The 57,671-nt window shown below is 43.1% G+C and carries 42 protein-coding genes and 3 pseudogenes (1 of these 45 only partly in view); 23 read left to right on the top strand and 22 right to left on the bottom strand.

All coding sequences use genetic code 11. From position 1 onward, the window contains the following. A protein-coding gene (locus ACRBG0_RS23920; RefSeq protein WP_431489362.1) for an ABC transporter substrate-binding protein crosses the window boundary here: on the top strand, positions 1 to 1,308 show its 3' portion. The gene continues 201 nt to the left of window position 1, outside the view; the window shows 1,308 of its 1,509 coding nt (coding positions 202–1,509); its start codon lies beyond the left edge, outside the window; its stop codon occupies positions 1,306 to 1,308. Positions 1,309 to 1,310: 2 nt separating this feature from the next. Next, positions 1,311 to 1,955: a TrmH family RNA methyltransferase gene (locus ACRBG0_RS23915; protein WP_431489361.1), complete on the top strand. Its 645-nt coding sequence runs from the start codon at positions 1,311 to 1,313 to the stop codon at positions 1,953 to 1,955. A gap of 144 nt (positions 1,956 to 2,099) precedes the next feature. Here the strand turns inward: ACRBG0_RS23915 and fsa are convergent, their stop codons facing one another. From fsa to ACRBG0_RS23895, 4 genes are all read right to left on the bottom strand, one after another. After that, entirely contained in the window at positions 2,100 to 2,756 is a 657-nt protein-coding gene (gene fsa, locus ACRBG0_RS23910; protein WP_431489360.1) for a fructose-6-phosphate aldolase, read from the bottom strand. A gap of 292 nt (positions 2,757 to 3,048) precedes the next feature. Beyond that, positions 3,049 to 3,399, bottom strand: a complete 351-nt coding sequence (gene gldC / locus ACRBG0_RS23905; RefSeq protein ID WP_020535715.1) for a gliding motility protein GldC — start codon at positions 3,397 to 3,399, stop codon at positions 3,049 to 3,051. 104 nt (positions 3,400 to 3,503) lie between these two features. Continuing rightward, positions 3,504 to 4,439 carry a DUF4249 domain-containing protein gene (locus ACRBG0_RS23900; protein WP_431489359.1) on the bottom strand — a complete coding sequence of 312 codons (936 nt, stop codon included), beginning with the start codon at positions 4,437 to 4,439 and terminating at the stop codon, positions 3,504 to 3,506. Between the two features lie 144 nt (positions 4,440 to 4,583). Continuing rightward, positions 4,584 to 5,756 carry a ribonuclease D gene (locus tag ACRBG0_RS23895; RefSeq protein ID WP_431489358.1) on the bottom strand — a complete coding sequence of 391 codons (1,173 nt, stop codon included), beginning with the start codon at positions 5,754 to 5,756 and terminating at the stop codon, positions 4,584 to 4,586. A 273-nt stretch (positions 5,757 to 6,029) separates the two neighbouring features. Here ACRBG0_RS23895 and ACRBG0_RS23890 point away from each other — a divergent pair, with 273 nt between their 5' ends. Together ACRBG0_RS23890 and ACRBG0_RS23885 are read left to right on the top strand one after the other, a co-directional pair. Further along, on the top strand, positions 6,030 to 9,143 hold the full coding sequence (locus ACRBG0_RS23890) for an AsmA-like C-terminal region-containing protein (protein ID WP_431489357.1): 3,114 nt from the start codon (positions 6,030 to 6,032) through the stop codon (positions 9,141 to 9,143). Positions 9,144 to 9,506: 363 nt separating this feature from the next. Continuing rightward, complete coding sequence (locus tag ACRBG0_RS23885) at positions 9,507 to 10,016, top strand: hypothetical protein (RefSeq protein ID WP_431489356.1); 510 nt, start codon at positions 9,507 to 9,509, stop codon at positions 10,014 to 10,016. A gap of 277 nt (positions 10,017 to 10,293) precedes the next feature. On the opposite strand, the gene ACRBG0_RS23880 is transcribed toward ACRBG0_RS23885, so the two are convergent. Together ACRBG0_RS23880 and ACRBG0_RS23875 are read right to left on the bottom strand one after the other, a co-directional pair. Then, positions 10,294 to 11,745, bottom strand: a complete 1,452-nt coding sequence (locus tag ACRBG0_RS23880; RefSeq protein ID WP_431489355.1) for a T9SS type A sorting domain-containing protein — start codon at positions 11,743 to 11,745, stop codon at positions 10,294 to 10,296. 187 nt (positions 11,746 to 11,932) lie between these two features. Next, positions 11,933 to 12,151, bottom strand: coding sequence for a hypothetical protein (locus ACRBG0_RS23875; RefSeq protein ID WP_020535709.1), 219 nt, complete (start codon positions 12,149 to 12,151; stop codon positions 11,933 to 11,935). Positions 12,152 to 12,269: 118 nt separating this feature from the next. Here ACRBG0_RS23875 and ACRBG0_RS23870 point away from each other — a divergent pair, with 118 nt between their 5' ends. Beyond that, positions 12,270 to 13,763 carry an aminotransferase class V-fold PLP-dependent enzyme gene (locus ACRBG0_RS23870; RefSeq protein ID WP_431489354.1) on the top strand — a complete coding sequence of 498 codons (1,494 nt, stop codon included), beginning with the start codon at positions 12,270 to 12,272 and terminating at the stop codon, positions 13,761 to 13,763. Positions 13,764 to 13,769: 6 nt separating this feature from the next. Next, on the top strand, positions 13,770 to 14,909 hold the full coding sequence (locus ACRBG0_RS23865; RefSeq protein WP_431489353.1) for a cysteine desulfurase family protein: 1,140 nt from the start codon (positions 13,770 to 13,772) through the stop codon (positions 14,907 to 14,909). A 192-nt stretch (positions 14,910 to 15,101) separates the two neighbouring features. Here ACRBG0_RS23865 and ACRBG0_RS23860 read toward each other — a convergent pair whose 3' ends face one another. Beyond that, on the bottom strand, positions 15,102 to 15,569 hold the full coding sequence (locus ACRBG0_RS23860) for a DUF4268 domain-containing protein (protein WP_431489352.1): 468 nt from the start codon (positions 15,567 to 15,569) through the stop codon (positions 15,102 to 15,104). Between the two features lie 429 nt (positions 15,570 to 15,998). Here ACRBG0_RS23860 and ACRBG0_RS23855 point away from each other — a divergent pair, with 429 nt between their 5' ends. The 5 genes and pseudogenes from ACRBG0_RS23855 to ACRBG0_RS23835 all read left to right on the top strand — a co-directional run bounded on the left by ACRBG0_RS23855 (position 15,999) and on the right by ACRBG0_RS23835 (position 22,916). Further along, positions 15,999 to 17,099 (top strand): lamin tail domain-containing protein, encoded by a 1,101-nt coding sequence (locus ACRBG0_RS23855; RefSeq protein ID WP_431489351.1) that lies wholly within the window; start codon positions 15,999 to 16,001, stop codon positions 17,097 to 17,099. 185 nt (positions 17,100 to 17,284) lie between these two features. Continuing rightward, positions 17,285 to 19,223: pseudogene (locus ACRBG0_RS23850) on the top strand (carboxypeptidase-like regulatory domain-containing protein); the annotation flags it as partial. Between the two features lie 2 nt (positions 19,224 to 19,225). Next, positions 19,226 to 19,821 (top strand): annotated as a pseudogene (locus ACRBG0_RS23845) (hypothetical protein); the annotation flags it as partial. Between the two features lie 29 nt (positions 19,822 to 19,850). Then, positions 19,851 to 22,064 (top strand): phospholipase D-like domain-containing protein, encoded by a 2,214-nt coding sequence (locus ACRBG0_RS23840; protein ID WP_431489350.1) that lies wholly within the window; start codon positions 19,851 to 19,853, stop codon positions 22,062 to 22,064. A gap of 111 nt (positions 22,065 to 22,175) precedes the next feature. After that, positions 22,176 to 22,916 (top strand): tRNA1(Val) (adenine(37)-N6)-methyltransferase, encoded by a 741-nt coding sequence (locus ACRBG0_RS23835; RefSeq protein WP_431489349.1) that lies wholly within the window; start codon positions 22,176 to 22,178, stop codon positions 22,914 to 22,916. A 178-nt stretch (positions 22,917 to 23,094) separates the two neighbouring features. On the opposite strand, the gene pfkA is transcribed toward ACRBG0_RS23835, so the two are convergent. Next, on the bottom strand, positions 23,095 to 24,081 hold the full coding sequence (gene pfkA / locus ACRBG0_RS23830) for a 6-phosphofructokinase (protein ID WP_020535701.1): 987 nt from the start codon (positions 24,079 to 24,081) through the stop codon (positions 23,095 to 23,097). Between the two features lie 135 nt (positions 24,082 to 24,216). Continuing rightward, positions 24,217 to 25,062 carry a hypothetical protein gene (locus ACRBG0_RS23825; protein ID WP_431489348.1) on the bottom strand — a complete coding sequence of 282 codons (846 nt, stop codon included), beginning with the start codon at positions 25,060 to 25,062 and terminating at the stop codon, positions 24,217 to 24,219. Between the two features lie 203 nt (positions 25,063 to 25,265). On the opposite strand from ACRBG0_RS23825, the gene ACRBG0_RS23820 reads away from it, so the two are divergent. The 4 genes from ACRBG0_RS23820 (at position 25,266) to ACRBG0_RS23805 (ending at position 29,737) form a co-directional block, all read left to right on the top strand. Then, on the top strand, positions 25,266 to 25,760 hold the full coding sequence (locus ACRBG0_RS23820) for a TRAP transporter small permease subunit (protein ID WP_431489347.1): 495 nt from the start codon (positions 25,266 to 25,268) through the stop codon (positions 25,758 to 25,760). A gap of 12 nt (positions 25,761 to 25,772) precedes the next feature. Continuing rightward, the gene (locus tag ACRBG0_RS23815; RefSeq protein ID WP_431489346.1) at positions 25,773 to 27,077 is read left to right on the top strand and encodes a TRAP transporter large permease; all 1,305 of its coding nucleotides are present in this window, start codon (positions 25,773 to 25,775) and stop codon (positions 27,075 to 27,077) included. Between the two features lie 126 nt (positions 27,078 to 27,203). After that, positions 27,204 to 28,391 carry a hypothetical protein gene (locus ACRBG0_RS23810; protein ID WP_431489345.1) on the top strand — a complete coding sequence of 396 codons (1,188 nt, stop codon included), beginning with the start codon at positions 27,204 to 27,206 and terminating at the stop codon, positions 28,389 to 28,391. Between the two features lie 311 nt (positions 28,392 to 28,702). Beyond that, positions 28,703 to 29,737: a hypothetical protein gene (locus ACRBG0_RS23805; RefSeq protein WP_431489344.1), complete on the top strand. Its 1,035-nt coding sequence runs from the start codon at positions 28,703 to 28,705 to the stop codon at positions 29,735 to 29,737. A 34-nt stretch (positions 29,738 to 29,771) separates the two neighbouring features. On the opposite strand, the gene ACRBG0_RS23800 is transcribed toward ACRBG0_RS23805, so the two are convergent. Next, positions 29,772 to 31,340, bottom strand: a complete 1,569-nt coding sequence (locus ACRBG0_RS23800) for a hypothetical protein (RefSeq protein WP_431489343.1) — start codon at positions 31,338 to 31,340, stop codon at positions 29,772 to 29,774. Between the two features lie 96 nt (positions 31,341 to 31,436). Between ACRBG0_RS23800 and ACRBG0_RS23795 the strand changes: the two are divergent. From ACRBG0_RS23795 to ACRBG0_RS23780, 4 genes and pseudogenes are all read left to right on the top strand, one after another. Then, positions 31,437 to 32,253, top strand: a pseudogene (locus tag ACRBG0_RS23795) (UbiA prenyltransferase family protein); the annotation flags it as partial. Positions 32,254 to 32,347: 94 nt separating this feature from the next. Next, positions 32,348 to 33,766, top strand: a complete 1,419-nt coding sequence (locus ACRBG0_RS23790) for a B12-binding domain-containing radical SAM protein (RefSeq protein ID WP_431489342.1) — start codon at positions 32,348 to 32,350, stop codon at positions 33,764 to 33,766. A gap of 23 nt (positions 33,767 to 33,789) precedes the next feature. Continuing rightward, positions 33,790 to 35,289 carry a hypothetical protein gene (locus ACRBG0_RS23785; protein ID WP_431489341.1) on the top strand — a complete coding sequence of 500 codons (1,500 nt, stop codon included), beginning with the start codon at positions 33,790 to 33,792 and terminating at the stop codon, positions 35,287 to 35,289. Further along, the gene (locus ACRBG0_RS23780) at positions 35,273 to 36,448 is read left to right on the top strand and encodes a hypothetical protein (RefSeq protein ID WP_431489340.1); all 1,176 of its coding nucleotides are present in this window, start codon (positions 35,273 to 35,275) and stop codon (positions 36,446 to 36,448) included. Before ACRBG0_RS23785 ends, ACRBG0_RS23780 begins: the two co-directional genes overlap by 17 nt. On the opposite strand, the gene ACRBG0_RS23775 is transcribed toward ACRBG0_RS23780, so the two are convergent. The 7 genes from ACRBG0_RS23775 to ACRBG0_RS23745 all read right to left on the bottom strand — a co-directional run bounded on the left by ACRBG0_RS23775 (position 36,421) and on the right by ACRBG0_RS23745 (position 43,943). Then, the gene (locus ACRBG0_RS23775; RefSeq protein WP_431489339.1) at positions 36,421 to 37,428 is read right to left on the bottom strand and encodes a sulfotransferase family protein; all 1,008 of its coding nucleotides are present in this window, start codon (positions 37,426 to 37,428) and stop codon (positions 36,421 to 36,423) included. The two genes, ACRBG0_RS23780 and ACRBG0_RS23775, sit on opposite strands and share 28 nt — an antisense overlap. A 2-nt stretch (positions 37,429 to 37,430) precedes the next feature. After that, positions 37,431 to 38,036, bottom strand: a complete 606-nt coding sequence (locus ACRBG0_RS23770) for a methyltransferase (protein WP_431489338.1) — start codon at positions 38,034 to 38,036, stop codon at positions 37,431 to 37,433. A gap of 86 nt (positions 38,037 to 38,122) precedes the next feature. Continuing rightward, positions 38,123 to 39,652, bottom strand: a complete 1,530-nt coding sequence (locus ACRBG0_RS23765; RefSeq protein WP_431489337.1) for a B12-binding domain-containing radical SAM protein — start codon at positions 39,650 to 39,652, stop codon at positions 38,123 to 38,125. After that, positions 39,649 to 40,632 carry a glycosyltransferase family 1 protein gene (locus tag ACRBG0_RS23760; protein WP_431489336.1) on the bottom strand — a complete coding sequence of 328 codons (984 nt, stop codon included), beginning with the start codon at positions 40,630 to 40,632 and terminating at the stop codon, positions 39,649 to 39,651. The genes ACRBG0_RS23765 and ACRBG0_RS23760 overlap by 4 nt, the downstream gene beginning before the upstream one ends. A 120-nt stretch (positions 40,633 to 40,752) precedes the next feature. Continuing rightward, positions 40,753 to 42,231 carry a hypothetical protein gene (locus ACRBG0_RS23755; RefSeq protein WP_431489335.1) on the bottom strand — a complete coding sequence of 493 codons (1,479 nt, stop codon included), beginning with the start codon at positions 42,229 to 42,231 and terminating at the stop codon, positions 40,753 to 40,755. 3 nt (positions 42,232 to 42,234) lie between these two features. Then, positions 42,235 to 43,002: a class I SAM-dependent methyltransferase gene (locus ACRBG0_RS23750; RefSeq protein WP_431489334.1), complete on the bottom strand. Its 768-nt coding sequence runs from the start codon at positions 43,000 to 43,002 to the stop codon at positions 42,235 to 42,237. Between the two features lie 2 nt (positions 43,003 to 43,004). Then, on the bottom strand, positions 43,005 to 43,943 hold the full coding sequence (locus ACRBG0_RS23745) for a B12-binding domain-containing radical SAM protein (RefSeq protein WP_431489382.1): 939 nt from the start codon (positions 43,941 to 43,943) through the stop codon (positions 43,005 to 43,007). Between the two features lie 721 nt (positions 43,944 to 44,664). Between ACRBG0_RS23745 and ACRBG0_RS23740 the strand changes: the two genes are divergently transcribed. Continuing rightward, positions 44,665 to 45,756: an SGNH/GDSL hydrolase family protein gene (locus ACRBG0_RS23740; protein WP_431489333.1), complete on the top strand. Its 1,092-nt coding sequence runs from the start codon at positions 44,665 to 44,667 to the stop codon at positions 45,754 to 45,756. 43 nt (positions 45,757 to 45,799) lie between these two features. Here ACRBG0_RS23740 and ACRBG0_RS23735 read toward each other — a convergent pair whose 3' ends face one another. Both ACRBG0_RS23735 and ACRBG0_RS23730 read right to left on the bottom strand, forming a co-directional pair. After that, positions 45,800 to 48,244, bottom strand: a complete 2,445-nt coding sequence (locus ACRBG0_RS23735) for a CotH kinase family protein (RefSeq protein WP_431489332.1) — start codon at positions 48,242 to 48,244, stop codon at positions 45,800 to 45,802. Between the two features lie 107 nt (positions 48,245 to 48,351). After that, a complete protein-coding gene (locus tag ACRBG0_RS23730) occupies positions 48,352 to 49,152 on the bottom strand; it encodes a class I SAM-dependent methyltransferase (RefSeq protein WP_431489331.1) in 801 nt (266 codons plus the stop codon). A gap of 41 nt (positions 49,153 to 49,193) precedes the next feature. Here ACRBG0_RS23730 and ACRBG0_RS23725 point away from each other — a divergent pair, with 41 nt between their 5' ends. Then, complete coding sequence (locus ACRBG0_RS23725) at positions 49,194 to 50,033, top strand: metallophosphoesterase family protein (protein ID WP_431489330.1); 840 nt, start codon at positions 49,194 to 49,196, stop codon at positions 50,031 to 50,033. Between the two features lie 64 nt (positions 50,034 to 50,097). Here ACRBG0_RS23725 and ACRBG0_RS23720 read toward each other — a convergent pair whose 3' ends face one another. The 3 genes from ACRBG0_RS23720 to ACRBG0_RS23710 all read right to left on the bottom strand — a co-directional run bounded on the left by ACRBG0_RS23720 (position 50,098) and on the right by ACRBG0_RS23710 (position 53,203). Continuing rightward, entirely contained in the window at positions 50,098 to 50,904 is an 807-nt protein-coding gene (locus ACRBG0_RS23720) for a class I SAM-dependent methyltransferase (protein ID WP_431489329.1), read from the bottom strand. Between the two features lie 141 nt (positions 50,905 to 51,045). Beyond that, the gene (locus ACRBG0_RS23715) at positions 51,046 to 52,521 is read right to left on the bottom strand and encodes a B12-binding domain-containing radical SAM protein (RefSeq protein WP_431489328.1); all 1,476 of its coding nucleotides are present in this window, start codon (positions 52,519 to 52,521) and stop codon (positions 51,046 to 51,048) included. Then, the gene (locus ACRBG0_RS23710; protein WP_431489327.1) at positions 52,514 to 53,203 is read right to left on the bottom strand and encodes a nucleotidyltransferase domain-containing protein; all 690 of its coding nucleotides are present in this window, start codon (positions 53,201 to 53,203) and stop codon (positions 52,514 to 52,516) included. The genes ACRBG0_RS23715 and ACRBG0_RS23710 overlap by 8 nt, the downstream gene beginning before the upstream one ends. 653 nt (positions 53,204 to 53,856) lie before the next feature. On the opposite strand from ACRBG0_RS23710, the gene ACRBG0_RS23705 reads away from it, so the two are divergent. Together ACRBG0_RS23705 and ACRBG0_RS23700 are read left to right on the top strand one after the other, a co-directional pair. After that, a complete protein-coding gene (locus ACRBG0_RS23705; RefSeq protein ID WP_431489326.1) occupies positions 53,857 to 55,497 on the top strand; it encodes an O-antigen ligase family protein in 1,641 nt (546 codons plus the stop codon). A gap of 235 nt (positions 55,498 to 55,732) precedes the next feature. Next, on the top strand, positions 55,733 to 57,671 hold a 1,939-nt coding region (locus ACRBG0_RS23700; protein ID WP_431489325.1), incomplete at its 3' end, for a hypothetical protein.

Raw genomic sequence — 57,671 nt, 5'->3', positions numbered from 1 at the left:
GCGACCGGCACTTATGTATTGGTAGAAAATGCGCCTACCGACCCGATGGATACCATCATCTGGCGTGATATTCCTTCTTCCATTGAGCCTCCCATTTATTCTACTTCTGCACCTGTGGCTCCTGGCCCGGGTGGGAACCCCGTAAATCCTATTGGAGTAGGAGAGGGGAACTCTCAATTGTTGAGCTCCTACAATGTTTCCGTGATTTTACCTTTCCTGTCGGACAGGTACAATAGCATTGATAAGCAAATTGCACCAAACTCCACTTGGGCGCTGCAATTTTACAATGGTATGGAAATGGCATTTGATGAACTCTCCGACGAAGGAGTAGCATTGAATGTTACCGTTATGGACTCTAAAGCGAGCGAGACACAGGTAAACAACTTAGCTCGTACCAATCGTGAACTTAATGAATCCCATTTGGTCATAGGGCCATATCTGCGTTCTAATACAGCGATATTAGCTAACAAAGTACGGAGTACGGGGGGGGTATTGGTATCGCCTCATTCTGCATCTAGTTCAGTATCGTCACAGAATCCAAATTATGTGCAGGTAAAGCCAACGCTTGAGTCTCATTGTCAGGCGATTATGCAGCACGTGTTGGCTACTTACAAGCATGATCAGATTGTTTTAGTAGGAATGGATGTTCCGGGCGAAACAATGCGCTTTGATTATTTTCAGCGCGAATACGAACGCCTAAACGGACTCGAGAATACAGAGCCGCTAAAGCGACTAACGATTGATACCACTAAGCTGGATATGCAGTCTATTGACCTTAAGCCTTGGTTCAGCTTTGATCGGGAGACCGTCTTTATTGTTCCTTCCTGGACAAAAGAAACGTTTATCTATAACTTCCTACGCAAGCTGGATTTAGATCGCGGTCAGTACCAAACGGTTAAGGTTTATGGTATGCCACAGTGGATGGATTACGAACGGATTGATTTTGATTATTACGAAAAGCTGAATGTTCATGTGAGTAGCAGCGTTTTTCTTGATGAGCTTAATCCTGAAATTCGTGCCTTCAAGCGGCGCTACTATGAGCGTTATGGTGAAATACCACTGGAAGAAGCTTTTGTCGGTTACGATGTCTCTCGCTATTTTGGTAGAATGATCAATCGTTTTGGCACTAAGTTCCAACTACAGCTGGAGCAAAACCCAGAGCAATTATTGCATACTAATTTTGATTTCCAACGGATAATCACTCCTACAACTACCGGTGGAATGGAATTCCCTCAGGTAGAGCGCTGGGAGAATAAGTATGTGAATATCCTTCGTTTTCAGAATTACCGATTCACCAAAGCCGAATAGAGATGGCGCCCATGACGGAGCAACGCCGAGCCCGATTGCGGGAAGTAGCTTACCGGCGGCAGAAGAATTTCACTGTTATTCTTGAGAATGTCCATGATCCTCACAACATCAGCGCAGTTATGCGTAGTTGTGAGGCAGTAGGCATTTCTGACCTCTATATTCTTTATACGGAGGAGCATCTTCAGGAGGAATACATTACGCTAGGGAAAAAGAGTTCTGCCGGTTCGCGCAAGTGGCTGGATGTTCATTACTACACCCAGTTGGAAAACTGCTTCGCCGCAGTCAGAGCCAATTACGACTTTATCTATGCTACCCACATGGCCAAGGATGCCGTTTCTTTACACGACTTAAACCTTACCGATTCGGTAGCTCTCCTTTTTGGCAACGAGCATGATGGCGTGAGTGAAGAAGCACTTAGCCACGTTGACGGGAACTTTCTAATTCCCCAGATGGGCATGGTTCAAAGCTTGAACATCTCTGTGGCTTGCGCAGTAAGTGTCTTTGAAGGCTTACGCCAAAGGCTGGCAGCAGGCTATTATGGCGAAAACAATCCCACGCCTTCAGCGCAGCAAGAGGCGATCTTTGAGGACTATGTCCAGCGGCATGAGCAGCAAATGAAAGGGAAGAAAGTTAAGCGCCTGGATTAGGAAAATAAAAAAAGGGGAAGTAAAACTTCCCCTTCAAAATGGTATGTAAAATAGATAGCCTCTTTATTTATGCTATACCGATGGCTTATCGTATCGGCAAACACCCTGAAATGTATCAGGCTTATATTGTTCGCAATGCTTGATTTAGCTATTGCCTTTGCGGTAATCCGCTAAGAATTTTTCTAATCCTATATCTGTCAATGGATGCTTGAGCATACCAAGGTAAGAATCCAGTGGACAAGTTACCACATCTGCACCAGAAATAGCAGCATCAACGATGTGCTTAGAGGTGCGGATAGAAGCAGCCAGAATCTCTGTATCAAAACCTTGGATAGCATAAATCTCGGCAATTTGCTTGATAAGATCCATTCCTTCCCAGTTGATATCGTCAATGCGGCCAATGAAGGGAGAAACATAAGTAGCACCTGCTTTCGCAGCAAGAATTGCCTGAGCACCACTAAATACCAGTGTACAGTTGGTAGCAATACCATGCTCAGAACACCAGCTTAATGCTTTAATCCCATCCATAATCATCGGGATTTTAACCACGATGTTATTTGCAATTTCAGTAAGCACCTTTGCTTCTTCGACCATGCCAGCGAAATCGGTAGAAATAACCTCCGCACTGACATCACCATCCACTGTTTCTGCAATAGCAGCGTAATGCTTAAGGATATTATCTTTTCCGGTAATTCCTTCCTTAGCCATTAGGGAAGGGTTGGTAGTTACACCATCCAGTATGCCCAATGCCTTGGCTTCCTTAATGTGGTCAAGATTTGCCGTGTCGATAAAAAACTTCATACTCAATTATAGACTTGGTGGGGTTGGAATGAAACCTTTTGAAAAGAAAAAGGCTCCGAAAAAGAAAGGTGGTGAGCAAACATACGAACCGCTACAACCTCGTACCCTTGCTGCGTTTCCGCCCTGGGGGATTAAAGGGAGCTGGCCCTATGCCGCCCACCGAGGGCAAAGCTACCTAAATTGCAGCTTATGAACAAATCTAAGAGAGAAAATAAGTTTATACTTTTGTTCTCTTTTCATTTGCTATTGCAAGTATGGAAATGCAAGCAGATGATTACCAATTCCTTGCCTATTATTGTCCTGGCTTGATGATGCCGGTCTTTTCACCAAAAAAATGTACAAACTGCTGCATGGAGGTAGCCATCTCAGCATTTTGTGTGGCTTTATAGTAGGTGTCAGCCATTCCTCTAAGCGTTTGGAAAAAGAAACGATCCATTTCCATTACTTGCATCTCTGTTGTCCAGAGGTCAATTTTGAGGGTATCCTTGGTTTCTTCGTCAAAGAACGCCAGCAACATAGCCTTGGAGACTTGTTTGCCATTAGGATTGTCTGATGCTTCCCAGTCGATGCGAACAGGTAACTTTTCCTCATTCAGTCCAATCTTAATATTGATGTCGCTGGTTTGTATTACTTTCTTATCCATTATTCTTGTTCAAATTAATTTTGCGCAAAGCTACAATATCAAGATTGCATAGGGGCTGATTCCTGTATTATTTTTAGCGAACAGCTTATCCTCACCAATAAAGGTTAATATTCAACCGTAAGGTCATAATAGCGAGCAGCAATCCCGCCCCAAATCCCTAATCCGCCTTCTACGTTGTGTTGAATACGTGTATAAGACGAAAATGGCCCTTGGTTGGCTCGACTGAATTCAAGTGTATTCCAGAAGTTAAACTGGTCTTCATCCAGCGTCATCCACTTTATGGAGGCTGCTGCCCCTAAGCGAAAGAGGCCGTAAGTCTCTTGTTCGAATTCGGTATTTAAATCTTCTGCTTTTGCTAGTGGAAGTTCAAATGTCTGCCCTTCAAAGAGCAGGTCGTCTGTAACAGAAGCAAATGGCCGCAGGTAAGGCCCTTCTCCTTCCCTGGTGAAATAGCGATAATAGTTAGGCGTGGAAGGAGGATCATTAACGATTACCCGTAGTTGCGCCAAGGTGTCATTGGGTTCTCCAGGAGGAGGAACAAAATACAAGGAGTCGAGAGGTATAGCCAAAGGGATGGTTGTAGTTGCTGTAATGGTTTCGTCTCCTGCTTTTATTGTAAGCTCGTAAGTTTTTCCTTCTTCACCCATCATTTGCAAACTCAAATCCAGATAGACGCAGAAGTTAAAGCCCAAACTGTCTAGGGATACGCCTAATAAATCTGCCGCTTGTTCTCGAAATTCTTCTGGAACATCGTCTAGGCAGAGTTCCGTAAGTGTGACGGTCTGTTCGCCATCATAAACAGTCACTTCGGCATCCCTGACAAAAGCATTGTTAAGATCGTCTTGGCTCAGTTTACTGAAAAAAGGGAAGCTTCTTGTTAAAAAAACGTAGGGTGGGGTAGGGCGATCACCGGCTTCGATATATCCCTCTACAACCAATTGATCTTCTGCTTCGATGATGTCAGGAATAAATTCTTCTTCGCAGCTAAAAGAAAAAATAGCAAGCAGAACTATAAGTAAGTTGGAATTTGAAGGGATCATAAAGTAAGCTTATTCCAGTGAGTAAATTGGCTAGACACTCTCGAATACCAAGCTTTTGCTTGGTCGATAATCCAAACATGCTCTTATAACACCATTACCTTCACTTTTGCTTAGCGTTTGTTCGATAATTTTGGGAACAAGCGCTTAACGATCCGTCATTTCTATTCCAATTTGCCCACCGCTGATGGATAGATCAAGGTGGTCATAATTCTTTAGCCAGTCGACAAACTCCATACCTAGTAATTCTCTACGCCAGCCACTCCCCAGAATGTTATTGAGTATTTTGGGGTCGTTTTTCATTCTGCGGATCGCATTACGTGGCATCACTAGTGCGTGTGAGATATTATCATCAAGGCAACGGTACTTCATGAGCAAGTAAAGAAGCTCCAATAAAATCTCATCACGGGCATCCTCGTTAGGAGCACTGGGTAAGCGTTTCAGGACAGCTAGTTCTTCCTCGCGAGCGGGCTCTTCGTGCATTTTCGTCCAAAGGTCAGCGTACTTTCGGAAGATAAAGTCAGGAATTCTGCGGTTTTCTTTAAGCGCTTGTTTGCCGCCTCGCATAGCTTTCACAATCTGACTGATCAGCTTGGTTTGGAGAATCCTATTCTTTGATTCATCACGTCTTTCCGCCTCGTCGCGCCGCCATTGAAACAGCCTCATTAAAAATACCTGATCTTTAGTTTTGAGCGAGGTGATCAAATTACTGGTTAATGCTTCGTGGTAAGGATCTTGGTAGTAAAACTCTTCTGTTTCTAGTTGTTTACACTCTTCAATAGCCCAATCCAGGCGATTACTCGTATTCAGTCGCTCTGTGAGTTTGCGCCACAGTGGTTCGAGGATAATGACATCCTCTAGCGCATAATCCAATTGTTTTTGGCTAAAAGGCCGTGCTTCCCAATCGGTGACGGCATATCCTTTGCGGAGATTGATGCTGAGTTCGCCACTGACAATTTTTCCAAGACCACTAGGGTAGTGGTACCCCAGCATACCTGCCGCTATTTGGGTGTCAAAAATATTGCGTGGCAACACACCGTGCTGCTGATAGAGCAAACGATAGTCATTTTCTCCTGCATGGGTGATCTTTAGGATATCAGGGTTACTGATCAATTCTAAAAGTGGGTCGAGATTAGGTAACCGTAAAGGGTCTAAAAGATAATTACCTGTAGGGCTGGTCACCTGAATCAGACAAACCAGGGTCCGAAACCTTTTCTCACCTACAAATTCTGTGTCAAAACACATCCAGTCAACGTCCTTTAATTCCGCATAGAAGCGGTCCATTGCGCGTTGGTCTTCTACTAATTGATACTTCGCCAAAATGTTCCTAACGTTTTTATAATTTACCACAAGGTAGTTAAAAGTGAACATTGGTATCCTCTAAGTCTCTGCACAATTGTGATTTTTTATTATTCCCACGAAATAGACAACTAAATTGTGCATTGTTAAAACTCAGCGCGTAAATTTGTCGTTATAGTGAAAGCTTGTTTGGTAGGGCCTCAATTGCCACTTGGAGGCTAGCAAGAAGTAGCTGCGAAGCAAATCGTGCCCTACCAAACAAGCTCTGACGGTACCAAAGCAAACTACCAAAGCATGAAATTTATCAAGCGTTTATTCCTGATATTATTTATTTTCCTGGTCTTGGTGATCGGAGTTCTATTCGCTGTTCCATTTATCTTTAAGGACGAGCTGGTAGACGTGGTCAAAGAACAGATCAACCAAAATATTAACGCCACTGCTGATTTTGCAGAAGTTGACGTTTCTCTTTTCAGCTCTTTTCCCCATTTAACATTGCAGCTTAGTGATTTTTCGTTGATCGGAAAAGATCGGTTTGTCGATATTCCTTTTTTGGGGGCAAAAGAAGCCGGAGTGACTGTCGACATTTGGTCGTTGTTCGGTGAACAACCGCTTTCTGTTCGTTCTGTGAACCTGGATCAGCCGAATGTCAATGTGCTCGTACTCGCTGATGGTACTGCTAATTATGACATTGCTATTCCTACAGAAGAAGAACCAGCGGCAGAGACGACGGAAGCCGCCAGTGCATTGGAAATCGCATTGCAATCCTATAGTATTACTGATGGTAAAGTAGTTTATGATGATCGTGCAGGTGATATCTACTTAGCCATTGAAGGGCTTAACCATAGTGGCGAAGGGAATTTTACCTTGACGGAATATGATTTAGATACCAAAACGACCATTGGTAGCATGAGTGTTAAGCAGGGCGGAGTTGCCTACTTAAAGAATGCGAACCTTGGTTTGGATGCTATTTTTCATATCAATATGGATGAGAGCCTTTACGTATTGAAGGACAACCAGCTAAGAGTGAACGAGCTACTGTTGAATGCAGAAGGGCAGGTGCAGTTGTTGGAAGAAGATATCCTTCTGGATTTGGCGTTTAACTCTCCGGGTAGCGACTTCCGCTCCCTTTGGTCGCTAATCCCGAATGCCTACACCAAAGACTATGAAGATGTAGCCATCAATGGCAGTTTTACGCTTGAAGGCTTAGTTAAAGGTACCTATAATGAAACCACTTACCCGGCATTCCGTATCCGTACCCAGGTCAAAGACGGTAATGTAAAATATCCTGATCTTCCGCTTGGAATCAGTAATATCCAAGCGCTTTTAGATGTAAATAGCCCAAGTGCAGACCTCGATCAAATGGTGATTGACGCAGAGAAAATTGCCCTCACCATTGGTAAAGACCCATTTACAGCGCAGTTTAATGTCAAAACCCCTATTTCAGATCCTGATGTGAACGCCAATGTTGATGGAATCATTGCCCTCGGCCAGTGGGCCAAAGCTTTCCCGATGGAAGGTATCCAGGAAATGACAGGCCGTATTGTTGCGAATGTAGATATCCAAACGCGGCTTTCTACCATTGAAAGAGAGGCTTATGACCAAGTCAAGATGGCAGGTTCTATTGCTATCAATGATTTGAAGTATGTAGCGGATGGTATGCCAGCAATCGTTATCAATAATACGGAAGCGACTTTTACACCGCAAAGTGTAAAAATTGCTGATTTCTCTGCGCAGTTAGGAAAAAGCGACCTTCGTGCCAGTGGTTCCATCGACAACCTTTTGGCTTATATCTCTCCGGAAAAAACCATGCGAGGTAACTTCACTGCTCATACCGACTATTTTTTGGTAGATGAGTGGATGACGGAAGAAGAACCTACAACAGCTATTCCTGCGAGTGAACCAGTAGAAGAGACCGAAGTATTTGATCGTTTTGATTTTCAGCTCAATGCTACGGCGAATAAGATTGTCTATGACGCTTATGAATTGAAAGATGCTGCTGTCACAGGTCGTATTCAGCCGAATCGGATGGAGGTAAGCCAAATAAAATCCAAGCTGGGAGAAAGTGATTTCAGTGGCAATGGGGTTATCCTTGATGCTTTTGATTATGCCTTCAATGACGGCGTACTTCGAGGAGATTTATCCTTGAAGTCCGGGTTTTTTGATCTAAATCCTTTCATGGAAGAAACGGAAACAACGGAGGCTGCTAGTGGTGATGCAGAAGAAGTTTATGGCGTTATTCCTATTCCTGCAAATATCGATATGGTCATTCGAGCAACCGTAGATCGTTTGCAGTATACGGATATGGAGCTTAAAGACCTTAAAGGAAAGTTGACCATCGCTGATGAGACAGTAGTGATAGAAGATGGTTCTGCTCGCACCTTGGGTGGGAATTTAGGGTTTACGGGTGCTTACGACACCCGGGATATTGCCAAGCCTTTCTATGAGTTTAAATTTGATCTGGATAAGCTTGATTTTAAGGAAAGTTTCTCCACCTTTAACACCTTTGCTACATTTGCCCCGATTGGTAAATTGGTAGACGGCAAGTTTTCCAGTAGCTTGATTATGTCGGGTGAGTTAGGTGAGGACATGATGCCCAAGCTAGAGTCTATCAATGCTGAAGGCCTTTTTGAAACACTGAATGGTACGCTCAGCGGCTTGAACTTTAAGCCATTGAATGCCATCGGGAATGCCCTCGATATTTCTGAACTTAAGGATAACATCAATATCGACCGGTTGAAAACCTGGTTTACCATTGAAAAAGGAACTGTTGAAGTAGAACCTTTTGATATTAAGGTTGCAGATTTGCCCTTCAATATTTCAGGCACTCACAGCCTGACCCAGGAAATGAATTACGCGATTAATACCGTGATCCCACGTTCTAAACTGGGGAGTAGCCAATTGGGGAATACGATCAACCAAGGAGTAAGTAACTTACTGAAGCAGGCGAATCAATTAGGTGTCAATGTAAATGACGCTGAAAATCTTAATGTGCGAATTACCCTTACGGGGAACATCACTGACCCTAAAGTAGGATTCAAATTACTGGGCGCAGATGGTGAAGCAACCGTAGCTGACGCTGTTAAAGATGAAGCCAAAGCCCTGGTGAACGAGCAGGTTGATGCTGCTAAGAATCAGGTTAGAGATGAGGTCAATCAAGTGAAAGACCAAGCTACTCAGCAGGCAACAGCACTAGCTGATTCTATCAAGAATGCCGCCGCCAATCAATTGAACCAAGCAGGTCAATCCATTCGTGATCAGCTGACCGGCACCAATACACCGAAAGACTCTACAGCTACGGGCACAAATATTCGTGAGCAAGCAGAAGACGCTGTCGATAAAATAAAAGGAGACATCAAGGATTTTAATCCTTTTCGCCGGAAGAAGAAAGACGGTGATGGGGGAGAGTAAGGTAATGGTTTCTGGATAGCTAACTGGACTTTCGCTGAAATCAGTAGTAATTTCAGGCCACTTCAGGCTCATTAAGTAGAAGGTAGAGTGATAAGGGATAAAGGAGTAAGTTTCTGAAATTCCTTGTCGCTCTACCTTCGTCAGTTTCACTGATAGTTGAATGCTTAATGTGACGGGAATAGAATTACATCAACAATACCAGCTGTGATTTTACAAAACGGAGGCAGTGGCGTAGGTACAACCAACGCCGAACAGGGGGCGATCTGGTACTACAACAAAGGCTAATGTTACCATTCAAAGTACTGGTGAGGCTCCATCAACATTTAGTGGTGGTAAAATTAAACGGGTAAGAAACTGATTAGCATGATGGTAAAAGTAATATTAATACTCCAAGTTTTGACTTTCCCATTCCTTGGACTTTCTCAATCTAGTATTAGTCTTGAACAACGAGCTTTGGAATTCTTCTGTACAACCTATAAAGGTTATGAAGAATTAATGGATACAAAAGTTCTTTTCAATGAAAAAACAAATGCTGAGTCTAGTCGGGTCTATGATGTTGCCCACTGTTTTGGTGAAATTAATCTGCTGACATATCAAGAGGGAGAGAGGCTTGAATTAGACTCTCTAGATTTGCTGAAACATACAGCTCCACCAAAAAACCTTTCGACTTGTGGTGATTTAAAGAAATCTACCTTTTGTTGGAAGAAAAAATATCTAAGCAATGTTTATCAATCCCGAAGTTACATTGGCAATAAGGAGGTAGTAGAAATTACATTATTTCATAAAGCTACGGGACAGCTCATAATATGTGCTGTCTTGTTTGAAAATGAGGCAATTGTAGATCATTGTTTTGAATCAATAATAATTAATTAGTGGACTCCCCCACTGGCTAAGCTAGACGCCGTGCGCCTTAGCAGATGGACGTATAACGCCCAGTGGGGTTGCAGAGTCGGCTTTGCTGGTATTACATGATCGGAGGTCGATCTAAAGCCTCTACGTAGCGTATGTCTTTCTAGCCTTAAATATCATGTTCAATTGTCTATAAGTTTCTTTAGGTCCTTTGTGAAATACAAACATGAGTCAACACGGATTTTGGTGACAATCAAAATCCGTGTTGACTCATACTGAAGGTTATCGTAAAAAGTAGACGCTACATTTTGATAAATGTACTACGATACACATCGCCACTATCAGTGCTTAACAAGAGAATGTATTGGCCGTTAGCGATGTCATTTATATCAATGGTAGTACTGTTCAGGTATCCGCTTTTTACGGTTTGACCATTGATGTTGGTAAGTTGGAAGAATGTAGCCTTGTTATCATTGGCATCGAATAATAATGGGAGGCTAATTTCGGCAGTTGCTGGATTAGGAAATATGGCTAGATCAATTGCATTTGCAAAAATATCGTCAACGCTAACAACTTCTGTAGTATTCAATACCAGCGAAACATTATTGCTACCAAGTGGACCAAATCCATTGGTAAAGATGATGTCTAGCATACCATTATCATCGTAATCGTAGAGACTCATATTTTGCTCAAAATAATTATAGTCAGGGGTGCCATATCCTGGAGCCAAAGAAAATGAGGCAGCTTGGATGGTTGACGAGAAAGACATGTTACCAAGGTTCTCGAAAACTGCAATTTTGAAAGAATTTTCTCTGGTCAATACAGCGATATCGGCCTTGCCATCATTGTTGAAATCGGCAACATTGAAGAAAGTGTTTTGCCCGGTAGAAATGCTGGTGAAAGGTGGTTCGGTGACAAACCCATCCGTGTTTTCAAAGATAAAGACAGAACTGAAGCCTATGACAAGGATATCGAGTTGGTCATCACCATTCATGTCATTTACCTCAATACTTCGGTTAGAAAGCGGCGTGAAGCCTTCGTAGATCATCTCGCTATTGGAGAACTGACAATCACCGTCGTTTTTTAGTAATAGTATAGTGCCATTATTATTACTGCTACTAGTGACAATGTCCAGATCGCCATCATTGTCGATGTCGCCTATTTCGGTGTCGCCAATGCGATCCCCTAGAAAGATCAGGCACTTGGTAAAAGTACCATCACCATTGTTGGTAAGGATAGCCATTTCCTCATCTTCGAAGAAGACATCTTTTAATACCAATAGGTCTAAAAGGTCATCACCATTAAAATCAGCTACGCCAATAACAAATTCCTCAAAGCCGAATCCAATGCTCAAACCCACGTTAAGGAAAGAAAAAAGATCATCTCCTTCATTAATCAGGATATAACGTTCGGCAATAATATCTTCATCACCGTCCTGATCAAAATCTAAGACGTCAAAAACCACACCTGCAGAAGGTGACCCTACTGGGAGTATATTCACTTCCTGGAAAGTATCAACGGCGGTACCTTTTAAGATGAGCTGTTCCTGAGAGCTTCTCTTTCCTACAAAATCAACATAGCCATCATTGTTGTAATCGCAAGGAAGGTAAGGACTATCAAACTCAAGGCTGTTGAAAGTATTGCCCTCGGGGTGAGCAAAAAGAATTTCTTTTGGCGCAAAACTGATTGTCTGAGCGTTAAGTGTGCAAGTTATTAAAATAGCAAATAGAGGGAATAAGGTTAGTTTTTTCATTTTAAAGAGAGTTAACACGTTGGAAATTAAAATGCGAACATAAATCTATATTTCAAGATAGACAAGTAAGTGTTAAAGATTATGTTACTGAATGAGACGAAGCTCATTCTTCACCCAAAAAACGACAAAAGCCGAAACCTACATGATGTAAGTCTCGGCTTTTGTCGTTCTGCTTAGCAGTATTGGGTTATGCAGCGCTAGAAGCTTGTGGCGCTTTGGCCTCAATAAATTTCTTGCCGTCCCACTTGCCCAGCCACTCTACTTTTTTACCAATGGCAATGTAGTGCTCGTAAGCGCGGACAGCAGCAGCCTTCTCAATGCGGTGCATCGTAATGTTATTGGGGAAATCAACAATCGTCAGGTAGTACTTTCCTTTACCGTAGTCAAATCCTTTCTTTCTTCTCATCGTTATCGTTTATCTCAAAAACAGCAAGATACGTAAAATAGTTGACTTTCTATTGGTTTTAGTGCCCTTGTTCTCAGTTTTGCTTACTACTTTTGTTGCAAATTAAGCCCAGTGCAATATGCCATCAACCGCCACCACCACCTCGTTAGAACAGTATTTTGCTCACTTTCGCGAAAATGTCATTGGACATGATATGCGATTCGATACGCCTTATGGTAATCAGCCGCTGGTTTATGCAGACTGGACAGCGAGCGGTCGTATGTACGCCCCTATCGAAACATTGCTCTCTGAGGAGATCGCTCCTTTTGTTGGTAATACACATACGGAGACTACCGTTACAGGTTCTTCGATGACGATGGCTTATCATCACGCAAAGGAAATTATCAAGCAGCACTGTGGTGCAGATCCAAGAGATGTAATGATCTCTTCTAATTCCGGCATGACAGGGGTGGTCAATAAATTTCAACGCATTCTTGGCCTCAAGCTACATGAACGCTTCCGCGAGAAAGTAAGCCTTACTCCAGAAGAACGCCCCATTGTCTTCGTGAGCCACATGGAGCATCACTCGAACCAAACCTCCTGGTTAGAGACCATTGCGCAGGTAGAGGTTATCCGCCCTTGCTCACAAGGCTTGACGGATTTAGATTGTCTAAGTGAGTTGTTGGAAAAACACAAAGACCGTAAGGTGAAAATCGCAGCGGTTACTTCTTGCTCGAATGTAACCGGAATAAAGACACCGTATCACCAAATTGCTGAAATGATGCATAAGGCGGGTGGACTATGCTTTGTCGATTTTGCCTGTTCTGCCCCTTATATTGAGATCAATATGCGGCCGGAGAATCCACTACAGCATTTGGATGCCATCTACTTTTCTCCACACAAGTTTTTAGGCGGTCCTGGTTCGGCAGGGGTTCTAATTTTTGACCCATTGCTCTATAAAAACAGAGTTCCTGATAACCCTGGTGGCGGTACCGTTGATTGGACCAACCCCTGGGGCGAGCATAAGTACCTGGAATCTATCGAAGCCAGAGAAGATGGAGGAACGCCAGCCTTTTTGCAAACCATGCGTACCGCTTTGTGTGTACAACTGAAGGAGCAAATGGATATTGGTAAAATGCTTGCGAGAGAAGAGGAGCAATTAGCGATTATTTGGGAGGCTTTTGATCAAACACCGAACCTCAATTTGCTCGCACAGCAGCATCGCCAGCGCTTGGGGGTGGTTTCTTTCTATATTCAAAACCTTCATTATAACCTGGGTGTTCGCATTCTGAATGACCGTTTTGGTATCCAGGTGCGAGGGGGCTGCTCTTGCGCGGGAACTTATGGTCACTACCTGCTCAACGTAGACCAACAGTTTTCTCATTCGATCACAGACAAGATCAACCAGGGAGACCTAACCGACAAGCCGGGTTGGATAAGAATGTCTGTCCATCCTGTGATGAGCAATAAAGAAGTACAGTATATCGCCGACGGTATCAAAGCACTGGCTGAAAACCATGAGGAATGGGCCAAAGATTATGAGTATAACCCACGTACGAACGAATTTCATCATCGAGATGAGGTAGGAACAGAAACGGGCCTCGTAGCTGGCTGGTTTAGCCGGGAATTATAACAAAGCATGAGTAATCCAAGAGTTTATTTAGACAACGCCGCCACCACACCACTAGACCCACAAGTTATAGAAGCTATGACTGCGGTAATGAAGGATGTCCATGGCAATCCTTCAAGTATCCATGCCGAAGGCCGTCAGGCCAGAACGACGATTGAGCAAGCACGGCGTACCATAGCGAAACATCTGAACGCTTCCATCGGAGAGATTTTCTTTACTTCCGGAGGAACAGAAGCCAATAATATGGCGCTAAAATGTGCGGTTCGTGACCTGGGCGTTCGTCGGATTATCTCCTCTCCAACAGAACACCATTGTGTCTTGCATTCGCTGGATAGTATTGGTAAACAAGAGGACGCGGTTGAGATAGTGCAGGTTAAACTCGACGAAAAAGGTAGGGTAGACTTGGCGGATTTGAGTCGTTTGCTAGCGGGTCAAAGCCAGAAGACGATGGTTTCCCTGATGCACTCCAATAACGAAATTGGTACCATGATCGACCTCCAAGAGATCGGTGCTCTTTGTGAGGAGCACGGCGCTTATTTTCACTCCGATACCGTTCAGACAATGGGGTATTACCCTATAGATGTAGAAGCCACGGCTATTAGCTTTTTATCAGGGGCGGCGCATAAGTTCTATGGCCCTAAAGGGGTTGGGTTTATTTACATCAATGGTGATAATAATATCAAACCTTACCTTGATGGTGGTGCTCAAGAGCGTAACATGCGCGCAGGTACCGAAAACACCTACGGGATTGTAGGAATGGCTACTGCGCTAGACCTTGCTTGTCAGGAACGGGAAGACCGGGAGCAAAAGATCCGTTCTTTGCGAACTTACCTTTGTGAGCAACTCGCAAAGGATTTCCCAGAAGCAGATTTCAATGGCGACCCGACTCAAGGGCATTACAAGGTGCTCAATCTACGATTCCCCCCGTCTCCCAAGACAGAGTTGTTGCTATTCAACTTGGATATTGCAGGCATCAGCGTGAGCGGTGGAAGTGCTTGCAGCTCTGGCACAGATACTGGTTCTCACGTAATTCGTGCCCTTCGCGGGGATGATGATGACGCGGTAAATATCCGAGTATCTTTCTCCCACCATAACACCAAAGAGGAGGTAGATCGCTTGTTGGCGGTACTGCGCAGTGTGCTGCGTTAAAAAACGAGCGTGGGTTTAAACCACCAAAGGCACTTTAGGTTTTTTTGAACCATGTAAGGGATTATAAGGTCATATAATTAGATCGCTTGAATTCACGAATTTAAGCGGTATTAAGTGTCTTTGGTAGTTCAAATTAAAAAACCTTAAATTTTCTTACAATCTCTTATATGGTTTAATACGTGAGCATTGCTTTTATAGCATCCGCAGCGGCTCAAAGTGGTATTTACCCATTGACCAGAATTCATCCAGCGCAATTAGTCTTGGTTTAAAAAAGGCAATGATACTAGGCCAATCCTCTTGCCGAAAGATGCTTACGGTTGGTAAAAGGGTATACACCTGGCTAATTTCCTGGTGCTGCGCATTTGTTGCGGTCTCTTCCCATATCCATTCCTCTCCAAGCTGGGCATGGAGTACGCTTTTTAGTTCCAGCAGCTGTTCATAGAAAAGACTTCTCAGATCGGGGTCTTTCTGGTTTAAGACAATGCCCAGGTAAGCATTTTTCTTATCAACATTCAAGCTGAAGCTCAGTCCCTTGAACCCCGTCTTGTAATTGACCCAATTGACTTTTAATCCATCCGCAGAAGGTATTGGTCGCATATACTGTCCAAAGGCAGTCCAGAATGCTTTTCGTATTTGTGAAGCTTCTTCTCTTGAATACATGGGGTTCTTTTATAGCTATGCTTTTGAGCGTACTAATTCGCAAGATAGTATACTTCTTGTGATTTCCACATCGGCTCACTTCGGACAAAACACCATTAGTATGAGCAGGTGCGATACGCCGCAATAAAGGAAGAAAACGGGCCTTGCAGTGCACTGGGCTTTGGTGTTAACGCTATTAAGCCTATGTTATTTTTGAGTCAAAATAGAAGCTTAACAGGCTCTGGGTATCTTTTGAAATCAAAAATCAGTACCTTTGATTTCCTGTTTTTGATATGGTCAGAAAGGAGACATTGGAAATGTCATTTTTTGCCTAAATTGATTCAGTACTATGAGGAGTTTTAAACAGCTGCTTATATTTTTATAAACTCTTAAATACCAAAGTAAATGAATAAACTCTTACCATTCTTTAGCCTTATGTTATTCGCTGTGATGGCAAATGCACAGTGTGATGACCTTTTCTTCTCAGAATATGTTGAAGGATATTCCAATAATAAAGCGTTGGAAATCTATAACCCAACAGACGCTGCTATCAATCTTTCTGGTTATTCTATCGCACGTTTCTCTAACGGTAATACGAATGCTGGAACTGATAAAATCATCCCATTGCCAAATCAGATGTTGGCTGCAGGTGATGTTTTTGTTGTTGTGGTTGATTTGACAGACACGATGGACTGGGACTCTCAGTTTGATAAGCCAGCATGGAATGGTTTTAACGTCATTGACGTCGTTATTGACGACGTGACTGGAGAACCAGTTATAGATGAAGAAACGGGAGAGCCATTAATGGGCCCTGTATATATTGATGGCAATGCTGTTTTCGGAACGGAATACAATGAGGAGTATGATCTTCAATGTAAAGCTGATGCTTTCCTTTGTCCAGAGTATGAGACGAACAACGCCATGTATTTCAATGGAAATGATGCAATGGCATTGATCACCGGAACTGTGATCGCAGGTGATGGGTCTAATATCTTGGACGTTATTGGTGTTATTGGAGAGAACCCAGAGAACTGGAACCCCGCTCAGGATGCTTGGGTAACAGAAGAGGGAGGATGGATTACCAAGGATAAGACTATTGTTAGAAATGCCAATGTGATGACTGGTAGAAATACGCCATCGGACGTCATTGCTGCTTTTGGCGGTACTTTCGTAGGAACCGAATGGACTATTCATGGTAAAAACGATTTCAGCTACTTGGGTATCCACAGCAGTGTATGTCATCCAGATCAAGAATTCGTTCAGTACAGTTGTGCCAATGGCCCGATATCAGGTACGTCGGTTATCAATGCTATCGATTTCAAAGTGTATCCTAATCCAAATAGCACAGGATCACTTGATATTCAAGCTGACGAAAATATTGAGAAAGTTGTAATTGTAAACATGATGGGACAAACTGTCTTGGTTGATAAATACAACTATTCGCAGCCAACTGCAAACCTTGATTTAGGAGCAATTGCAAAAGGCATTTATGTTATTCAGGTGCATTTCGCTGACAATATGATTTCAACTCAGAAATTAATTGTAAAGTAAAAATGCTGAAGTATAGGGTAGGGGAAATAATTTCTCTACCCTTTACTGTTTTTAGGATCAAGTGGACAATAAGTTGTTGTATCCACAATCTTTATTATCCTTCTTACCAGGCCTTCTAATTAAGATTGTTTTCTCTTCTTTTCCATGTTTTTATCAATTATCAAAGGCCTACTTACTTAATATTAATGAAGCTAATGAATAAGGCCATAATTTGGAGTGTTTGTTTATGTTTTTTCAGCTCCGTATTGTTAGGACAGACAAGCACCTTATCAGGGGTCGTTACCGATGAAGTTTCTGGTGACGCACTTATCGGTGCCACCATTACTGTTGGCACCACAGGTACCGTTACAGATTTAGATGGTAAATATTCTCTGGCTTTGGAGAATGGTGATTATAGTATTCAGTTTTCTTACGTTGGATATGCCACCCAAGCCATCAATGTAAGTATAAAAGGAGACGACCAGACTTTAGACATTGCTATGGGCTCTAGTCTGATGCTGGATGAAATTGTAGTGACGGCGGACATTGCTATCGAAAGAGAAACGCCGGTTGCTTTTTCCAATATACCAAGTATAAAAATTGAAGAAGAGCTAGGAGCTCAGGATATTCCAATGCTCTTGAATTCTACGCCAGGTGCCTATGCAACAGAAGCTGGTGGAGGTGATGGAGATGCCCGAATTTCTATTCGTGGTTTTGATCAAAGATATGTAGCTGTGATGTTGGACGGTATTCCGGTCAACGACATGGAAAACGGAGAGGTATACTGGTCCAATTGGTTTGGCTTAGATTTAGTAACCCAAACAATGCAGGTTCAAAGAGGACTGGGTGCTTCTAAAATATCGGTACCTGCTGTTGGTGGTACCATTAATATTCTCACCAAGGGTATAGATGCTAAAAAAAGCCTTAGGGTCAGGCAAGAAATTGGTAACAATGGTTACACAAGAACAACGATGGGCTTGACGACCGGAAGGCTGAAAAATGGTTGGGGTGTTTCGCTTGCCGGATCTTACAAACAAGGCAATGGTTGGGTCGATGGTAACTTCACGCAAGGCTTCTTTTATTACGCAAGAGTTGATAAGCAATTAGGAGATCACCTTTTGAGTGTCTCTGGCTTTGGTGCGCCCCAAAAACATGGGCAAAGGCCGTTTTCAGCGGAAGCTGGTCAGGTGGATACCGCTTATGCGCGGAGCATAGGTGTTCCTGCATATGTTAATGAAGAGCTGAGTATAAAAAACAAAGGCCGTCGATATAATGATGCTTGGGGCTACAGAGATGGCGAGCTACTAAATACAAGGCAAAACTATTACCACAAACCTCAGTTTAGTTTGCGCCATAGCTGGCAGGCTAGTGATAAACTATACTGGTCTAATGTTGCCTATTTATCTATTGGTAATGGTGGAGGAGTTGCTGTAGATGGTGCCTCTATACAAAGAGGAGAGGATGACCAACTGGATATAGAGCAAGCGATTCAGGGGAATCAACCCACGCTTTTTAATCCGACGGGTATTTCAAATACTATTCTTCGGTCCAACAGGAATAATCATTTTTGGTATGGTATGTTGTCAACACTGCGTTATACTATAAATGATAATATGGTCTTTTCAGGAGGAGTAGATGGCCGATCTTATGATGGTGATCACTTTAGAGAAGTATATGATTTGCTAGGTGGCTCAGGCTGGCAAGAAGGACAGGTTTCACCTAACAGTCCGGTTCTCGGAGTAGGGGATAAATATGAGTATGACTATACCGGTAAAGTACGATCAATCGGTGCGTTTGGATTATTAGAATACAAGAGAAACCATTGGGCTTCCTTTGTGAATTTGTCGGTGGCGAATGCTCAATATGGCTTTATTGATAATTTCTCGAAATTTGAACTCCCATTTGTAGATGTACAAACTTATACCGTCAAGTTGGGTGCAACTTATAAGTTTGATACACAAAACAGCTTGTTTGTCAATACAGGGATATTGAATAAAGCACAGCCCTACCGAAACGTAATCATTACCAACTTCTGGGCCCCTACAGTGGATGCACAAGTGGCTAATAATTATGAAAATGAGGATATTCGCGCCGTTGAAGTAGGATATAATTATAAGAGCAAACGCTTTTCGGCTAATGTGAATANNACCGCATACCGGTTAATATCCCTGGTATTGATGCCTTGCACAAAGGCATTGAGGTTGATTTTGTGTTCAAGCCTGTGCCTAGTTTATCTATAGAAGGCTTAGCTTCTATAGGCGATTGGACATGGCAATCTGGGCAAATTGTTGAAGGGGTGCTACCTAATGGTGTTGCTTATACTTACGAGTTTGATGCAGCTGGTGTACACGTCGGTGATGCTGCTCAACTACAGATTGGTGGCCAGATACGGTATGAGCCAGTCAAAGATTTTTACGTGAAAATTAATACGACATTCTTTGACAATAACTATGCTGATTTTCAACCAGAAAACCTCCAAGGAGATAATGGTGGAAGAGAATCATGGAAAATGCCTTCTTATTATCTGTCGTCTTTCCATACAGGATATTTCTTCAAATGGAATAAAGTGGCGATGAACGTTCGGGCCAATGTATTGAATGTATTCAATGCTGTCTATTTGACGGATGCTAGGGATAATGATGATTTCAATTCACCAAGTTTTACGGACTTTGACGCAAAGTCTGCCTCTGTGTTTTATGGGCAAGGACGTCGGTGGAGCTTATCATTACAGGCTAGTTTTTAACGAATAATTAAACATTTAAAAAACAAACAATGCTTAGAACATTACTTTGCCTTCTCGTCTCTCTCAGCTTCAGCATGGCTTATGCCCAAGAAGATATAGCAGATGCAAGAGGCATGTCTGAAGGCACAACAGTTACGATAGAAGGGATTGCAACCAATGGTGACGATCTAGGAATTATTAGATACGTGCAGGATGCGACAGCGGGTATCGCTGTATATCCCGGAACCGGATCAGTAGGTGGTTTTCCTGACAATGTGGAAAGAGGAGACTTGGTAGAAGTAACCGGTGTCCTTAAGGTTTACAACGGTTTACTAGAGATAGACCCTGTGATATCGTACAATGTCATCTCTTCGGGCAACCCCTTGCCAGCTGCTTTGGTGACTACACCAGCCGGTATATCGGAAGATACAGAGGCTGAATTACTTCAAATCAATGGCGTTAGTTTTACAGCTGGCGGTAATTTGTTCTCCGTTGGAAATTATGAGTTTACAGCCAATGGCGAAACTGCTGAAATTTATATACGAACGGGCCACAGTCTGATTGGAACTGAGATTCCTTTAGCAACTGTTAACCTAACAGGTATAGCTTCTCAGTTTAATTCAATTTATCAGTTATTGCCTAGAGATATTAACGATTTAGAAATCGCTGATAATTTCTATTTGACATCTGCTCCTGTTCAAACAGACCTTTCAACGAGTGGTTTTACCGTGAGTTGGGAAACAAATGTAGCAGGAAATTCAACGGTTAGATATGGCACAACAGCAACTGACCTGAATCAAATGGTTGAATCATCAGATATGACCACCACCCATAGCTTGGATCTTTCAGGCCTGGAGGCAGCTACATTCTACTATGTTGAGGTTTCTTCCAATAATGGAACATCAACGGTGACATCAACGCAGAAGATTTACAGTACCGCTTCTACTTCTTCTGGTGCGATGAAAATATATTTCACTGCTGGTGTAGACCCTAGTTACTCAACAGGTGATTTCCCTACAGGAACGTCAGGTGCTGCTCTTGAAGGTGAAATTATTCATAGAATAAATGAGGCTCAGGTGTCTATTGATTGTTCTATCTATAATATCAATAGAGAGACCATTGTTGCAGCCTTGACCGATGCTCATGAAAGAGGCGTTGTCGTCAGATATGTGGCTGACAATGAAACGGCTAATCTAGCTTTGCAGAATCCTACGCCTCCATTTGGTGTACTAAAAGGGAATATTGATGGATTGATGCACAACAAGTTTTTTGTGTTTGATGCCGATGATAATGATAATTCATGGGTGATGTCTGGTTCTACCAACATGACATCTAATAACCTGGCGGATGATTATAACAACACTGTTTTCATTCAAGACAAAGCATTGGCTAAGGCCTATACTTTAGAGTTTGAAGAAATGTGGGGCTCTGAAGGAGCTTTGCCAGGTGTTTTCAACGCATTTTTCGGAGCAAATAAGACCAATAATACACCACATACCTTCTTGGTTAATGATATCATCATAGAATCTTATTTCTCGCCTTCAGATAATACAACGATAGGCATTGCCCAGGCCGTTGAGTCGGCAGATACAGACCTTCAATTTGCGTTGTTAGTCTTTACGAACAACGAACTAGGCTCTGCAATTGTAAGCGAGCATGATAGCGGTGTCGCTGTACGTGGAATTATTGATCAAGTGAATAGCCAGGGATCTGAATTTGACTATTTAGTCAATCAGGGAGTCGATGTAACAGAGGATAATACAACTGTTCAGACGCACCATAAATACTGTATCATTGATGCTACCAATGTGAATTCTGATCCACAAGTTGTTTTGGGTTCACACAATTGGTCGGCTGGAGCAGAAAACAGTAATGATGAAAATACATTGATTGTTCATGATGCGAATGTTGCCAATGTATACTTGCAGGAATTTGAAGCAAGGTGGTGTGAAGCGCATGGTGGCCAAGATTGTGTAGCAACGGATGTTGACGAGCTAAGTGTCATAGAAGGTGTTGAGCTGGATATCTATCCAAACCCTGCACGTACGACTACAACAGTCAGTGTTAACCTTGAGGAAAAGGAAGACTTGGTTTTGAATTTGCTTGATTTCAGAGGCGTTTTTCTACAGAGCATTATTATAAATAATGTTCAGGGCGAGTATACGGAATCTTTGGATGTACAGTCGCTGCCAGCTGGGCAATACATCATTCAATTGCAAATTGGAAATGAACAGATGTCACGGGTAATTCAAGTCGTGAAGTAAGCGCTTGATTGACGTTACAGATCAACGCAGCTAAACACGTTCAAATAAAGCCTCCAGACACTACAAGCTGTCTGGAGGCTTGTTGTAAGTACCAGTATTAAACTGATAGTAATGGCTAAACCTACCTCTAGTAATGTTTTTCGATTTAAGCAATTTGTTATAGCACAGGATCAGTGTGCCATGAAGGTAGGTACCGACGGTATTCTACTGGCAGCTTGGGCTAAGGTGGAGGAGGTTCGGCAAATTTTGGATATAGGCACGGGCACTGGCTTGATTGCTTTGATGTTGGCGCAAAGGCAAACTCAGGCCCAAATCATTGGCGTAGAAATAGACCAGGGAGCGGCTGAGCAAGCTCAGAATAATGTTGCTGCAAGTCCATTTTTAGATCGAGTAAAAATTATTCAGGGAAGTATTCAGGATTACACCCAAACCGCTGCCGGAACGTTTGATTTGATAGTGAGTAACCCTCCATTTTTTACCGGTGGTGTAATTTCCGAACAAGAAGGAAGGGCAAGTGTACGACACACCGTAAAGCTATCTCATCAGGATTTACTGCGCAGTGTACAGCGATTATTAGCACCAGAAGGTAGCTTCTGTTTGGTGTTGCCCTGGCTGGAAGGTTTGCGCTTTGTGGAACTCGCAAAAAGCTACCAATTATATACTTGGCAAAAAATCAAAGTAAGTCCTAGCCCTGAAAAATCGCCAAATCGCCTGTTGCTTTCCTTACGTAAAACTCCGCCTCCTGGCGATATGCCTGAAGACGGAGCTTTGAGTATTTATGCCAGAGGAGGAGCTGATTCACCTCGTAGCGCAGCCTACCAAAAGTTGACCGCTGATTTTTTTATCAGATAGGGCAACAAGTATAACTTAGAGGTAGCTCGTAAGTAGTACCCGTTGCGCAAGGCGTAGCCTGAAGCTCGCCGCACGGAGGAGGAGGACAAGGGATGGCCGGAAGCGATAGCGACCAAACAGCCCGGTGCAGCAACGGCATTTGCACCGCAATGCCATTGCCTGCATGGCCCAAGAAACTCTAAATGGCCAAAATTTCAGCCATTCTAACCAAATTTTGATTAGGCTTCTTCTCAATCGTGATGGCGTCAGTGAATGGTGTAAAGACGACTTCGTTATTTACCAAGCCAATCATGACATTGCCCTGGCCGGCCAAGAGCCCTTCAACTGCGCCGAAACCTAAGCGACTAGCCAAAAGCCGGTCTAAAGCCGAAGGTGATCCTCCGCGTTGCATGTGGCCAATGATAGTGACTTTGGTATCGTAAAAACTAATAGCGTCTTGTACTTTTTGTGCGATCTCTGCTGTTGGGCCAAGTTTATTACCTTCCGCTACGACAATGATTCCAAACATCTTTTTGCGCTTGACACCATGGCGAAGCAACTCAATAAGGTGCTCCATGTTGGTGTCTACCTCTGGGATCATAACATTACCAGCACCACTGGCAATACCTGTAGAAAGTGCAATGAAACCAGAATTCCTGCCCATAACCTCTACAAAAAATAGGCGGTTATGAGAATCGGCGGTATCTCTAATTTTATCTACAGCTTGTACGGCCGTGTTGACTGCGGTATCATAACCGATTGTGTAATCGGTGCCAAATAAGTCATTGTCAATGGTTCCAGGGATACCAACAATAGGAATGTCGTACTCTTCTGAGAAAACTTTAGCTCCGGTAAAGGTACCGTCTCCACCGATGGCAACACAGGCATCTACATCGAAAGCCTGGAGTGCCTCGTAGGCATTGCGCCTCCCCTCAGGTGTCATAAACCGTTTGCTACGGGCAGTTTTGAGAATGGTTCCTCCCCGATAGATGATATTGCCAACATCACGGATGTCAAGGCGGTGAAGATCACCATCAATCATTCCTTCATAGCCATTGTGGATGCCAAAAATATGTAAATCATGGTAGGCCGCAGTACGCACTACTGCACGTATGGCTGCATTCATACCAGGAGCATCGCCACCTGAAGTAAAAACGGCTATTCTTTTTATTTTTTCGTTTGGCATGATAAATTTATTTAGGAACAGCACAAAAATAAGTTGGGCCGTCGTTTTTCAAAAAGCTGGCTAAGCGGTTCATTTCAAGCGTGTCAGCTATTTGGAAAATCACAAAGACGGCTCAACTTATTTTTTGCGCAATACTTAATATACAAACTCACGATGATAAGCAACCAAGTTGTCGATCGGTTGCTTGATGAAAATACCGTGGTGCATTGCTCTTTCTGTAAGTACAATTTTGAGCATATCTTGAAAAACGTAAGCAATAGAACCAATGAAATGCACTGGAAGCTTTAGGTGACCGGGATATTTACGAACATGCCGATCAATAAATTCTGCAAAAGAACGATATAGGATACGCTGAATAAACGGATGATCAACGTGCTCAGACATGAAACGTGTGAATGACGCCAGGTAAACGTTTGGAGGCGTACCGTCGTAAACAGTATCAAGAATTTTTTGCTTGCCACCGCCTACAAAAACTTCAAAAGCCTCCTCTAGTTCTTTGGGCAGCTCCCGGTAGAAATAATGGCGGATAAGCTTTTTGCCCAAGTGGGTTCCGCTGCCTTCATCACCACAAAGATAGCCAAGATTGGTAACGTTGTCGATTACATCTTTGCCATCATAAAGGCAAGTGTTAGAACCTGTGCCGATGATGCAGGAGATACCAGGATCATTGCCGCAGGTAGCACGAGCAGCTCCAAGGAGATCGTGATGAACATCAATTTTGGCATTAGTGAAGACACGCTTCAGGCCGTTTTCAATGACGGCCTTGCGTTTTTGATCCCAACAGCCAGAACCGTAGAAATAAATTTCTGCCTCCTGTTCGAGGTTCATAATCCCCTTGAAGGCTTTGTTTACTTCTTGTTCGATTTGATCACTAGAGTGAAAAACAGGATTAAAACCCATGGTGTGGAGGCTGGTTTCCTCTTCACCTGATAAAAATTTCCAATCTGCTTTGGTAGATCCGCTATCGACTATGACTTTCATGACCACGGTAATATTGACTTAAGTTATTAGCTAAGCAAAGGTAGTGTAATTTTTACACTAAGTGGAGCTTTTAAGAGCGGAAAACTACTTGTAAAAGTTGTAAAAACCAAGGATAATTTTAATGATCTCTTTCAAGAAAAAGGAAAAAGACTAGAATAGGCTTTTCGACAAATTAAATTTTTTACATTGCAAGAAAAATAATTATGGGGCGCTTGGCTTCCTGGATTGATCAGTTAAACGATAGGGTAGGGCGGTGCGTTTCTTGGCTGACTTTGGGCTTGGTACTGCTTGTGTTTACCAATGTTTCTTTGCGATATGTCTTTAATTTGCCGTTGGCATGGTCTAAAGAGTTAGAATGGCATTTGTTTGCACTGATCTTTTTATTCGGCGCGGGGTATAGCCTTCGGCATGATCGACATGTACGGGTTGACCTTTTTTATGAAAAAGCGAGCGAGACTGACAGAGGTCGCATCAATTTCTGGGGCACACTCCTATTTCTGATTCCTTGGTGTTTGGTACTCATTTATTCAGGTTGGAATGCAGCTGTTGATGCCTGGAAAATGGGAGAACGTTCTCCAGAGGCAGCAGGCTTGCCAAATTTATGGCTCATCCAGTTTGCTTTACCATTAGGAATCGGTTTGTTATTGCTACAAGGCATTGCCGAATTAATTCGCTCACGAACCGATGCATCGGAATAAGCCCTTTATATCATGGAAATACTTGCCTTGCTGCTTTTTGTCAGCATATTTCTACTCATTTTATATGGTTACCCTGTTGCATTTACCCTGGGTGGCTTATCACTGATTTATGGTATTTGTTTTTTGTCGCCAGATGTTGTGAGCTTATTGCCCTTGCGTATAGCAGGAATTATGGCCAAGGAAGAATTAATTGCCGTTCCGCTATTCGTTTTCATGGGTATTATGCTGGAAAAATCGGGGCTAGCTGAGCGATTGTTAGAAACAATGGCATTGCTATTTGGAAGGATTCCTGGCGGCTTAGCCATTGCGGTCATTATTGTAGGAGCACTCTTGGCCGCCAGTACCGGAATTGTAGGTGCTACCGTAATTACGATGGGGCTGATTAGCCTGCCTACAATGCTGCGTAGAGGTTATAAGATAGAGCTGGCCACCGGCGTAATCGCCTCATCGGGCACCTTGGGACAAATCATACCACCTTCTATAGTCCTTATCTTGTTGGGGAGTGTTCTGAATGTAAGTGTTGGACAATTATTTGCAGCGGCGCTCTTGCCGGGTTTTTTACTGGTTGTGGCTTACATCCTTTATGTGTTTTTATTGGCTCGGGCCAAACCAGCATTAGCGCCAGCCATGCCCCCGGAAGAAGTTGCTGAATTTAGAGCGTCGAATTACTGGAAACGGTTGTTCAAAGCATTTTTCCTGCCTTTGTTGCTGATCGTTGCCGTTTTGGGGTCCATTTTGGGGGGAATCGCATCGCCGACAGAGGCAGCAGCCGTTGGAGCAGTGGGGGCTATTGTGCTAACCATTATGGAGAAGCGCTTCAACTTGGAAGTATTGAAAGCTGTGATGCAGCAAACTACCCACCTTACCACGATGGTGTTTGTTATTCTGCTCGGAGCGACGACCTTCTCGCTTGTGTTCCGGGAATTAGGAGGCGATCGCTACTTGGTGGAACTGATTGAGCAAGCCGACCTCTCTACTTATGCCTTTCTTGCAATGGTGATGGTCTTGATTTTTGTAGCTGGATTCTTTATTGATTTCATCGAAATTATTTTCATCATCGTTCCTGTTGTGGCACCTATATTCGAGGCTATGGGCGTCGATTTGGTGTGGTTGGGTATCCTTATTGCGCTCAATTTGCAGACTTCTTTCCTGACACCACCCTTTGGGTTTTCCTTATTTTACCTCAAAGGTGTCGCACCTCCGGAAGTTAAAACAGGGCACCTCTATCGGGGTATTATTCCTTTTATTGTTATTCAGGTCGTTGTTTTGGTGCTGATTGTTCTCTTTCCTGAGATGTTGAGTTGGATTAGTATCTAGTGCATGGAGTTTTTATTTGGTGTTTAAGTCTCCTGAATTTCACAACCTCTTTTTCAAGAAAGGGAAATGGAAACGAATTAACTAATAATCAGGTTATTTGTTTTCGATTGACTCTAAACACAAAAAATGTCAGAGAATCTAAAAACTAAGATTTCACTCTTCTTTTGCCTTTTTCTATTGACGACCTGTTCTCCGCAGCGGCAGGTAGCCTATCCATTGCCCAATCCTGTTTTGGTAGCTTTTAACCATCAATTGGATTTTACGAGTTGGAGAGATACGCTCGAAAAAGATGCTTCCATAAGTGTAATAACGGTAGATGGAGGATTGGTTTTGTTTTCGAATACTATGGGGCAAATTTTTCGATTTTGGATCAATGATAGTTTGTTAATCGTACAGTTGGATGCCACTTATAGTTTTCCGCTTTTAGGTGTAGCCGATCAGACGATTTTTGAAACTAAAAGGCGTCGAAGTAATGCTGATTTAGCAACTAGCATAAACGACCTGTTTCCAGAAGAGGTATACTTTACGACTAGTCCTGTTGATGATGATCCAACGGCAATTTCCATTACTGGTAATACTGATCTGTTTCAAATTGAAAGAGAGCAACTGCATCCAGTGGATTCCTTGACGTGGCACAGCTCGGCATTTGATGAGGAAGTAAGTTATCGGTTTGTTGACGGTCGTTTACAGGGGCAGTTTACGACACTTGATAGCCTGGGATTGTTGCAAATAGGTCAATTTCAGGAGGGCGCTGAATTTGGCATTTGGGAATATCGTGATACCTTAGGAAACTTGCAATACACAGAGGAATATGCTTTGGGCGGAGAACTTCAAAAGGTCCGTTATGAGAAAGGGGCTACATTTACCAGAGGAAAACCCTTGCCTACCCTCAGGTACCTATGGATCATTCATAGGATCATGTTTGGCCTATTCTGCTCCGTGAGCGCCTATGTATTGTTTCGGTACTTCCATTCCTTAAGGCGTTTTCAAAAACCATACGGAGGCGAATCAGCAATGCAAATATTTTTATCCATTCTCATTGTATCCCCTATCTTAGCTTTAGGTATGGGGATGGTTGCCGTGTTCTTAATAATGGCAATCAGCAGTGGGCTAGGGCCACTTTTGGGGTGGGATTTGCCCCTTCACTTTCTAGCTGTTTTGCAAGGACTTTTGATTTTTCCAATTATTGAGTGTGGATGGTTATGGATCACCCATAGGTTCAATGATGCCATTTGGCACGGTGCCTTGTTGGTGCTGGCCATTTTGATTTTGGGGGAATGGCATTTTTTAACAACGCTAATTGAAATTATTTAGATGTTTTTTAATTTTACTCATTTGTAAATTTCTTCTTTTGGTAATTCTGGCTATACATTCACTCATTAAACCCTTTACGTTAAAGAAGGGGAAAAGCTTGTAGCCAAAATTGTTTGGCAATGAATAACCAATACGTAGTTTTGGCTACATTCCGGTTTCAGCTCCTCGCCCAAACACAAATAAGCGGCGACTTAGTATAACGAAACTTACCGGTTGGTTCACTAGATCAATAGTTTATCCTATGTTTTCAGAGGGAACGATTTCATAGTTACCACTTATTGCCGGGTGCAGGGCCAAAGAAAATCACTAAAATGTTGGGTAACAAAAGCTTGAGTTTTAAAAGGGTAGGGGGTGCAATTAGGTATGTCGTATTCCTAGGAATAGCCGTTTTATGTTTGCTTGAGTTGTGCTTCCGAATGTACGTAGTTGATTTTTATGGTAGCAACCTAGCTGGCCTGAATACGGAAGGAGCGCTTTCTGGAACTACCCCTACCAGTGTTTTAGTTATCGGTGATTCTTTCAGTGCAGATCAACGAAGTTACGTTAAAGGCCTGCGGGCTAAAATGCCGGATCAAAGTATTGTGAATTCGGCGATTCCTGGTACCTGCATCAGGCAACATCAGCTATTTGCAAAAAAGCGGTTAGAGCAATTTATGCCAGGCCTATTGATTTATCAGGTTTATGTAGGGAATGATTTACTAGAATATCGACATCCTATAGACGGTAAGGCCATTAGCGTTAAGCGAAAAGCATATTGGTGGTTGGCTGATCGGTTTCTGGTCTTAGGCTACCTTAATGCCAGAATGCTGGGATTCAAAAGAGTACGGACGAAAGAGGAAGATTTGGCGCGAGAGCCTAAAGCTGATGCTACATACAGCGCCGAATCCTATAATCAAAGGACTAAACTATTGCTAAAGGCAGAGCCCGCATTGATTCAAAATACGGCCTTGTTGCAAGGGGGAAGAGAAGAGGATGTAAAAGCCTTTTGTACGGATATTAAGGAGGTATTAGACGATGTGCCTTCCGCGACTAAAGTAGTCGTACTAGTGATTCCTCACTGTGCTCAAACTGGCGAGCTGTATCTGGAACGGATGGAAGAATTGGGGGCAACCCCAGCTGACCATACTGCTTTATTGACTGAAAATTATCCTTTTTTTGATTACTTAAGCACGGAGCTTTCGACGAGTAATTGTAGGGTGGTCAATGTTTTGCCGTGGGTGAAGAATACAGGTAGTGAGGAACTGTACTTCTATCCCAATGACCCGCACATGAATGAGGTTGGTCAGCAACGCCTTGCGGATTCTTTATTTCAGTTGTTGGAGCAAGACTCTTGGATTCCTCAGTAAGTATAAATGCCGATTATTGAGTCTGGAGTATGCATCAATGAGGATAAACTTCCGGTGGCTGCTCATAATAGGAAGTATTGATGAGCTTATCCAATTGCCCGGTATTTAGTTCATAAATAGCGTTCCATCGTTCTTTGCTCCACAGCTCTCCTTGGGTGATGAGTTGTATCTTTTCGTAATAAGTAGCCAAAGGACGATCCGTAAATTGGTCGGTGCCTGATTTTAAACTTTCCAAATATCCTTCCGGTAGTTTTCTGAAGTAGTGGCCCACCCGCAAATTGTCACGCCTTTCGGCAGGGAGCCGTGCTAAAAGAGGGTCGCTCAATGCCAATTGATCAACAATGTACACTTTGGGCCCAGCTTGGTAGCCACGCATTCCTATAGCCACTTGTACTTGCCAATCTTCAATAGTGTCAGAAGGGTTGGCACAGGCTTCTTGTTTCACCTGCTGCTCAATTTTAAAGACGGGATCCCAGAAGCGCAAGTCTAAAAAACCGGAGCGTTCCCAGGCAATGCCTTTTTCATCGACGATGCCGTGTGGATAGAGCGCATGCTCATTGCCTTTCCGGTCATCGTAATAACTAGGGCGGGTATGCAACGGGTGGTAAGTTTGGAATAAGCTTAGCAAGAAAACCAGAAGTGAGGCTCGAAAAACAACCTTTTCAGGTAACTGTAGCTGACTAACAAGCATTACCGCCACGATAAAAGGAACACTGAAAAAGCGGCCACTCATAAAGTCTCCACCAACACTTGCGATGTAAAATAAGTAGAAAAGCAGACCAATTGCCCAGCATTTGTAGAGCCAGTTGCTTTTACGGAAGCAGAGCAAGATAGCTCCGGAGATGCAAAGCAAAGTTGGCCAGTCATTCTGTAAGGAATCCAGGAAATAGTAAGCTCCTTGCATCAGCATACTCGTAGCAGGCAAGCCTGTTTGCGCTTTAGCATAGAATGTATTTGGCACAAAAGAGCCGTAGTAAACCAGCGAAAAAAACTCCCATAAGACAAAGGGAATACTGCCTAGTAGCAATCCCTTAAAGTTAGCCCAATGAGACCGTTGGGCAATTACCCAAACAAATATAGGTAGCAACAAGACCGCAAAGTCTAATCGAACCATGACGAGTAAACCTCCTAAAAGGCCCAGTAGCCACGTTGAAACCTCCTCCTGCCTACGCCACCGGTCCATTTGAATAAAAAGGAAAATCATTAGGAAATGAGCCAAAGGGTTCTCCAGGCCCGAGGTAGAATAATCAATGAATGCTTTAGAAGAGATCAATAATAAAAGCGCTGCATGGGCAAGCTTAGGCGTAGCAGCGTGTTTCACCAATAGGTAAGCAGTAGCAGCTGATAAGGCCACACTAATTCCCATCACCGTAAGGAAAGCATGGTGACTTATCCAATAAAAAGGAACGAGTAGAATCACCCACAGCGGATGGGTGAATACTTGCACCCGCTCGGTAATGTTCCAACGGAGGCCATATCCGTGGGTGAAATTGTAGATGCTTCGGAAACTGATATAGATATCATCAGACATCCAGGCATTCAAAACCACCAATAGTAAATAGAAACCGATTAATATCCAGCTAATTTTTCCAAGTGCTCGCATTTCCCAAAATTAGCACTTATGTGGAATTACCTTACTTTTTATTAAAAACAAGCTTAAAACTGCTGAATACTTCTCCAACTTTGCGTTCTTGGCAGTATGAAGACCTTTGTTGTTCAATTTTCAAGGTTGTTGCGGGTTCGGCATTGGGTAAAGAACGGTTTTGTGTTTATCCCTGCCATTTTTGCCCGAACATTAGGGGCCGATACCTTATGGGCGCTTCTGTTAGTCAGCCTGTATTTCTGTATTACCTCTTCAGTCGTATACATTTTCAACGATCTAATCGACCTGGATAAAGATCGCCGCCATCCGACAAAACAGTTCAGGCCCATAGCTAGTGGGTATTTTACACCTAGGGCGGCCCTTGCTTGTATGTTTATCCTTTTGCTGATCGTTATTGGTGGTGGTTTCTACTTGCCGGAGCTTGCGCCGGTTATTGGGGCTTACCTCGTCCTAAATATTGCTTACACCTTGTATTTGAAATACCTGGCAATAGTAGATGTTGCTGTGCTAGGGATTGGTTTTGTTTTGCGAGTAGTGGCGGGCGGTATTTACGCTGAGGTGTTTGTATCAGAATGGTTGGTAGCTATTGTCTTTTTATTGAGTACAGCCTTAGGGTTTGCAAAACGCCGGCACGATCTGGCAATTGCTCCTGAGGTTGCGCTAGAATCCCGTAATGGACCCACTTATACACTGCCCTTTTTAGACCTTGCTATTACGATTATGCTCTCCATTACGCTGATGGCTTATGTTATATACTCGCTTTCTCCGGTGGTAATGGAACGCTTGAACTCTGATAAGATCTATTTGACTTCCTTTTTCGTTTTTCTTGGTATTTTACGTTACTTATTACTTACGCTTGATGAGAAATTTTCAGGATCACCTGTAGAAATCATCTATCGTGATCGGGTGTTACNNATTATGGGCTGGGTAGCTACCTTTTATTTCCTTATTTATTAGTGGGAATGCTAATTGCTTTTTAGGGCAAAAATTCTTAATCAACTAGAGTGATGACTAGAAAGAAGGTCGTTTTATACAATCCTAAGGCTGTTTTTTATGATATGCCGCTTGCGCTATTATCGATAGGTTCGATGTTAGATCCAGCTCATTATGAAGTAATAATCATTGATGGGAGGGTAGATGATCGCCCCTTAGAGGCTGTGTTAGAAGCTACGGAAGGAGCATTGTGCTTTGGTGTTACTTCTCTAACCGGTAATCCTCTGCGTGATGCATTGGAGGTGACAAGAAGCGTACGTGCCCGCCATCCCAATATCCCTATCATTTGGGGGGGATGGCATACGTCATTGTTTGCGGAAGAAACGTTGCGTGATGAACCCGCGATTGACATCAGTGTTCAAGGCCAGGGCGAGGGTACTTTTCGAGAACTCGTTGCTTGTCTTGAAAGCGGAGCCGATTTGGCAAATGTCAATGGTATTTGTTACCGAACGCGAAAAGGTGAGGTTGTTAAAAACCCTGGCAGAGCACTAGAGGATATGAATTTCTTGCCCAGGGTAAACTACGAATTGATTGACGTTGAGAAATACTTCAAGGCCAAAAAGCAGCGCCAGTTTGATTATATCAGCTCAGCTGGCTGTCGATTTCGTTGTACTTTTTGTGCTGATCCATTTGTCTTTAGCAGGAAATGGACGGCGATTGAACCGGATAGAATGGGCGAAGAATTGGAGTATTGGCATAAAAAGTATCAGTTTACTGACCTGAATTTTCAGGATGAGACCTTTTTTACTAAGCGACAGCGTGTAACAGCTATTGCACAACAATTCCTGGATCGTGATATCAAAACTACCTGGGCAGGAACAATGAGGGCTGATCAGGGATCCCGGATGAGCGAGGAAGAGTTTGATTTGTGCAAAGCTAGCGGCCTCAGGCGCGTTTTGGTAGGAGTGGAGTCGGGTTCCCAAGAAATGATGGACTGGTTGGCCAAAGACATCAAACTCGAGCAGGTGTACGAAACTGCCCAGAAATGTGCTTCCAGAGATATCGACGTGATTTTCCCCTTTATTGTCGGTTTCCCTGATGAAACGGATAAAAGTGTTTTAGACTCACTTCGCGTTGCTCGGGAATTGAATAGTATGCACCCGGGATTCACGACTCCTATCTTTTTCTTTAAGCCTTATCCTGGTTCTAAAATCACCCAGGATGTAGTTGCTAAAGGCTATCAACTTCCTCAAACCATCGAAGATTGGGCGGATTTTGATTATATCGGTTCATCCGGCCCATGGGTAAGTGCCGAAAAATATAGAATGGTGGACCGCTTTAAGTTCTACAATAAGCTAGCAGGAAGGAAACGGAAATGGTATACTGCGCCTGCTCAATGGATAGCGGGCCTACGGTGTGATTCATTGTTTTTCGAATGGCCAATGGAAAAGATATTAGCAGATCGATTAATTCCAAAGCAGCAGTTGTCTTAATCAGCGTATACTAAACCTAAAGAATGTCGATTTCACCATCGAATCCAAATGAAAAGCGTTTTTCTAATGCTGTAGTAGCGTTATGTTTTCTAATTGTATTTCCGTTAGTGATTTGGATACTGTTGCGCTTGTTTGATTTCAATGGCCTATATGGACAAGACGCTTATGAATACTTGCGATATGCGGATGCGCTGGTAGATTGGATGAAGAAAGGAAATCCTCCAGGCGACTATTTCTGGCCGGTCAATTATCCTTTTTTCGGTGCATTAGGCGGCTACCTTACAGGCAATACACTGGCCTGTTTGCAATTCATTTCTGTATTTTCATTAACAGCTACCGCATTTGTGGTCTACCGGGTATTGGGAGATTTTAGAGAAAGGAATAGCGATAAGAATATATTGTTTTTGTATTGCTTTTGCTGCTGCCTGATGGCGCCATTTTTGCTTCGATCTGCCATGTTGGTAATGTCTGATAGTGTGGCCATTTTGGGGGTTGTGTGTTTTTACTATGGCTACTTTCGCTATGAGAGAACCAAGAAAGCGAAGTGGCTTTTGTTATTGTCAGCTGCTGCGGGAGCTGCTGTGATGACGCGTTATGCTTTAGCGATATTTTTAGTGCTTCCAGCTTTTCATTTGCTCGTGCTGGTGTTTAAAAACCGTCATTGGTACCTGTTGTTTCCTGCTATCGTTTTAGCTGCTTTGTTTCTGATTCCTCATGGATGGATTCGGTATGAAGAGCCCTTTGCTTTTTTAGGGCACAATTACCTGGGCGAATGGTCCTGGCAACACTGGTTTCAGCGTGTGTTTAATCGGCAAGATGGCCAAGTTGCCTACCGATTACCGAATCTTCTTTATGCGTTTTCCTACGTTTATCATCCTGGTTTCTTTTTGCTTGGGGCAGTGATATTACCATTTGTAAAATGGAGCGATTGGAAACCAATGGTGCAAAGAATAACACTTTTCTCTGTTCTTTTGTACACCTTTTTTATTGCGGGTATCGGTTTTCAGAACCAACGTTTTCTATTGCCTTTGTTGCCGCTTGTCTTGATCTTGTTTTATCCGGCGTTTTTGCGGAGTTGGCATTGGCTGCAAACAAAAATCAGGCTGCAACGTAAATGGTTTTTTGTGGGCTTGGTGAGTCTACAGTTAGTATTGTTCGTTTACTCGTTTAATACCGTTTGGTTAATGAATAGGGTCGAAAAAACGATTGCCACAAGCTTGCAAGCATATCCTGCTGACCATTTGTATTGTTTCTATCTTGACCCCGCCTTAGAGAGTTATCAGGTTCCTCAAAAACTGATTAACTTATGGAAGGAGCCTATTACGAGGTATAAAATTCAAAGTTATATATTGTTTCATCCAACAAGATTCAGCCACCAGTGGGAAGGCCACACCTTGATGGAAAACTGGGCGTATTTGCGAAAGAATTACCACTTGGAGGAGCTAGAATCGTTTCCTGATGGTTGGGTATTGTACCAAATCAAGAATCAAGAATCAAAAAAAAGGAATGCGCCTGACCACTAAACTTGTACTCCCTGTTTTTACCAATGGTCTGCGTACAGTCGTTATCAGCATTGGCAACCTACTCATTGCCTGGCTTGTTATACGGCAAACCTCTGCAGAAGAATGGGGCACTTTTGTTCCTTATCTGGTGGGGATGGGTTTGGTGACGCATGTGCTTGGGTGGGGCAATAAAGAGTTTTTACTACGACAGTTTAGTCTGGACGAAAAAAATATAGCCAGCGCTTTCTATTCGAGTCTGGGAGCCAGAGCGAGCTTATTGGTGGTTGTCAGCTTAGTAGGTAGTTTTTTGTTGCCTATCGGAATACCGGTCACCTGGCTGTTAGGCTGGTTGATCGCTTTTTTTCTATACCAAAGTTATGATGCCTGGATCACCTATCAGAAGGCCTTTGGATTAGCTGCATTGGTAGATGCTTTAGGCCTTGGACTCATTGTTGGCGCGTTGTTTTTACAACCTCAAATGTCTTTCCCCGCGCCATTCTATTTGATTGCATTATATGCCATGTCTTATACTTTAAGATGGTTGCTGCTGTTTTTTTTGATAGGTTTACCTAAGTTGCCTGAAAAGGGATCATTAAAGATTTTTGATTTAGCATACTTGTCTACTGCAGCTCCTCTTTTATTGGTAGGTCTGGTAGGTCTTCTGAGTAGTAAGATGGACTTGTATGTAGTCAGTTATACGCTTGACGCGAAAAGCAGTGGTGAGTACCAAATTCTAACGGGTGGACTCAATTTTATCCGAGCAACGGCAGGTTTTATCGTCTACGCTTTTATCACGGATGTTTACAAGATGAGTAAGGCCAATATTTCGCTACAGCTCAAACGATTAACTGCTTTGGGAGTAGGGATTAGCTTTGCCGGGGTTGTTGCCCTATCTCTATTGTTTAGATATGGCCTGGATTTGGCTTTCGACTTCGAGATATACCTCGTGGCAGTGTTTTATTGCCTGCCTACTTTTGTGATTATCCTTTGTGTAATTTATCTGTATCGCATTAAACAAGAAGCTATTGTTATTCGCTATGGCATCATAAACGCTGGTGTCAACTTTACACTTTCCTTGGTGCTGCTACCAATGCTAGGTATCCTTGGAGGCTTGCTGGCGGGTTTTATTAGTTTGTCGATTACGGCTGTCCTTTATCTATTGGCCTTCAATCGTAAGTAGTTGCCACCCTTTTTTAAAGCCTCTCGCCAATAATAAGTTTTTAGCGAGAAATTTAGGTGAGCCAACATTAACTGAATATGATATCGAATTGGCCATTTAGCCGTTTCACTAGGTAATTTATAAGGGGTCGTACTTATGCTTTTTCTTAAGAAGGTTTTCACCCATTGCCGTTCAAAAGGGCGAAGTTCAGTCAGGTACTTTTGGGTGCGACTGCTTGAGATAGGATAGGAGAGTTGCTTGTGGATGTTTTCGAGAATGGGCTTGTTTTTATGAATTAGATCACGGTTGTAGAAGTCAAGCATACCGGGCTCGTAATTAACCTGTAGGAATTGGCAAAGTTGTTTGAGTTCTTTTTGTGGATTATTGACCAACTGCTCGTAATAAATAACGTGAGCGTTATTGTGAAAGTGAACCTCCAATTGCCTGATAGCGAATAGCCCACGCTTGACAAATATTGCGGCCTTCTGTAGTAAGCGAGCAGCAGAATAGCCCTGATAAGCACGTGTTTTTTGAAAATTTTTTAATAAAGAACTAATAACATCTAGCGGGTGCCGCACAATTAGGATGACTTTAGCCTGTGGGCAAACCCTGTGGATAGTAGAGAGAAAGTAAATGTTTTCAGGCGTTTTCTCACCAAATATTTTTTTACCCTTAGCGGAAAGATAGTTTTCACTTAAAGTGCTCAATAGCTTAGCGGTGCTACCGGAGTAGGAAGCGTGTGCTACCTGAAAAGCATTCATAACATCAAAGGCAGGGTCATCAAAATCCTTCAGCCGTTGGTGTAAAACAGCCATTAATTGCTCGTACTGCCAGTCTTTTTTGATTTCTTTATCGGCTAAAACCCGATCAATAATATTGAAGATATTGGTCTCGGGACAAACGGCAATTTCAGAATGGTGATCGAGAATTAGTTGTAACAAAGTGGTACCAGAGCGAGGCACGCCTGCGATGAAAAATGTTTGCTGAGGAGGATTTTCCATGGCTACTTTTCTTGAATACTTTGAGCCTTTTCATTATTTACTTCCTGAAGCATATAAATAAAGTGCTCTTCTCCCCATGTTTTACGCCGCTGGACAGGGATAAGCTCACTATTGTTTTGTTGGGCTATTGCATTGATACTGGCAAGATCACAAGCATCTGTGAGGATAAAATAAACTGTACTTTCTTTATAAGCTTTCAATTGAAAAAATAAGGCTTCAAAGTACTCGAAGTTTTCACCGCAAAGGAAAGCTCTTTCCTGGTCGTTGGTGGGAGCTTTGGCAAAGTAAGGAGGGTTAATAAAGATAAAATCAAAACTTTGCGTAGGGATATTTTTGAACAAATCGGAAGTAATCACTTTAAGCTTAAGCCCATTCTTTTCTGCACTGCGTTGTATGGATCTTGTAGCTGCTGGATTGATATCGCTAGCGGTAACAATTCCACCCATTTTGCTACAGCTTAATGCCAGTAAACCATTGCCTGCACCTAGTTCCAAAACGGTGCTGTTGGCCGCAATTTTTGTTTTTGCAAAATCGACAAAAGTACGTGTCGTCAGAAACCAGCGAGGATGAAATACACTGGGTTCGAGGCAGATTTCGATACCATCCATGGTATGCCAATGTTCACGACCGTTATACCATCGATATATTAGCCAAAGAATGGGCTGCAATACACGCCTTATTACCTTTTTGACCATTAGAATCCCTCAATTTCAGGTTGGCGATAGCGCAGCCAAAATTTCTGTAATGCTTTAATTTCGTAAGGGTATTTGTACCAACTTTTTTGATAGCGAAAGGCCGCAATTATGCGCATCATTTTACGCTGGAAAGCAGTGAGCTTGACATCCGTAGCAGTAGGGTAGTAGGCGTTGAGAACGGTCTCAAAACCTTTGATTCTGTCTACCATTTCTGGCTTCAACCAAGGGGTAAGTGGATTCTTACGTAAGTCGAATGCCTGCCACTCGGGGCTGAGCCAATCTTCCAATGTTGCCGGGAATTTGAACCCTGCCTCTGTAATACGACGATAGAGGTCGGAACCTTCTGTAGGTACTGGGCTGTAGACGTAAATAATAATCTCTGTGTCGGGATTGATCTCTTTGATCTCTTTGATAAAGGCAATATCCGATTCAATCTGATTCATCACTTTTTCTGAGCTTTTGGCAGGCATGCCTAGCACAAAAGAATATTCGGGGATAATACCAAATTTCTTCATACGTCCCGCAAACGCCTTGATTTGCGCAGCGGTTTGTTTTCCGCCTTTGTCCATTTCTTTTAGAATCTCATCGTTGCCGCTTTCTGCACCAAAGAAGATCATCCGACAGCCTGCTTGGCGCATAAGTTCCAAGGTCTCGTCACTGTACCGATCAATGGTGTCAATACGGCCTTCTCCCCACCAGATCATATTTTCGTTGAGCATGAGGCGGCAAAATTCTGCCACTCGCTTTTCTGAAACAAAGAAGTTATTATCGTGGAATTCAATAGAATCTGCTCCGTATTCTCGCTTTAGTTTTTTTACATCAGCATAGATATTTTGGGCATTTTTGCCTTTCCAGCGAGCTTCGTAAATGGGGACAACTGCACAGAAAGAACATTTGAACGGGCATCCAACACTAGAGTGATAAGCAATGGTTCGCTTCCCTAAAAAAGTATTTGCGAGGTAACCTTGTAGCGGATAGAATTCGTTGAGGTAATCGTAGGGCAATGCTGCTAAAGCATCTTGGTCTAGCAGATCGTTTTTACCGTTTTGGATAATCTCTCCATCCGGGTTCTGATAAATTAAATTCGAGATAAACTCGTAGGGCGTGTTGTTTTTGAGTGCGTCTAGTAAGGCAGGGAAAGCTTTGTCTCCAGGGCCGTTGATGACAAAGTCAATATAAGGGGCACCCATTACGACTCGGTATTGGTTGGCTGCAAAATATCCACCCCAAATATTAATGATATGGGGATATTGTTCCTTGGCTTGTTTTGAGATAGGAATTGCCTGTTGTAACTGTGGCCCTGGCATGGCTGTTGTTCCCAAGTAACCGAACTCGCCGGTATCTAGGTAGCTTTTGATAGTTATCCACGGATCTTCCTCCATGTTTCCGTCTACAAAAACATAGTCGTGTATACCATGTATCGAGGCCCCGACCTGCAATATGCTATTGGGAATGCGATGGTTGTAACCAGCACTACGGGGGTTGAATAGAATAACTTTATGAGCTGTCGGTTTAGACACAGTATTCAAGGATTTGTTGTTTGTTTTTGCGCAGTATAAAGCTCAAGGTACGCATCTACGACGCGAGATAAAGAGAAATTGGTGACATTTTCTGCATCAAAGGACTGAAGGATTCCATCAATGATTCTTTCTGAAAGTGATTGGCTATCAGTTCCGGTTACTGTATTGCTAAGTTCTGGAGCGATGCCTACCGGCGTAGCTACTACGTGTGCCCCTTGCTGCAATGCCTCAACGAGTACAAAGCCAAAAGATTCATAAGAAGAGGTATGCAGGAAAACCTTACTTTGCGCCATGAGTGACAATACTTTGGCTCGTGGTAATGCTCCGGTAAAGGTCAGGTTATCAGTAAGACCCTTTTTTATTGCTAATGCTTCCAGCTGTTGCCGTTCTGGACCATCTCCAACCAGTAGGGCAGAGAAAGAAGGAACCTTTTTTTTGACTAAAACAAGAAGGTCAATAAAGTAATCGTATTGTTTTAAAGGAATAAGACTTCCTACGCCAATGACGTCGTATTTTTTATTAACAGCTTGAGACGCAGAACGCCAAGGAACACCCCAGGGAATAATGTGGTCTACCTTTGTTCCGGTCGTTGTAAAGAACTGCTCCGCATGGAATAAGGATAAGCCCACCTTGGTTATCGAAGCAGAGGAAAGTAAGTTCAGGTAGCGGTTTGTCGGCCGCGCATCCTGCCCCATGAGCGTCACAAGGTGATTGACACCAAAACGCCGGTTGGCCAAATGGGTGACCAAGCAAGCATCGGTCATCCAAAAGCTGTGAAGAAAAGCCTCTGGGTATTGCTTAAGCAATTTGGTGAGTTGCCGGAAAGCAGCGATGCGGGTACGTGTTTTTGCCCCTGGGCCCTTGCTTGCACACGGGTACACCTGTGCACCGTGCCATCGGTAGGGAGCATTGTTTTGGGGATAATGAAGGCTTATAATATGCAATTGAAGCCCGTCTACCTCCATGAGTGCCTTTGCGAGTAATTGCATCGGGGGGATGCATTGGCTATCTTGCTCATTGGCTGCGAAACCGGGCGTAACCCAGATGATATGTTTTGTATGAATAGTCTCCACAGATGATAGCTCGGATTTGGTTGTTTAAAGGTGCAATTATTGATTAGGCTGCAATTCCAGTTGATACAAATAGTCGTTACTAGTTTTTAATAGTATGCTGTCCAGTTTTATAACGGTAAGCGGAAACTGTGTCTTAGAATCATTGGCAATCCTGGGATCAACACAGAACAAATGACTTGCACCTTCTTCTTCTCGAAGCCTTTCTATTACCTCTGCTTTTGCGGCTTTACTTTCCAAGGACCATCCCATTCTTTGGGCGCGCGCTAAGATTCGAGGATTTCTGCAATCAAAATCTTGATAAACAACAATAGGAAAATCACTCGTGGATGTATTGCTTTTTACCAACTGACTGATCTCTTCAATAGCCTTTGGTCTATCATAATAATTGTATTCGGCATAGCATGTACTGCAAACGACCAACGCTATAAGTACGGTCAAGCCCCATCCCTTTTTTATAGAACTGATACGGTCAATTCCCAAGCCAGCCAGAATAGCAACAAACCCTAGGAAGGGGATTTGGTAATAATTATGAATGGCATTGAGATTAAAGAAAATCAATAGATAAATCAATAGTCCTATCCCCCAAGCATAGAGAATAGGCATTTGCTTATCTGTTCGCTTCGCCCACCAACCTGTAAAGGCTAATGGTATAGCTATTGCCCCTCCTACTTCCAGCAGCATTCTGATGGAAGTAACCTTCCAATGGTAAAGAGAGAGGCGTTGTTGCCATACCCCAAAATACCAGGAAGCGTTGTCCGTGAATTTGCGATAATGCAGGATGTAACTCCAATCAGGTGCGGTATCATTAACCAAGTAAGCATGCTCTCGCCAAAGCAGAAAACATACTAACGGCAGGACAAAAACAATGCTTCGAGTTATCAACCAGGTCAGTTTTTTTTGTTGCCACGTGTAGATTAAAATTGGGAGGGCCAGATAGAAGATATAGGGCACCTTTACAAGGAATGCTGGTATTGCTAATAGGCTACTGAGCAACAATAAAAGCAATGAGCTACGTGCCACCGCTTTCATAGCATAGTAAAACATAGCGTAAGCAAAGCCGAGTGCAAAAAAGTCAATATGGATAGCTCGGGAGTAGAACTGACTAAGCGGCAAGGCCAAGAAGATTAATGTTGCATATTGTGCTATAGTGATCGAAAAAAGCCATTCGGTGACGCGATAGAAGTAGTAAGCAGAAAATAAGAAAAACAAGAAAAAGGCACTTCTGGATAAAAGCATAGACGGCCCCAGCCATCGCTGTAATTGAGCTACAATGGCTTCGGGCAGCGGGCATTCCAGTACAAGTTCTCCATGACTTCCCATCCAGGCTACCTGAGGGTGCATAATGTCAATACCGTTTTCGGTAAAATCCCAGATATAAAAAAACGTATCGGCCTGACGCCAATCATGGGGCAGGTCCAACTGCGGCTGGAAATGTAAAAATCGGAGGACAATCAGCAGCAGAGCTACTAGCCAAAAAAAGCGATTTAGGAATACCTCGTTTTCTTCTTTAACCATGGATCATGGTTTACGGATGATGACCCAAGGAAAGGGACTTCTCGCTACGCCAACCTTCCGCATCAGCTTGTTGATTAAACGACCAGGATTATAATGTAGATAATAAGAGGAGTCACCCAAATCTTCCCAGCAATGGTGATAGTAGTGGCTTTTCATTCCTGAGCTACCTTGTTCTTGGTAGTAGGCCTGCGTTCTGGCTTTGGCTTGAGCTACTTGCGTTGCGGTGTAGATGGGGCTGTCCATGATGTGTAGCTCTCCTTCGGGTTTTAATAAGCTTGTCAGGTAGTGTGTCAGCTTGTTTAAATCAGGGAAATACTGAATACAGCTAACCAAAAGGATAAGATCAAAGCTTTGTTCTGGCAAGGTGGCCTTGAAGATGTCGCCGTAGGCAAAGGAACATTGGCCACTTGCGAATATCCGATTTGCTTGTTCGAGCTCTGGGGTATTAATGTCTATACCGAGAACTTTAACCTCCTGATTGGTGACGAGCTGGTGGGTTAGCCAACCATTGCCACAGCCTAAATCAAGAATAGCTGATTTTGGCTGTTTCCTGAGTAATTCAATCAGCAGCTGGACATTGTATTGCCGCAGTTTCCATTCTCTAGCCTGAGGGTGTTTTGACGGAAGATAGGGGAGTTGCTTAACAATTTCATCCGGGTACAGTCGCCCTTCTTTTCCACGTGCCTCCAGGTAGGCAGTCTCAAAGTCATTCACTGGCGGCGTTAGATATACCAAGTCGTTTATTATCGGGTAGTCGTCGGTCAGTTTCATAGTTAAAAAACCTCTGCGGGCTCTGCGTTTCTGCGCGAGTTGCCTGATTTTGAATACATTCCCTTTTTTACACCTGTTCTAGACCAAAGCATTCCCAGACGAGCAACAATTACTTTTAGCTGGAGCTTCCATCCTGGTAGGGTGTTTTGCTGATGGGCCAATTGTAGCTTATGTAATTGGACACTGTTAACGACCCATCGCACAGCATAGTCATAATATTTCCGTGGATAAGTTCGAAGAAAATCAATATCCCGGTCAGTACTAGAAAACCAATCGGGTTGCTTTGTGATTTTATCTTTTATATCCTCATACAAGCCAGTGCCTTTGATGGGGTAGGCGATAGTAATCGTAAAATGGTCGGGATTGGCCTTCTTTAAATGATCGAGGGTGAGGTGTATATCTTCCTCTGTTTCACCAGGATAGCCAAGCATGATGAAGGTGCCGGTTTCCATGCCTGCTTGCTTGGTAGCAATGGTCATCTGTTGTACCTGCTCGGCGGATACACGGCGGTCCATCGCATCAATGATACGTTGTGAGCCACTCTCTGCACCAATCCAGACCCGAAAGCAGCCACTTTCCTTAAGCATCGTGAGCACCTCATCGTTGAGCCTTTCGGCACGGGTGATACATTCGAAAGGGATGACAGCATCTTGTTGAAGAACCTCATCGCGGAAGCTCGCCAGCCATTTGTGGCTAACGGTAAAAACATCATCGACAAACCAAACTTGATCGGGTTGGTATTCCTCTTTTAGCATTTTTAGCTCTGTAGCTACCTTGGCGGCACTCCTCCGTCGGTAGGATTGTCCATAAACGGCAGTACTACACCAGCGGCAGGTATAGGGGCAGCCACGCTGGGTACTCACGGTGATCGAACTTCTAGAATGATGTTTTTTCCAAAGGTCTAAGTAACGCTTTAAATCGATTTTTTTACGGTTGGGCATCGGCAATTCATCCACCGCTCGGAGGTGCTTACGCGCTGGCGTCTGGGTCACTTTTCCATCTTCATCAATAAAAGCCAAACCCGGAATATGTCCAAAATGTGGCCGTAATCCCTGTTCAACGGCTTCTACCAGCGCCAGCATACTTTGTTCACCTTCTCCAATCACCAATACGTCAGCACCAGTTGCGAGATAGTTGTCGATATTATAGNNTGAACTTCAACAGTGCAATGACCCCCAGTTTTGTCACCAAATTGGTATAGATAGCAATGATGTCGGGCTGCTGTTCTAGCAGGTAGGCTTGTTGGTCACGAAAAGAAGAAAAAGTCGTGTCGTAGACCTCGTTGTCATAACCATGCTGTTCGAGCCAGGCGCTGAGATACAAGAGACCCAGAGGAGGATAAGGTTTGTTGATCTTCTGTTCCTTCTCATCCTCAAACATGTAGTAAGCATGGGTAAAGCAAATATTCATGTGTCAAAAATAGTAACTACTTAGGTCAAAATTCCTGATTTTAGCTTTTAAAGCTGTATTTTTTGAATGCAGAATGAAAATAATTTGCTGCTTTCTAATGAGCATAACAAATTGTCATAAATTCCTAAGTAATATTGAGTCTACTTGTCAACCAAACATTGATGCTCGCCTGAGAAGTTTTAGAATAAGACAGTTTTACTGTAAAATAAGACACTGGGAGCAATAAAATCTATACAAGTAAAGTATTGGTCAATGAAAAAAGCTAGAAACTTCCTTAAAAACTTCGTTCTAATTAGCATACCCACTTTTGTATTACTTTTTCTGGTTTTTGAGTTTATTGTTTTCCGATTTGTTCTATGCGCTTCTCAAGTCCCCAGATTAGAATTCGATAAAGAATATATAATTCTGAAGCCTTCTACTAATGGAAAGAGAACTGGATTTCATTCAATGGGAAAGTGGGCGAAAAATACAACAAGATGGCAGGTCAATAATTTTGGTTGGATAAGCGACCATGACTATCAAAAAAGCAAGCACCAACCTCGGCTTGCAATAATTGGAGATTCTTATATAATGGGTTTAGAGGTTAATACTGATGAATCGTTTCCCGAGCTTTTGCATGAAAATCTAAAAGACAGTATGGATGTGTATAGCTTTGGAATGGCTGGCTCTCCCTTGTCGAATTACTTGAATATGAGTAGGTATGTGGTGGCGAATTTCAATCCTGATATATTACTGATAAATGTGGTGTTTAACGACTTCAATGAATCTGTCTATGATTTTTCCGACCCCTCTTTGAGGCGTAGATTCTGGACTTATAAAATAACTAAGGATTCCCTGATCAATGAAATTCCGCCATCATCTTTGTCACTAGACGAAGGGCGCCTTAATAGATGGTTAAAATCCTGTGCAACAGGTAGATATTTATATCATAACCTAAAAGTAACTAAACTAAGGAGGCTCTTTAAGAAGGAAACGTCAAATCCAGCCAGTATCAATAGACAAAATACGACCATCAGACTGCCTCTGATGAAAAAAGCAGTTGAATATACAATCGGGCAATTTAAAGCAGAGTTTCCTGGTAAAAGAATCATAATTACCATAGACGCACTGAGAAAAGCAATATATGACGATAGTCGATTTGACGAAAGCTCCTTGAATAAATATCGACTAATACTAAAAGAAGCTTGTGCAGTTCACGATGTAGAGCTGATAGATTTTAGTACGCACTTTCATACTGATTACAGGGAAAATAAAACGCGATTCGAATTTGAGATTGATCCGCACTGGAATGCACACGCCCACCAATTAATTGCTCAAGTATTGTATGATTATTTAAGGGAATAAAACGCATGTGATCCTTTGTTTGCTTGGAGAGTAGCAAATGCTCTTACTCTTCTGGTGGATAAAAAACAGGAAGTAACTGTAACGGCAAATGTGTGAATGCCTGTGTCGTATCATCAACGCTAAGTTTGTGTGGAGATTCAAGGACAAAATTTTGCGCCCGAATAACATCGAACTTTACATCGCGAATAGCAAGACGAGCATTTCCGTAAGTGCTTTTCTTTGTAAAAACCGCTAACCCATATTCGGCATTAGTAATATTGACAGCGTGAATGTCTGCACTAGAACCATCTTTTACCGCTATTGCGGTAAACGTATTATTGATCGTAAGATTTTTGGCCGTTATGATAGCTCCTTCACCAACAGAGAAGCCCTTGTCTGTTATGTTTTCGATATCAACTTGGTCGATTTTAAAATTGCTTCCCGAAACATCTACTGCGTCCCCTCCAAGGTTATTGAAACTCAGATCTTGGATGCTTCCCGTAGAAAAATCGATATCAAGCCCGTCTCCGGTAGCATCTCTGAAAATAAGTGATTCAAGCTTTACATCTTGGCACTGGCTGATGTTTAAAGCGTCTTCCGCATCAATGTTGTTAAAAACACTGTGAGCCAAGTGCAGGGAGGAACCATCAAAGCTCATCGCACCATTGAGCAAGAGGCCATGGTCCTGATAAGTCGTTTGGTCACTGAACTGAAGATGGACAATTTGCACAGGGTTTTGCTGAAAAAAATGGACACCTCTACCTGTCTGGTCAGAGGAAATAACCTTGATGGGCAATTTTGCTGTGCCTGTAAAGTTTGCGGGGCCATAAACAAGGAGTGCTGCGCCTTGTAGGAAATCGAGCTGTGTTCCGGGCTCAATATTTAGCTCGTATTTTTCCGGAATAACCTGAACGTTTCTTAATTGGTGGGTTCCTGACTTGATGGAGATAAGATTGCCTTTTTGTACAAAAACAGTGGTGTCAAGTTGCAATTCCTCTTTTTTCAGAAAAGCAGTAGGCGTCGCTGGCCAAGGTGCTATTTTTTGCTTAAACCAATAATCAACTCCTGCCACGCTATAAAAAACATACTGGTCGCTTGATAAACTTTTGATAGCCGAAAAAGCAGGAATGGGCGAATGAATGTCAAAAGGCGGAAGCTGTAAATTTTGATCAAGCGGATGCAATGGCTTAGAGCGCTTTGGCCCGGTAGCTTCAAGAGTGATTTCTTTGCAAAAGTAATTTTGAACCAAAACATCACCATCTTCAGACCGATAAGCTTTTATGCCAATAGCGGCTAAGGGCACACTGGTAGCGCAATCTTCATACATGGGGTCATAGATGGTGTATTCAAAATTGCTATCATCTGCGAAATTGTAAGTTTCTAAAAGCTGCCTCAAATCTTTGACTCGCTTTCCAAGTTGATCCAAGGAATATTCATAGTCAGGAAATTCCTTTTGTAAAATAGGAGCGAGCTTGTCGAGTTTTTCCGTTAATTCCTCTTTTGTCTTTTGGTAGAATGCTGGTGCTGAATAAATGTGGAGATAATAACCATAGCGTTCGCGAAATTTTGCATTTCGAAACAACTTGAAAAGGAAGTACTCTTCCGCAAAATAGACCTTGGCTTTTTCTGGTTGATAAAAGCCTAAAAAAGGTTTTTTAAACCAACGATAAATGCCACTTTCTCCGTAACCATCAAATCCTATAGGGTAAAGTTGGGTCGTATGAGGATGGTAATAAAACCTCATATTGTGCCAACGCAAGGCATGGTACGCTTCAAAGAGGTCAGTGAGCGCCAGGAATTTTGCCCAGTAATCTATATCGATGTAGGGGGCATTTAACGTGTCATTCTCCGTTGAGCGAAGTTGCTCCATGCGCGTCCTTCCCGCAAGGAAAGCAGTGGAAAGCAGGCTGTCACCAAGCGTGCGTTTTTGCTGAAAAACTTCAATGTCAGCGGCTTCAAAGTCAGGGAGGTTTGGCGTGATATTTTTACCATATCGTATCCGAAAATCCTGGGTTTGCCAAAAGCCATCCTCATTGAATTTGAAAATAAGGCCATCTGGTTGTTGCTGACGCGCCAGAAGGTCGGCACTGAAGTGTTCTTCAAAAGCATAAATTCCTTTATAATCACCGTTTAGCCAAAGCTCAACAAATTGGTATTGTGGCGTAAGTAACCCTTCTTTTTCGAGTATTTGGTGATAGACCCATTCGTGCAAATAGTAACGCGTTTTGGGATGCTGTAGCGAAAATCGGCGAGTACCCCAGAGGGCTTGGTGGTCGCCGAGTTTGACTCTCCATGACCATTTTTTCCCTTTGAGGTGGTCGAGCCAGTCTCCTTTGAGTCGAATCTCTGCGGTGTATTGTTGAGTGTCCAGGGTGATCTTTGCTGGCACGAAATCATCTTTTTCGCTGACTAGAAGACCCCGAGCTAAGGCTTGCGCACGTTTTTGCTTGATTTTTTGAAAGGCTTTCGCGTCAATTTCTATCCGCAAATCAGGCAAGGGCAGATTCATATCTGCCGATGTTTCCTTTGTGCAGCCATGTAGAATAAACAGAACCCCCAGAAAGAAAACCTTAAATGCCCTTATATTCCTTATATGGTTCAAAATATTTCGAGTTATCAACATTTTCGAGCGACCACAACATAGGCATTTAGTACTTTAACCTTGCTGCTAATGATTTGTTCTCCTTTTTGACTAATTGTCTTGTGATCTGATCGGTACTTAAGATTGACTAATTGCTTGGTTTTTTTCCAAGCGTCAAATAGCTTAGATCGATAGCTGTTGTTCCATAAGGTTGAGCCAGAGAAGCTTTCAATATTTTCTTGATAATCAATACTATATCCTTTGTTTTCAATAGTGTTTCGCCAGGTGTCTAGCCTGGCATTGTTTGCATTTGCTTGAATGATACCGAATGCTTTTTGACATTCCTCATTAAGGCGGTTGGCTTGTTCAATGGTTACGTGTGGTAACCAGAGAGTTTCATTAAGGGCAAGTTTCCCTCCTGGTTTCAAGATTCTATGTATTTCCGTTAGCAAAAAATCAAACTGTTGATCATTTTGGATGGCCAATACAGATTCAATCCAAACGACATCCTTACTATTGTCGGGGAAAGGAATGGCTTGGTTTTGCTGCAGTTTGTAAAGTGTTACTTGCTTGTGTAGGCCACAAAAACGGATTCTTTTCTGGGCAGCCTTTAGCATTGTCTGAGATAAATCACCTCCGCAGATATCTAGATTTGGGAAATTATGTTTTAATAATATAAGGCTTGCACCCGTCCCGCAGCCCAATTCAAAGACGCTCTCGTTTCCTGCTAGTTTTGCCACACTCAATAAATGCTTGGACCCTTCAATGCCTGCTCCGTGGAGAAAAGACGTATTAGTATTGGCATAGTGGTCAAGTACATTCTTGTAATGCGTCACTCGTTTTAGTATGTTTGATGAATGATAAGAAACGCTAAGTTATGACCAAAAATACCTTTGTTTTTTTGATTTTCGTACTAATTTTATCGGGATGTGCTGATCGGCCGCCTCGGGCATATACTTTCTTTGTCGCTGGCCACACCTACGGCGTCAAAGAGAAACCCACTCCCGGCCTGCACATGCCCTTTGTCGCTGAGTTTGATTACCTCAATCAATACACTGATATGCGCTTCGGTGTCCTCACAGGAGATATCGTCTACTACAGCAATGACACTTCCTGGAACCATGTCGATCAGCAATTGACACAGTTAAAGGCACCCACTCATTTCACTACGGGCAATCACGACGAAGGCCATAAATCACCCTACAAAGATCGCTACGGCATCACCTACTCTGCTTTTGAGCAGGAGAATGACCTCTGTATTCTCCTCAACCCGGGTTTAGGCGGTTGGAATATCTGGGGCGAGCAAATGGCGTTTTTAAAAGAAACCTTGGCTACAGCCCCTAAGTATGATAACATTTTCCTGTTCTTCCATCACCTTGTTTGGTGGGCGCCAGATAATGAATACAAGCAGTATCGCCCCAATTCCTTGGATGGACGAGCACCGGAGGTGAATTTTCTGTCAGAGGTAATGCCCATGCTTATTGCCACAGAAAAGCCGGTCTACTGTTTTGCTGGAGATGTAGCCGCTGCGGGAAATCTCACAGCCTTTTTCGCCGATCGTAAAGACAATGTTCACCTTGTCGCCAGTGGCATGGGCAACAACAAGACCGACAATTACCTACTGATCACTGTAGATGAACAAAAACAGGTGACGGTAACTGTCCGCTGGATACAGGAGGGGAGGGAGGAGGTGATTTTCCCGGAGGTGGTTCGCTAGGGGGATTTATAGGATAAGCATGTGTTACAAATTTAATGTATTGGCGTTTTTTCGTGATATTCCTTTACCCCATCACCAAAAAATAATGGTCCGCCCCGCCCGCCATCACTGAAAACCGCTTTGTCTTTTCCTCCAATTGATGGAGTACGCGTAACAGCTTCGGGCGCGATGCAAAGAAAGGATCAAGATAGGAGGGAGGCACCCAAAAACCTATGGGATTCAGTCGCTTTTGAGTCAAACCCTTTGGGGCCTTGGTGGTGAAATCCGAAGGCGAATAGTACCAGGTAGGAATACTGGTATTTTCATCCAGCGGAGCATCCGTAGCGGTGCGCTTTCTCCTGCGCCAGGCTTTTTTCCAAGCTCCTTTGAGGGTGAAATACAAGGTCTCCCACCAGCAAAATCTTCCCATCACAACCATCACGAGATGGCCGCCTGGTCGCAACAATTGGGCCGCATCTTCAAGGAAAGGCACCAGCTCTTGCGGAGAGAGGCAATTCAATCCCCCAAAGTTCGAAAAGATCAAATCAAAGAGAGGTTCATCTTGAAGGCTGGACAACTCCGTCGCCGATAAGGATTGTAACCGCAAACGATCTTGCTGTTCCGTAGGCAATTGCTGCTTTTTTGCCGCTGCTACGGCAATCATCTCCGCCGAGATATCGGTAGCGAGTACGGTCTTACCTTGTTGCACCAACCAGCAAGCATCTTGGCCAGAGCCACAATTGATCTCCAAAATGCGCCGGCATTGCTCATGCTTGAGGTAAGGGGTCACCAAATCATAAACACTCGTTCGTTGCAGCCTACCAACAGCAGTATTGGTAAACGTATCATCGTAGCTGCCAGCAATGGCGTCAAATGCCTTGGAATGCTTCACTTTTGCTTTAATTAGGACACATCTAAACTATACAGACTCATCGTAGTCCCCCAGACTGCGATGCTTTATCTTTTTGGTCTCCTGACCAGCGGGGTAGCTACAAAAAAAGTTGCGTCTCCCCGTCTCTGCGCGATTCTCTCTTTACTCTTTTGTCCCTTGCAACCGTTGCAACCGTTGCAACCTGATCCGATCCAACCACATTGCGGGGAGATAATACACCGTAGCCGCTGCCGATCGAAGGCTTTTAGCGCTGGCCTGCAATGGTCGCTGCAAAAGCCTCGTGAATGCTTCCCAGCCTTGTTGCAAGCGAAAGACTTTATGTACATAGCGATGAAGCCGACGATAATAAGCCGGCGAGAAAGTCCCCCGATACATCATCGCCAGATCATCGGAGTCGGTCCAGTTTTGTTTGCCTTCAAGTTGACTGGCTACCATGTCGAAAAATTTCGTGCCGGGCAGAGGATAAGAAACGGAAATCCCAATGTCATCAGGCACCAATTCTCGCACCATCTTAATGGTCTTCTTAATGTCTTCTTTGGTTTCACCGAGGTAGCCAAACTGTAAGAAGAAGCCTACCCGTACGCCTCTTGCTTTTAGCAGGCGGGTGGCCTCGTAAATCTGTTCTACCTGGGTTCCTTTGTCCATAGCGTCGAGGATGGCTTGCGAACCAGATTCGGCACCGATCCATACTTCATCCAGACCTGATTTTGCAAGGGCGTCAATGTTGTCGGCCTCTAAGAGCAAATCTGCTCGCGATTGGATCTTATATCTAGGTTGAATTCCCAGCCTGTCAATTTCTTTTTGAAACGCCTGTACCCAGCCTGGTTTGAGACCGAAAATGTCATCACAAACCCAAAAGTATTCTGCGCCTTTGTTCTGCATAAGCATGGCCATTTCCTGAGCCACTCGGCGCGGAGAGCGAGAATTGTAACGATTGCCGTAAATGGGCTTAGCGCACCAATTGCACTTAAAAGGGCAGCCTCGTGTGGTCGCAATGTTTAAAGAGAAAAAGCCTCGTCCATTACGCCATATTTCTTCGTAACCACTGGTATCTACCAGGTCCCAGGCAGGATCGGGGAGTTCATCCAAGTTCTTCAATACCGGACGTTTGGTATTGCTGACGAGCTTCCCGTTATTGTAATAAGCAACTCCAAGAATGTCCTTAGCAGCCTTGGTTTCGCCATTTTTGAGCAAGCCACACAATTCCGATAAGGTCAACTCCCCTTCGCCTTTAATCACAAAATCCGCTCCGGCATCTAGGTACAAGGCTGAATGATCGGTAGAATCCGAACTGCAGACCAAGATATAATCGACTTGGTTGCGGGCCATCCGTATCATCTCAAGAGCTGCTTCACGCATCACTGTCAGGCACATTTTGCTGAGGTAATTGAAGCCGTCATCGTAGATCACCAAAAAATTGGGAGCGTGCGCCAGGTAAGGTTCCAGCTCTTTAGGAGAGGAAGCGAGGTTGGTGTCAAACAGTTCTACCTCATAGCCTTCTTGGCGCAGCAAAGCTGCTGCATACATGGTGCCGTAAGGAGGGTAGGGGCGTTGGTCTTCCCACTGCTTGGTATCAAAACGATAAAAGTAGGCATTGGTGAACAGTACCTTATTCATGATTCTCTGTCACTTTTATTAGTAATGATGCGGGGCGCTCTAATTCAACCTGTTGATTGGCTTCAAAGGCTTGGATACGTTCTGCGTAGGCTGTTAGCACCTTGGTTTGAAAATCCTGAGGGTGATGTTTGGAGACATAGCTGCGAGATTTTAAGGCGTTTTCGAATTTATCAGGATCAAAATTACGGAATTTTTTCTGCCAATGGCCGAGGGTGGTCCGCATGCAATACAGGTCAATCCGGTCTCCTCTTTTTCCATTTAGTAATGACTCGATAGCGTCTTGTATGTAGCTCTTTTTAACGGGGATTGTTTTTTCAATCGACCTCATGGGGGCGTTGGGGAAATACTGTTGGGCCCAATCATTGACAGCATAGAATGATCGATAAATCGTTGGGTTATGAAGAGGAACCAAGGTCACTGTTTCCATGGCTGTGAAAAGATTCTTTTCTTCAATTTCCAAGTGTTCTTCGTCTACGAAATAATTTACGCAGAAGTATTTGTGAGAATTGAGAAGGAATATTTTTTTGAATAAAACTAAAAGCGTTCTACTGATCCATAATCGTCCAGCTTTGGTAACAATGAAGTAGTCGATGTCTCCATCTTTGGGCATCACATTTTTGGACAGAGCTCCTGATAGAAAGACGGCCCTTACGTAAGGAAATCGACGGATTAGCTGTGCCATCTTATACGCTCTGGAAAGGTATCTGCTTGCTCGGTGATTATGCTCTTTACGTCGTTTTACCCATTCCGGCTTATTCTGGCAGAGGAAGAATTGCTCGTGCTGGAAAATATATCCTTTCTTAACACCTTCGTGCAAAGATTTTTTTAGCGCTTCTGGGCGACAGTTTTTATCTTGACAGAAATGCAATATTTCATCAACAGTCAGCGGGTATGAGAATATCTCAAAGTACAAAAGCGGCATGAGGACATGATGCAAAGGGTCGTTCGCGTTAATAGTTGCTGGTTGATATGAGCTTATATTTTTGAACATGGAATTCGTTACACCGTAGAATTGTCAAGAGAATTAGAGCCCGACAAGAATAGGGAAATTTTCAAGAACCCTGAAAAATAGCTGTATTTTTAGTCCTTCAGACGGTAATATTCTGCTAAATTACAGCAAATTTCCTAAGCTAATTTTCTAAGTCTGGTTTTTAAATGTCGCAAAGTAAAAGCATATACGTATTCATAACAGGAATCTTATTGATTACTTTTTTAATAAAGGCTCCTGTGCTGATAGATGAATTTCATGTTAGTCGATTTATTGCGGCAACAGTCTGTTGCTTTTGGGCAGTGCTGCTTATTTTTCCAAAATTGAAGCAGGTAAAGCTGAAACCAATGGATGGCCTCTTGTTTGGCTTTTATTTCCTTAATCTTATTTCTGTCAGTTGGGCAGATAATTTCGGTGAAGCAATTTTTACTAGCCAAAAGTGCCTGCTTTTAGCAATTACCTATCTCGCATTTCGATTGATTTTAGAAGAAGACAAAAAGTATGCAAATTATTTATTTCCGATTCTTATAGGAACAGCTATTATTGCATGCGTAGTACCTACCGTTCAATTGATAGAAGTCGCTACAACTACGGGGCTAGATGGGAAAGGTGTGTACAATGTTCCTGGTTATTCTGGGCACAAGAACCTAGCTTCTTCTTTCCTTTTTTTATTATTTTCCTTGTTGCTTTTTTGGTTTAAAGAACTGAATAAAAAGCCATGGATTTATCTCTTGCTAGGTTGGGTTTTGATTTTGATTTTGCTGCTAAGAACACGTGCTGTTTATCTGGCGATTGGAGCTTTTGCTGTGATGAATATGGCCTATTTCTTGCTTTCAAATAGTGAGCTTAGACAACTAGCCCTTCGGCGAATTCTACCTGCTGTAGTTGTTTTAGTAATAGCTGGCGGTGCGATAATATCACTAACTGGTGCGGGGCAACAATATCTGAAATATCTAAACCCTACTACCTATTCACAAAGCGCATCTGCCATAGAACGTACCTTTGTATGGTATAAAACATGGGAGTTGATTAAAGACCAACCCGTCATTGGTTATGGCAGTGGCAACTGGAAGCTATTTTTTCCTAGCAAAAATATAGAAGGAGGATTCCGAATGCAGGAGAAAGACCTGATATTCACAAGGGTACACAATGATTATCTAGAAGTGTGGGCCGAAGTTGGTACCGTTGGTCTGTTGCTGTTTGGAAGCATTTTTCTGTTGGCATTTTGGCAGGTTTGGAAAGGCTTTCGGCGATCAAAACCATCTTTCAAAATACGTTGGGTGCTATTGGGGGCCACACTGCTAGGCTTTTGCATAATTTCTTTCTTCGATTTTCCCAAAGAACGGATTGAACATCTGGTAGCACTGGCTTTGTTATTAGCGTTGATCGGTTATGAAAGATCAAAAGAGTCTAGCGACTCTTTTGTTGCATTGGCTTCGAAAAAGCAGCAAATGTTTTTTTCAGGCGCCCTATTGCTGCTACTATTGATTAATCTTCCTGTCGGTTATTATCGCTATATCGGAGATGCTGCTAGCAAGCAAATTATCACCTTTCGCAATAGCGACCAGTTTAAGGTTATCAAAGACAATGCCACCCAAGGCAATTCCATCTGGTACAATGTCGACCCAATGGTGATTCCTCTGGATTGGTATGCTGGCGTAGCGGAATACAGTATGGGCAACTTTGAAAAAGCTAAAGGTTTATTCCTGGATGCTTATGAGGTGAATCCCTATAACTTTAATGTAATCAATAATTTAGCAAGCACTCTCGTGCAGTTGAAAGAATATGAAAATGCGATCCCCTTATACCTAAAGGCACTACAGATCAACTCGAAGTTTGAAGAAGGTATGTTTAATTTGGCCTACTCTTATTATCAAATCGCAGCACTAGATGAAGCTTTGTTTTGGGTGAATAAAACACAAGGCAATCCGGAGAAGAAGAGTGTTTTTCTACAACAAATTCAGGATGCCGTAAATGCTAAGGAATAATTTTCAGCTACTACTTAGACAAATTCCGAAAATTAAGGTGGTTAAAAACAGGGCTTCTCTTTGAAAATACTGGGAGATCCGACGTTTTTTTTGTTTTTTTACATCCGAAAAGACAGACTATTTATTCTCAAATATCATTTTTGATAATTTGATGTAGTGGGAATAAAGCCCTTCATGGACTGTTTTTTCTGGCAACGACCCGTTTTTGTGTTGGTTGGAAACAAATTTTATTCTCATGAAACATTCTCTCCAAAGAGCCTTCTGGCTTTTTTTACTCTGTTCTATTGGAACAATGGGGGCTCTCCAAAGCCAAACCATTTCCGTTTCACCAAATACAGGCGAGCAAGGCGATGTATTTGGCGTGACGATAACAGGTACAAATACGACTTGGTCTACCTTGACCAGTAATTGTGTAGAATTGACAAATGGAGGCACAACAATTACCTTTTCAGGAACACCCCTGTCAACTACAATTCTGAATGGAACAATAAATATCCCTCTCGGCGCAGATTTGGGCGATTACGATGTTGTAGTTTATGATGGAGGTACTTGCATGGGGGCAACAGATGGAGCTTGTGCGGATTGCTTTACGGTAACAGCCCCGCCAGTAGCAACTATCGCTCTGAGCCCCAATACAGGCGAACAAGGCGATATGTTTGGTGTAACAATAACAGGCGCCAGTACGACTTGGTCAAGTAGCCATTGTGTAGAATTGACGAATGGTAGCACCACATTCACTTTTACCGGCACTGCTGTTTCCGCGACGAGCCTTAGTGGAATGGTAAGTATTCCCGTCGGTGCAGATTTAGGTAACTACGATGTTGTCGTTTACGATGATAATTCTGGGACATGTGGTGGTTCTATAGATGGCGCTTGTGTAGATTGCTTTACGGTGGCAAGCCCACCACCAGCAACCATCGCTCTGAACCCTAATACAGGCGAACAAGGCGATGTGTTTGGTATAACAATAACGGGTATAGGTACGACTTGGTCTACCCCGACCAGTCATTGTGTAGAATTGACGAACGGCGGTACAACGATAACCTTTACCGGCACTGCTACCTCAGTGACAAGCCTTAGCGGGATGATAAGTATCCCTATTGGTGCAGACTTAGGCGATTACGATGTAGTTGTTTACGATGATAATTCAGGAACATGCGGCGGCTCTATCAATGGTAGTTGTGTCGATTGTTTTGAAGTCACGGCAATAGCTTGCCCGACACCAATGGTGATTTTAGAAGAAAATTTGTGCCTGTCTAGTGGTCCTCAATTGATTGTTCCAATGGTAGATTTAACCGGAGGTGTGTTTAGTGGGCCTGGAGTTACGGATAATGGAGATGGAATGACCTTTACCTTTGATCCATTAGTAGCAGGTGAAGGTAGTTTTCAGGTAACTTATACCTATACTGACCCTATGTCAGGGTGCATAAGTGTCGTCTTATCTCAGGCTGCTCCAACCAATGTGATTGAAAACCCGATGACTGCTATGCCCTGTTATCAGTTTGAAACGACCGGTGGTGTAAATGTTCCATGGGAGGACCTTGTATCTTTTGGGATTCCTTGTGATAATAGTTGTGGACCAGTAGTACTTGGTATTGAGGTTTGGCAAAACGAAGGATATCTCTTGCCTGCAACTGCAAATTCTCAGTATACATTCGAATTTTGCTCTGGCTATAGTCCAGCAACCTGGGATGCGATCATCACCGTAGCGCTGTATGATAGCGATAACGGGATGGTAGTATCTAACTCGGCTATTGCAGCGGTGAATGATTGTTCTATTACATTTACAACTCCAACAACGGACGAATACGTTATTATCATTAGTGATGTTGGTAGCAATTGTGATGGCGCATTACAAACAATAGATAATGGTGAAATTACCTTCGGCTGTGGGCCTAATGGCGCTTGTTGTGATCCTGCTGGTTGTGATGCGTCAATTCCACCAGGCTTAATCACGGTTTACAGTTGTGGAATTGAGCTGAGTCCTGATACCGGCGAGCAAGGCGATGTTTTTGGCGTCACGCTAACGGGTATGGGGACGACCTGGTCGAGCAGTCATTGTGTAGAACTGACGAATGGCGGTACAACGATCACCTTCACCGGCACAGCAGCTTCGGCCACGAGCCTAAGCGGCACGATAAGTATCCCCGGCGGTGCAGACTTAGGCGACTACG

The sequence above is a fragment of the Lewinella sp. genome, from assembly GCF_050633125.1.
Lineage (GTDB): Bacteria > Bacteroidota > Bacteroidia > Chitinophagales > Saprospiraceae > Lewinella.
This window is presented reverse-complemented; position numbering and strand designations above follow the sequence as displayed.

Bases quoted from the DNA above. Each gene is read 5' to 3' on its own strand.
- ACRBG0_RS23775 (WP_431489339.1), bottom strand. From the start codon at position 37,428: ATGGAAAATCCTCCTCAGCAAACATTTTTCATCGCAGGCGTGCCTCGC.
- ACRBG0_RS23885 (WP_431489356.1), top strand. From the start codon at position 9,507: ATGATGGTAAAAGTAATATTAATACTCCAAGTTTTGACTTTCCCATTC.
- ACRBG0_RS23715 (WP_431489328.1), bottom strand. From the start codon at position 52,521: ATGAATAAGGTACTGTTCACCAATGCCTACTTTTATCGTTTTGATACC.
- ACRBG0_RS23820 (WP_431489347.1), top strand. From the start codon at position 25,266: ATGGGGCGCTTGGCTTCCTGGATTGATCAGTTAAACGATAGGGTAGGG.
- ACRBG0_RS23900 (WP_431489359.1), bottom strand. From the start codon at position 4,439: ATGATCCCTTCAAATTCCAACTTACTTATAGTTCTGCTTGCTATTTTT.
- ACRBG0_RS23710 (WP_431489327.1), bottom strand. From the start codon at position 53,203: ATGGCACAGCTAATCCGTCGATTTCCTTACGTAAGGGCCGTCTTTCTA.
- gldC (WP_020535715.1), bottom strand. From the start codon at position 3,399: ATGGATAAGAAAGTAATACAAACCAGCGACATCAATATTAAGATTGGA.
- ACRBG0_RS23880 (WP_431489355.1), bottom strand. From the start codon at position 11,745: ATGAAAAAACTAACCTTATTCCCTCTATTTGCTATTTTAATAACTTGC.
- ACRBG0_RS23805 (WP_431489344.1), top strand. From the start codon at position 28,703: ATGTTGGGTAACAAAAGCTTGAGTTTTAAAAGGGTAGGGGGTGCAATT.
- ACRBG0_RS23890 (WP_431489357.1), top strand. From the start codon at position 6,030: ATGAAATTTATCAAGCGTTTATTCCTGATATTATTTATTTTCCTGGTC.
- fsa (WP_431489360.1), bottom strand. From the start codon at position 2,756: ATGAAGTTTTTTATCGACACGGCAAATCTTGACCACATTAAGGAAGCC.
- pfkA (WP_020535701.1), bottom strand. From the start codon at position 24,081: ATGCCAAACGAAAAAATAAAAAGAATAGCCGTTTTTACTTCAGGTGGC.
- ACRBG0_RS23870 (WP_431489354.1), top strand. From the start codon at position 12,270: ATGCCATCAACCGCCACCACCACCTCGTTAGAACAGTATTTTGCTCAC.
- ACRBG0_RS23835 (WP_431489349.1), top strand. From the start codon at position 22,176: ATGGCTAAACCTACCTCTAGTAATGTTTTTCGATTTAAGCAATTTGTT.
- ACRBG0_RS23915 (WP_431489361.1), top strand. From the start codon at position 1,311: ATGGCGCCCATGACGGAGCAACGCCGAGCCCGATTGCGGGAAGTAGCT.
- ACRBG0_RS23840 (WP_431489350.1), top strand. From the start codon at position 19,851: ATGCTTAGAACATTACTTTGCCTTCTCGTCTCTCTCAGCTTCAGCATG.
- ACRBG0_RS23860 (WP_431489352.1), bottom strand. From the start codon at position 15,569: ATGTATTCAAGAGAAGAAGCTTCACAAATACGAAAAGCATTCTGGACT.
- ACRBG0_RS23745 (WP_431489382.1), bottom strand. From the start codon at position 43,943: ATGCCCAACCGTAAAAAAATCGATTTAAAGCGTTACTTAGACCTTTGG.
- ACRBG0_RS23800 (WP_431489343.1), bottom strand. From the start codon at position 31,340: ATGCGAGCACTTGGAAAAATTAGCTGGATATTAATCGGTTTCTATTTA.
- ACRBG0_RS23815 (WP_431489346.1), top strand. From the start codon at position 25,773: ATGGAAATACTTGCCTTGCTGCTTTTTGTCAGCATATTTCTACTCATT.
- ACRBG0_RS23785 (WP_431489341.1), top strand. From the start codon at position 33,790: ATGTCGATTTCACCATCGAATCCAAATGAAAAGCGTTTTTCTAATGCT.
- ACRBG0_RS23705 (WP_431489326.1), top strand. From the start codon at position 53,857: ATGGATGGCCTCTTGTTTGGCTTTTATTTCCTTAATCTTATTTCTGTC.
- ACRBG0_RS23760 (WP_431489336.1), bottom strand. From the start codon at position 40,632: ATGCAATTACTCGCAAAGGCACTCATGGAGGTAGACGGGCTTCAATTG.
- ACRBG0_RS23725 (WP_431489330.1), top strand. From the start codon at position 49,194: ATGACCAAAAATACCTTTGTTTTTTTGATTTTCGTACTAATTTTATCG.
- ACRBG0_RS23825 (WP_431489348.1), bottom strand. From the start codon at position 25,062: ATGAAAGTCATAGTCGATAGCGGATCTACCAAAGCAGATTGGAAATTT.
- ACRBG0_RS23865 (WP_431489353.1), top strand. From the start codon at position 13,770: ATGAGTAATCCAAGAGTTTATTTAGACAACGCCGCCACCACACCACTA.
- ACRBG0_RS23735 (WP_431489332.1), bottom strand. From the start codon at position 48,244: ATGAATCTGCCCTTGCCTGATTTGCGGATAGAAATTGACGCGAAAGCC.
- ACRBG0_RS23770 (WP_431489338.1), bottom strand. From the start codon at position 38,036: ATGGATGGTATCGAAATCTGCCTCGAACCCAGTGTATTTCATCCTCGC.
- ACRBG0_RS23810 (WP_431489345.1), top strand. From the start codon at position 27,204: ATGTCAGAGAATCTAAAAACTAAGATTTCACTCTTCTTTTGCCTTTTT.
- ACRBG0_RS23780 (WP_431489340.1), top strand. From the start codon at position 35,273: ATGCGCCTGACCACTAAACTTGTACTCCCTGTTTTTACCAATGGTCTG.
- ACRBG0_RS23740 (WP_431489333.1), top strand. From the start codon at position 44,665: ATGAAAAAAGCTAGAAACTTCCTTAAAAACTTCGTTCTAATTAGCATA.
- ACRBG0_RS23790 (WP_431489342.1), top strand. From the start codon at position 32,348: ATGACTAGAAAGAAGGTCGTTTTATACAATCCTAAGGCTGTTTTTTAT.
- ACRBG0_RS23855 (WP_431489351.1), top strand. From the start codon at position 15,999: ATGGCAAATGCACAGTGTGATGACCTTTTCTTCTCAGAATATGTTGAA.
- ACRBG0_RS23750 (WP_431489334.1), bottom strand. From the start codon at position 43,002: ATGAAACTGACCGACGACTACCCGATAATAAACGACTTGGTATATCTA.
- ACRBG0_RS23875 (WP_020535709.1), bottom strand. From the start codon at position 12,151: ATGAGAAGAAAGAAAGGATTTGACTACGGTAAAGGAAAGTACTACCTG.
- ACRBG0_RS23755 (WP_431489335.1), bottom strand. From the start codon at position 42,231: ATGGTTAAAGAAGAAAACGAGGTATTCCTAAATCGCTTTTTTTGGCTA.